At 71.0% G+C, this 57,671-nt stretch carries 39 protein-coding genes (2 of these 39 cut by a window edge); 10 read left to right on the top strand and 29 right to left on the bottom strand.

Annotated features, from left to right (window positions below; all coding sequences use genetic code 11):
* Both pheT and ilvE read left to right on the top strand, forming a co-directional pair.
* Positions 1-1,158 carry the 3' portion of a phenylalanine--tRNA ligase subunit beta gene (gene pheT, locus SFY69_01765; protein MDX2130763.1) on the top strand. It extends 921 nt beyond the left edge of the window, so 1,158 of the gene's 2,079 nt are visible here — the last part of the coding sequence; the start codon falls outside the window, past its left edge; it ends in the stop codon at positions 1,156-1,158.
* A gap of 301 nt (positions 1,159-1,459) precedes the next feature.
* Complete coding sequence (gene ilvE, locus SFY69_01760) at positions 1,460-2,410, top strand: branched-chain-amino-acid transaminase (protein MDX2130762.1); 951 nt, start codon at positions 1,460-1,462, stop codon at positions 2,408-2,410.
* A 10-nt stretch (positions 2,411-2,420) separates the two neighbouring features.
* Here the strand turns inward: ilvE and SFY69_01755 are convergent, their stop codons facing one another.
* Positions 2,421-4,217 (bottom strand): tetratricopeptide repeat protein, encoded by a 1,797-nt coding sequence (locus SFY69_01755; protein MDX2130761.1) that lies wholly within the window; start codon positions 4,215-4,217, stop codon positions 2,421-2,423.
* A 68-nt stretch (positions 4,218-4,285) separates the two neighbouring features.
* Between SFY69_01755 and SFY69_01750 the strand changes: the two genes are divergently transcribed.
* On the top strand, positions 4,286-4,912 hold the full coding sequence (locus SFY69_01750; protein MDX2130760.1) for an N-acetyltransferase: 627 nt from the start codon (positions 4,286-4,288) through the stop codon (positions 4,910-4,912).
* Here the strand turns inward: SFY69_01750 and SFY69_01745 are convergent.
* The 4 genes from SFY69_01745 to purB form a co-directional block, all read right to left on the bottom strand.
* Positions 4,899-5,882 (bottom strand): hypothetical protein, encoded by a 984-nt coding sequence (locus SFY69_01745; protein ID MDX2130759.1) that lies wholly within the window; start codon positions 5,880-5,882, stop codon positions 4,899-4,901. The two genes, SFY69_01750 and SFY69_01745, sit on opposite strands and share 14 nt — an antisense overlap.
* A 219-nt stretch (positions 5,883-6,101) precedes the next feature.
* Positions 6,102-6,923: a M14 family zinc carboxypeptidase gene (locus tag SFY69_01740; GenBank protein MDX2130758.1), complete on the bottom strand. Its 822-nt coding sequence runs from the start codon at positions 6,921-6,923 to the stop codon at positions 6,102-6,104.
* Between the two features lie 53 nt (positions 6,924-6,976).
* Positions 6,977-7,489: a DinB family protein gene (locus SFY69_01735; protein MDX2130757.1), complete on the bottom strand. Its 513-nt coding sequence runs from the start codon at positions 7,487-7,489 to the stop codon at positions 6,977-6,979.
* Between the two features lie 14 nt (positions 7,490-7,503).
* On the bottom strand, positions 7,504-9,030 hold the full coding sequence (purB, locus tag SFY69_01730; protein ID MDX2130756.1) for an adenylosuccinate lyase: 1,527 nt from the start codon (positions 9,028-9,030) through the stop codon (positions 7,504-7,506).
* Between the two features lie 149 nt (positions 9,031-9,179).
* Between purB and SFY69_01725 the strand changes: the two genes are divergently transcribed.
* The gene (locus SFY69_01725) at positions 9,180-10,511 is read left to right on the top strand and encodes a hypothetical protein (GenBank protein ID MDX2130755.1); all 1,332 of its coding nucleotides are present in this window, start codon (positions 9,180-9,182) and stop codon (positions 10,509-10,511) included.
* A gap of 208 nt (positions 10,512-10,719) precedes the next feature.
* Here SFY69_01725 and SFY69_01720 read toward each other — a convergent pair whose 3' ends face one another.
* The 16 genes from SFY69_01720 to lpdA form a co-directional block, all read right to left on the bottom strand.
* Positions 10,720-11,997, bottom strand: a complete 1,278-nt coding sequence (locus tag SFY69_01720) for a glycoside hydrolase family 57 protein (protein MDX2130754.1) — start codon at positions 11,995-11,997, stop codon at positions 10,720-10,722.
* 48 nt (positions 11,998-12,045) lie between these two features.
* Positions 12,046-13,980, bottom strand: coding sequence for a hypothetical protein (locus tag SFY69_01715; protein ID MDX2130753.1), 1,935 nt, complete (start codon positions 13,978-13,980; stop codon positions 12,046-12,048).
* Positions 13,863-14,996 carry an SUMF1/EgtB/PvdO family nonheme iron enzyme gene (locus SFY69_01710; protein MDX2130752.1) on the bottom strand — a complete coding sequence of 378 codons (1,134 nt, stop codon included), beginning with the start codon at positions 14,994-14,996 and terminating at the stop codon, positions 13,863-13,865. Before SFY69_01710 ends, SFY69_01715 begins: the two co-directional genes overlap by 118 nt.
* Before the next feature lie 110 nt (positions 14,997-15,106).
* On the bottom strand, positions 15,107-16,246 hold the full coding sequence (locus tag SFY69_01705; GenBank protein MDX2130751.1) for an LptF/LptG family permease: 1,140 nt from the start codon (positions 16,244-16,246) through the stop codon (positions 15,107-15,109).
* Positions 16,243-16,908, bottom strand: coding sequence for a phosphatase PAP2 family protein (locus SFY69_01700; protein ID MDX2130750.1), 666 nt, complete (start codon positions 16,906-16,908; stop codon positions 16,243-16,245). The genes SFY69_01705 and SFY69_01700 overlap by 4 nt, the downstream gene beginning before the upstream one ends.
* Positions 16,905-18,659, bottom strand: a complete 1,755-nt coding sequence (locus tag SFY69_01695) for a glycosyltransferase family 39 protein (protein MDX2130749.1) — start codon at positions 18,657-18,659, stop codon at positions 16,905-16,907. Before SFY69_01695 ends, SFY69_01700 begins: the two co-directional genes overlap by 4 nt.
* A 13-nt stretch (positions 18,660-18,672) precedes the next feature.
* Positions 18,673-20,340, bottom strand: a complete 1,668-nt coding sequence (locus tag SFY69_01690) for an LptF/LptG family permease (GenBank protein ID MDX2130748.1) — start codon at positions 20,338-20,340, stop codon at positions 18,673-18,675.
* Between the two features lie 26 nt (positions 20,341-20,366).
* On the bottom strand, positions 20,367-21,977 hold the full coding sequence (locus SFY69_01685; protein MDX2130747.1) for an alpha-amylase family glycosyl hydrolase: 1,611 nt from the start codon (positions 21,975-21,977) through the stop codon (positions 20,367-20,369).
* 27 nt (positions 21,978-22,004) lie between these two features.
* Positions 22,005-23,867 carry a choice-of-anchor D domain-containing protein gene (locus SFY69_01680; protein ID MDX2130746.1) on the bottom strand — a complete coding sequence of 621 codons (1,863 nt, stop codon included), beginning with the start codon at positions 23,865-23,867 and terminating at the stop codon, positions 22,005-22,007.
* Between the two features lie 91 nt (positions 23,868-23,958).
* Positions 23,959-24,780: a hypothetical protein gene (locus SFY69_01675; protein MDX2130745.1), complete on the bottom strand. Its 822-nt coding sequence runs from the start codon at positions 24,778-24,780 to the stop codon at positions 23,959-23,961.
* A gap of 161 nt (positions 24,781-24,941) precedes the next feature.
* On the bottom strand, positions 24,942-27,620 hold the full coding sequence (locus SFY69_01670) for a PKD domain-containing protein (protein MDX2130744.1): 2,679 nt from the start codon (positions 27,618-27,620) through the stop codon (positions 24,942-24,944).
* 305 nt (positions 27,621-27,925) lie between these two features.
* Complete coding sequence (locus SFY69_01665; protein MDX2130743.1) at positions 27,926-29,494, bottom strand: hypothetical protein; 1,569 nt, start codon at positions 29,492-29,494, stop codon at positions 27,926-27,928.
* Positions 29,495-29,753: 259 nt separating this feature from the next.
* A complete protein-coding gene (locus tag SFY69_01660; protein MDX2130742.1) occupies positions 29,754-30,824 on the bottom strand; it encodes a hypothetical protein in 1,071 nt (356 codons plus the stop codon).
* A gap of 219 nt (positions 30,825-31,043) precedes the next feature.
* Complete coding sequence (locus tag SFY69_01655) at positions 31,044-34,364, bottom strand: M12 family metallo-peptidase (GenBank protein ID MDX2130741.1); 3,321 nt, start codon at positions 34,362-34,364, stop codon at positions 31,044-31,046.
* Positions 34,365-34,718: 354 nt separating this feature from the next.
* Positions 34,719-36,356 carry a hypothetical protein gene (locus SFY69_01650; GenBank protein ID MDX2130740.1) on the bottom strand — a complete coding sequence of 546 codons (1,638 nt, stop codon included), beginning with the start codon at positions 36,354-36,356 and terminating at the stop codon, positions 34,719-34,721.
* A 209-nt stretch (positions 36,357-36,565) separates the two neighbouring features.
* A complete protein-coding gene (lpdA, locus tag SFY69_01645; protein ID MDX2130739.1) occupies positions 36,566-38,107 on the bottom strand; it encodes a dihydrolipoyl dehydrogenase in 1,542 nt (513 codons plus the stop codon).
* Positions 38,108-38,388: 281 nt separating this feature from the next.
* Between lpdA and SFY69_01640 the strand changes: the two genes are divergently transcribed.
* The 4 genes from SFY69_01640 (at position 38,389) to SFY69_01625 (ending at position 47,436) form a co-directional block, all read left to right on the top strand.
* Positions 38,389-39,765: a hypothetical protein gene (locus SFY69_01640; GenBank protein ID MDX2130738.1), complete on the top strand. Its 1,377-nt coding sequence runs from the start codon at positions 38,389-38,391 to the stop codon at positions 39,763-39,765.
* A 334-nt stretch (positions 39,766-40,099) separates the two neighbouring features.
* Positions 40,100-43,168: a S8 family serine peptidase gene (locus SFY69_01635; GenBank protein MDX2130737.1), complete on the top strand. Its 3,069-nt coding sequence runs from the start codon at positions 40,100-40,102 to the stop codon at positions 43,166-43,168.
* Positions 43,169-43,401: 233 nt separating this feature from the next.
* Positions 43,402-46,521 carry a S8 family serine peptidase gene (locus SFY69_01630; protein MDX2130736.1) on the top strand — a complete coding sequence of 1,040 codons (3,120 nt, stop codon included), beginning with the start codon at positions 43,402-43,404 and terminating at the stop codon, positions 46,519-46,521.
* 210 nt (positions 46,522-46,731) lie between these two features.
* Entirely contained in the window at positions 46,732-47,436 is a 705-nt protein-coding gene (locus SFY69_01625) for a hypothetical protein (protein ID MDX2130735.1), read from the top strand.
* Positions 47,437-47,461: 25 nt separating this feature from the next.
* Here SFY69_01625 and SFY69_01620 read toward each other — a convergent pair whose 3' ends face one another.
* The 7 genes from SFY69_01620 to bamA all read right to left on the bottom strand — a co-directional run bounded on the left by SFY69_01620 (position 47,462) and on the right by bamA (position 55,256).
* Positions 47,462-48,250: a hypothetical protein gene (locus tag SFY69_01620; protein ID MDX2130734.1), complete on the bottom strand. Its 789-nt coding sequence runs from the start codon at positions 48,248-48,250 to the stop codon at positions 47,462-47,464.
* The gene (locus SFY69_01615) at positions 48,247-49,047 is read right to left on the bottom strand and encodes a type II secretion system protein (protein ID MDX2130733.1); all 801 of its coding nucleotides are present in this window, start codon (positions 49,045-49,047) and stop codon (positions 48,247-48,249) included. The genes SFY69_01620 and SFY69_01615 overlap by 4 nt, the downstream gene beginning before the upstream one ends.
* Positions 49,044-49,658 (bottom strand): hypothetical protein, encoded by a 615-nt coding sequence (locus SFY69_01610; protein ID MDX2130732.1) that lies wholly within the window; start codon positions 49,656-49,658, stop codon positions 49,044-49,046. Before SFY69_01610 ends, SFY69_01615 begins: the two co-directional genes overlap by 4 nt.
* Positions 49,659-49,941: 283 nt before the next feature.
* Positions 49,942-50,877 carry a UDP-3-O-acyl-N-acetylglucosamine deacetylase gene (locus tag SFY69_01605; GenBank protein MDX2130731.1) on the bottom strand — a complete coding sequence of 312 codons (936 nt, stop codon included), beginning with the start codon at positions 50,875-50,877 and terminating at the stop codon, positions 49,942-49,944.
* 23 nt (positions 50,878-50,900) lie between these two features.
* Positions 50,901-51,977: a UDP-3-O-(3-hydroxymyristoyl)glucosamine N-acyltransferase gene (gene lpxD / locus SFY69_01600; protein ID MDX2130730.1), complete on the bottom strand. Its 1,077-nt coding sequence runs from the start codon at positions 51,975-51,977 to the stop codon at positions 50,901-50,903.
* A 31-nt stretch (positions 51,978-52,008) separates the two neighbouring features.
* Entirely contained in the window at positions 52,009-52,677 is a 669-nt protein-coding gene (locus tag SFY69_01595; GenBank protein MDX2130729.1) for an OmpH family outer membrane protein, read from the bottom strand.
* A 62-nt stretch (positions 52,678-52,739) separates the two neighbouring features.
* Positions 52,740-55,256, bottom strand: a complete 2,517-nt coding sequence (bamA, locus tag SFY69_01590) for an outer membrane protein assembly factor BamA (GenBank protein MDX2130728.1) — start codon at positions 55,254-55,256, stop codon at positions 52,740-52,742.
* A 124-nt stretch (positions 55,257-55,380) separates the two neighbouring features.
* Between bamA and SFY69_01585 the strand changes: the two genes are divergently transcribed.
* Positions 55,381-55,620 carry a hypothetical protein gene (locus tag SFY69_01585; GenBank protein MDX2130727.1) on the top strand — a complete coding sequence of 80 codons (240 nt, stop codon included), beginning with the start codon at positions 55,381-55,383 and terminating at the stop codon, positions 55,618-55,620.
* A gap of 4 nt (positions 55,621-55,624) precedes the next feature.
* Here the strand turns inward: SFY69_01585 and SFY69_01580 are convergent, their stop codons facing one another.
* Positions 55,625-56,860: a transcription termination factor Rho gene (locus SFY69_01580; protein ID MDX2130726.1), complete on the bottom strand. Its 1,236-nt coding sequence runs from the start codon at positions 56,858-56,860 to the stop codon at positions 55,625-55,627.
* 285 nt (positions 56,861-57,145) lie between these two features.
* Between SFY69_01580 and ptsP the strand changes: the two genes are divergently transcribed.
* On the top strand, positions 57,146-57,671 hold the 5' portion of the coding sequence (ptsP, locus tag SFY69_01575) for a phosphoenolpyruvate--protein phosphotransferase (GenBank protein MDX2130725.1). The gene runs 1,418 nt beyond the window's last position; the window shows 526 of its 1,944 coding nt (coding positions 1-526); the start codon lies at positions 57,146-57,148; the stop codon falls past the right edge of the window.

Raw genomic sequence — 57,671 nt, 5'->3', positions numbered from 1 at the left:
GTGGAACTGGGCGTCGACGAGATGGTGGGGGCCCTCGGGCGGCTGGAGATCGGCGTCGAGCCCGTGGGGCGCGCGGGCGAGTCGCTGGTGTGCACCATTCCCCCGTTCCGCCCGGACGTGACGCGCGAAGCGGACGTCATCGAGGAGGTCGCGCGGGTCGTGGGCTTTGCTCGCCTGCCGGTGCGCGAGCGCGTCGAGATCGCGGTGCGGCCAGCGCAGCCGACCGAGCGGGCGCGCCGGCTGCTGTCCGAGGTGCTGGCCGGGCTGGGCTTCTACGAGGTCGTGACGTTCAGTTTCACGGGCGAGAAGGCGGCCGGGGCGTTCTGCCCGCGGGGCGTCACGCCCGCGCGCGTCGACGACGAACGCCGGGGCGAGGAGCCCGTGCTGCGCCCCAGCCTGATGCCCGGGCTGCTGGCGTGCCGCCGGACGAACCAGCGCGCGTTCGTGCGGGTCGAGGGCGGCGTGCGCCTGTTCGAACTGGCGCCGGTCTTCGGCGAGCGCGACGGCGCGAGCATCGAGCACCGCGCGACGGGCCTGCTGCTCGACGTGCCGGTCCGCGGCAAGAGCGCGACCGTGGCGGACCTGCAGGCGGGGCTGCGCCTGCTGCGCGGCGCGGTCGACGCGCTCGCCGAGCGCCTCGCCGGCGCGACGGTCGAACTGACGCCCGGCGCGCCCGACCGGCCGGGCCTGGATTCCCGGGCGTTCGCGCGCGTCCTGCTGCGGGGCAAGGACATCGGCTGGATGGGGCTCATCGCCCCCGAGGCGCAGAAGATGTTCGACCTCGACACGCCCTGCGCCGCGTGCGAGCTCGACACCGACGCGCTGCTGGCGGCGTACCCGCCCGTCGCGACGGTGCGGGCACTCCCCGCGTTCCCGGGTATCGAGCGCGACATTTCGCTCATCGTGCCCGAGGCGACCACATGGGCCGCGATCGAGGCGGCGACCCGGCGCGCGGCGGGCGGGGGCGGGCCCTTCGAGGGCGTCGCGTTCGTCGGCACCTACCGGGGATCGCAGATCGGCGCGGGGCGCAAGTCGGTCACGATCCGCCTGTCGTACCGCGACGCGACCCGGACGCTCCGCCACGAGGAGATCGACGGCCCGGCGGGCACGCTCCAGGAGGCGCTCAAGGCGGCCCTGGGGGCGGAAGTTCGGGCGTGAGAAGCGGGGTTTTCCGGCGCGGCGCTCACTACGATCTGTCGGCGACGGGGGGTCCGTGCGCCGATGCAACCGAAAGGAGTCACCCATGCCCGTAAAGCCGACGCGCACCGCTCGCAGCACACCCACCGGCGCCCAGCAGCGCGCGGGTGCACGCGCCCGTCGCGCCGGCAAGGGGGCGAGCGGCAAGCCCGCGGGCGGCAAGTCATCGCGCGGCGTGGCGCCCGCGAAGTCCTCGAACGGGAAGGGCTCGCGCGCCGCCAAGGGCGCGTCGGCACGGGAGAGCGCGATGGATGTCAAGAAAATGCCGAGCGTCTCGCTCGGCCACGTGTGGGCGGGCGAGCGCGAGATCGGCGAGAAGCCCCTGGTCTGGGTCAACGGCCAGCTCGTCCCCAAGAACCGCGCCATGGTCAGCGTCTACGACCACGGGCTGCTCTACGGCGACGGGGTCTTCGAGGGCATCCGCGTCTACGGCGGCAAGATCTTCAAGTGCCAGAGCCACATCGACCGCCTCTACCGCTGCGCCGAGAAGATCCACCTGCGCATCCCCGTCTCGCCCGAGGACATGGTGCAGATCCAGCGTGACTGCATCGAGGCGAACGGGATCCGCGAGGGGTACATCCGGCTCGTCGTGACGCGCGGGTACGGCACGCTCGGGCTCGACCCGCGCAAGTGCCCCGTGCCGGGCGTCATCTGCATCGCCGACACCATCGCCCTCTACCCGCCCGAGTTCTACGAGACGGGCATGCGCGTGATCGTCGCGAAGCGCCCCAAGACGCCCATCGCCTGCCTGGACCCGCGCATCAAGAGCCTGAACTACCTGAACAACATCCTCGCGAAGGTCGAGGCCATCGAGGCCGGGTGCCACGAGGCGATCATGCTCTCGCCCGAGGGCTGGGTCACCGAGTGCACCGGCGACAACATCTTCGTCGTGAAGGACGGCAAGCTCTACACGCCGCCCCCGGTCAACGGCGAGAACGACCGCCTCGCGGGCGGGCTGCTCGAGGGCGTCACGCGCCGCTTCGTGATGGACGAGCTCGCCCCCGCGTGCGGGATCCCCGTCGAGGAACGCATGATGCGCCTGGAGTTCCTGCTCGAGGCCGACGAGATGTTCCTGACAGGGACCGCGGCGGAGATCATCGCCGTCCCGCAGGTCGACGAGACGAAGATCTCCGACGGCGAGGGCCCGATCACGCACCAGCTCCGCATGGCGTTCCGCGACGTGGTGACCGGCGACGACCTGCCGGAGAACTGATGCGGGGGTGTCAGGCGACGGCCGACTCGGGGCGCATCGGGGCCGCGAGCCCGGCGATGGCCTGGCCGGTGAAGCCGCGCGGGGCCGCGTTCAGTCGCCAGGCCTCGTGGAGAATGGCGCCGAACCGGGCGACGAACCCGGGGACATCGCACAGCGCCGAGCCCGCGGCCGCGGCGCGGACGCTCTGGCGCGACGGGCGCGCGCGGGCCAGGTCGCCCGCGAGACGCGCGTACCCGGGGGCGTCGGAGGCGACCCACTCCCCAAGGCCGCACGCCCGCAGGATCGACGCCGACACGCGCGACGCGTGCGTGTTGCCCGCGAGCGTCACGACCGGGACGCCCATCCAGAGCGCCTCGCACGTGGTGGTCGTGCCCGCGTAGGGGAAGGTGTCGAGCGCGATGTCGACCGCGTCATATGCGCGCAGGTGCGCCGCGTGCGAACGCTCGTAGGGCAGCACGTCGATGCGCGAGACATCGAGCCCGCGCTCGGCGAACCGGCGCTCGAACGCGCGGCGGCACTTGGCATCGGCCAGCCCCTTGCCCTTGAGCGCCAGCCGCGAGCCGGGCACCTGGGCCAGCACGTCCCGCCACAGGTCGAGCGTCGCGTCGCTGAGCTTGGTCGCGTTGTTGAACGAGCCGAACACGACGTGCGTTCGCCCCGGCGCTCCGGCGGCGGGCAGCGGTGCGTCGGGCGGGTCGAAGCACAGGAAGCACGGGTCGATGCGCAGCAGGCGCTCGCTGCTGAAGAGCGGCGCGCCCGCCGGGTCGGTCACGCCGTCCACGATGCGAAAGTCGATCGTCGGCAGGCCGGTGGTGTTCGGGTACCCCAGGTACGCGATCTGCACCGGCGCGGGGCGGGCGGCGAGCACGCCCGGTCGCGCGTTGCCGGTGATGCCGGCGAGGTCGATCAGGATGTCGACCGCGTCGGCGCGCACGAGGCGCGAGACCTCCGCGTCGGGGCGCGTCGCGCAGTCGCGCCACACATCAGCGAGCGTGCGCAGCGAGGCGGTGACGCCGTCGGGCTCGTGACCCACGTCGTACGCGACGACTTCGAACTGTGCGCGGTCGAGCCCGCGCAGCACGGGCGCGATGAACCGTGCGACGGGGTGCTCGCGGAAGTCCGGCGAGAGGAACCCGACGCGCAGACGCCGTCCGGGCGTGCGATCGACATTCGGCGCCGGCAGGCGTTCGGCGTGCGCCACCACGAGCCGCCCGTAGGCGAGATGCTCCTGGTACACGGCGCGCGGGTCGGCGGGCGTCGAGTTCAGCGAGAAGCACAGGCGGGCGCGCACGTCGGGATCGCCCGTCGCGAGGGCCGAGGCCTTGCGGTACCACTCGACGGCCTGCTTGGCCCGCCCCAGCCCCGCGAGGCACGAGGCGTACAGCGAGGTCGTGTCCGGCGCGTCGGGCTGCTGCTGGAGCGCCCGCAGGCACGACTCCATCGCGTCGACGAACAGCCCGGCCCGCAGCAGCATCTTCGCCAGCAGCACGTGCGCGGGCGTGTGGTCCGCATGGTCGCGCGCGATGCCCGCCATCAGGTCCACGCCTTCCGTGTGCCGCCCGCTGTCGAACACCGCCGTCGCGTGCTCCACGCGCGCGTTGGGCGGCGCGCCCGGCACGCTCGCCGCTCGCTCCAGATGGTGGATCGCCTCGACGAGCCGCCCCGACCGGGCCAGGCAGTGCCCCAGCAGGTACGACCCCGCCGCGTCGTCGCGGTGGCGCGCGAGGTACGGGCGGAGCAACTTCTCGGCCTGCGCGTACTGGGCCGAGATCACGAGGTCGGTGGCGCGTTCGATGAGTGTGGGCACGCCTGTCTTATCGGCCCGAGCGGACCCCGACCCCAGCCCAACTTCTCGGGCGAGTAGACTCCCCGCCTATGGCAATCGTGGGCCCCCGGCAGTACCAGCTCCGCCCGGACGGGATGTGCGTGGTCCGTTCGGCCACGCCCGACGACGCACCCGGCGTGCTCGAGTGCGCGATCGAGGTCTTCCGCACCAGCGAGCACACGCTGACGCAGGCCGACGAGTTCACGATGACGCTCGACCGCGAGCGCGAGTTCCTCGCCGAAAACCTCCGCGAGCCCGGCCTGCTGTTCCTCTGCGCGTTCGACGCGCGCGACCCCTGGGCGAACGCCCCCGCGCCCGGCGCGGGCGCGCACCCGATGCTCGGGCTGCTCAATCTCCGGCGCACATACCCCAAGCGCAAGGTGCGCCACGTGCTCGAGCTCGGGATGAGCGTGCGGTCGTCTCACCGCGGGCGTGGCGTCGGGACGGCCCTCATGGCGGCGGCGATGGACTGGGCCGCCACGCAGCCCGAGGTCGAGATGGTCACGCTGGGCGTGTACGCCGCCAACCTCGCCGGGCGTGCGCTGTACCGGCGCTTCGGGTTCGTGGAGTACGGCATGCTCCCGGCGGGCTGCAAGCACGACGACGGCACGCGCTGGGACCAGGTGCTCATGGTGAAGGTTGTCAAGCCCGGGATCGGGCCCTTTACTCGTCTTTGACAACCGAGGACGATGACGGCTCGATCACATCGCTCGCTTCGTAGTCGAGCCGCTGCGCCGGGGTGAGAAGCGACAGCATTTCGCCGCTCACCCGGACGCGGAGCGCGGACGCCTGCTCGAGGTACAGGTTCAGGGGCGATGTCCGACCGTCCGTGCGGCGTTCGTCGTCGAGGAGCACAAAGCGCGCCTGCTCGACCACGCCGGTGCGGGCCTGATCGAGCGCCTCGGTCCGGGCCTCGTCGATGATCGCCAGGGCCTTGCGGCGTTGATCCGGCGTGAGGTCCAGCGCGAGCACCTCGCGCACGACCGGGTACTTCTCCGGGCTGGCGAGGCTGCCGTAGGAGTCCCCGAGGGACCGCTCGATGACCTCCGTCACGAGCGCGTCGCCGAGACGAGGGGGAAGCGCTGCCACGAGCCGCTCGACGACGGAAGCGTGGGTCCGTTCGAGGTTTGCGTTGGCCGCCAGGAACTCATTCTGGATCTTCCGGCTGCGTGCGCGAGACTTCTCCGACCCATCGGACAGGAGCTTCACGTCCTCGAAGTACGCCCGCATGGCGCGCCATTTCCGGACGAGCGCCCCGTCGCTCTCGCGATCGAAGTTCTCGAGCAGGGCGGCGAGCGAGACATCCTGCGCGGGGTCGACGTCGTTCGCCCACAGGAACTGCCAGACATCCACGGGCAGCGACTGGACCGTCGTATACGCGAGGAGCGAACGCCGGTGCGCACGCTCGAACGCCGCGAACCGGGGCCTCTGATCGTCCGTCAGGATCGAGTACAGGTCATCAAGAAGCCGCTTCTCGACGCCGAGCGCGTCGCGTACGACCTGCGCCTCGCTCTCTTTCATCTGCTCGAGTGTCGGATCGTCGCGCACGGTGCGCAGGTGCCTGTTGATGACCCGGCGGAGCTCAACCCGAGCGCCCTCGACCAGCGCGCGGGCGGCGAACTGCTGATCGGCGGATGCTCCGACCACCCGCGTGAAAGTCTCCGCTGTGGTCGCGGGGACGACGGCCCTCACCTCCGCGTAGTCGACAAGCTCGGCGACGTACGGGCCGCCGGCCCTCAGCGCCCTCGGCCACAGGCACAGGAGGATGCAGACCGCCAGAAGATGTCGCGCACGAGCGTGCATTGTCGGATTGTTCGAGTCGGCGAACGTGTTGGATGAAACCGGACGTTGAATCCGCCGAGATTCTCAGCTCGGTCCAGATCGCTGCCATGTTGCCCCGGGCATGTCGCGGAGGTGAAGCAGCACCGCGCGCACGCCCCCGAGCGCGCTCGCGATCGCCGTCGGCGCGTCGTGCCCGCGCAGGAACTCGACGGTGAGGATCGGCGTCCCGCCGTCGACGCCGACGAGCGTGCCCAGCGACCCCGGCGTCGGGTAGCCCATGCTGGGCTCGACGCGCCAGCGCCCGTCGGCGGGCGCGGCCCCGGACACGAACGCGCTGGCGAGCGCCTCGCCCGGGCCGTCGAAGTTCACGAACGGCCCGCGCGCGATCGAGTGGAACACGATCACCACGTGCGGGCGGAATCGCGCGAGTTCTCCCGCGAGCGCGTTCGATTCGGGCTCGCTCAACGCCGCGGGCCCGCGCTGCAGCGAGGGCGAGAAGTTCGACGCCGGAAAGTTGCGGTTGAGGTCGACGCCCCGCGCGTTGCCCCGGCTCCGGGCCGCCGTGCCGTCCGGGTTCAGGTCGCGCACGACGCGGACGTGCGCGCCGGCGGAATCGCGCCCGAGCATCTCGACGAGCGGATCGACCGCGGGAAGCCCCTCGCGTTCGTTGCCGTGGATCCCGCCGACGATCAGCACCCGGGGCGGCATGGCGCCGGCGGGCGGGGCGATGGTCGTTGCCAGGATCGGCTGGCCGCGCACGGAAAAGCCCACCGGCTCCCAAACGCCGGCCGCGGCAGATGCTCGCTCCGCACGCGCGCGGGCGGCGCACCCGACGCACGGCATCAGGACGCCGGCGAGGAGCGTGGCCGCGAGCAGCAGCAGGTGGTATGGCGCGAGTGATCGCATGGAGGGGTCGAAGTGCCTGTGCGTGGGGCGGGAAATCACGTGACGTCCCGACATCACGCGCGTCCGTGCTGAAAGGTATTGAGATACGCCCGCCATGGTCCCACGTCCTCGCGCAGTCGCCACGCCAGCGCCAAGCACGCCTGCCGCACATGGTGCAAGTCGTGCGCCGCCCATGTCGCCAACAACTGCGATAGCGTCACCTCGCCCAGCGCCGGGTGCACGGCGCGACGGGCGAGGTCGGTCGGCGACAGTCGCAGCGCCCGGAGCTCGCGCAGCCCGTCGGCACGGAGCGTGGCGAACTCGTCGAGGAGATCGGCGAGCGGCGTGCCGCAGTCGGCGCGGATGGTCGCGTCGTGCGGGAACGGCTCGAACGGGCGCGAGGTGCCGTGCGCGAGGACGTGACGGATTCGTGGCATCAAGTCGAGTCGCTCGCCGGCGATGAGGTGACCGACGACTTCGTACGCACACCAGGTACCCGGGCCGTACGCACTGCGCACAGCGTCGTCGGGAAGATCACGGAGCAGCGCGCCGAGCACGGCGGGAGTCCGTTCGAGCGTTGGAAGCACGGCGTCGAGCACGGCTACACCCGCGGCCCGCTGTCGTCGAGCGATTCGAGTTCGTCCTTGTACCGCTCGCGCAGCGGCTCCACGACCTCGCGGATGAACCGCTCGGTCTGCTCGACGCTCCGCCCGACGTACTTCATGGGGTCCAGCACGCCGTCCCAGTTCAGTTCCGCCGCCAGCGGCCCGCCGCGAGCGGCCGACCAGAACGCGCGGTCGTTCCGAAGCCGCTCGAGCAGGTCGTTGTCGAGGCCCTCGTGCTTCACGCGGTGCCCGGCGGCCTGCGCGTGCACACGGATGAGTTCGTGGTAGTGCTGGCGGTCGCCACCGAGTTTCACGCACTCCATCAGGATGTTCTCGGTCGCCATGAAGGGCAGCTCGGCCATCAGGTTCCGCCGCACCATCGCCTCGTGCACGATGAGGCCCGACGCCACGTTGTGCATGAGGTCGAGCGCGCCGTCGAGGGCGAGGAAGGCCTCGGGCAGCGAGAGACGCCGGTTGCTGCTGTCGTCGAGCGTGCGTTCGAGCCACTGCGTGGCGGCGGTGTCGTAGGCGTTGCCGACGAGGTTCATGACGAAGCGCGTGAGGCCGCAGATCCGCTCGCAGCGCATCGGGTTGCGCTTGTACGGCATCGCACTGCTGCCGATCTGCTTGTCTTCGAACGGCTCGTCGAGTTCCTTGCGGTTGGAGAGGAGGCGGATGTCGGTGGCGATCTTGTGGAGAACGGCGGCGACAGTGGCAAGCCGCGAGAGCACGATCGTGTCGTGCAGACGCGGATACGTCTGCCCCGTGAACTGGTACATGTCGTGCCAGTCGGTGTCGTTGTCGAAGAGCGACTTCATGAATCGCGATTCGAGTTCATCCACCCGTGCTCTCTCGCCCCCAAGTAGTGCGAGGAACGACGCCTGTGTGCCCGTCGCACCCTTCAACCCCCGCCCGCCGCACACAATCTCTGCGGCTCGCTCCCGAAGATTCTCGTGCGACAAATCTAGTTCGTACGCCCACTGCACCGCGCGACGCCCCACCGTCAGCGGCTGAGCCGGTTGATAATGCGTGTATCCAAGCGTGGGAAGATCGTGATGCGAGCGAGCAAACTCCCCGAATGCGAACACGGCTCGGTCGATCTTCTCTCCGATGAGAAAAAGAGAGTCCCGCAGGATCAGCAAGTCCGCATTGCACACAACATCCTGGCTCGTCATCCCAAGGTGGATGATGCCCTTGGCCTCGGGGCATGAGTCTCCCAGCGCGTGGACGTGGGCCATGACGTCGTGCCGCAGGTCGCGCTCGTACTTCTCGGCGAGGCGAATCTCGTCGTCGGTGATGCCGACGGTGCCATCGGGGTTCTTTCGCTCCACCACCGCGCGGAGTTGCTCGACCTGCTCCTCGCTCACAGGCAAGCCCAACTGATGCTGCGCCTGCGCGACGGCGAGCCAGATCCGCCTCCAGGTGTTGAACTTGTGCCGGGGCGACCACAGGCGCAGCATCGCCGGGCTGGCGTTGCGGCTCGCGAGCGGGGACGTGTAGGTGTCGTACGGGCTGGCGCTCATACCCGGCGCACTCTAGGAGCCGCACGGCGTGGCGGGGGCGCGAGCGCCGATCGGGAGCACCCGAACGCCGTACACAGAAACTTCACTTGGTGTCCGGCGGGCCCTCGGGTATTCTGGGCGGCGCGTGCGGGGGCTGAGGAGGTATCACGATGATTCGCACGGTTCCGTTCTCCGTGGCCGCCACGATCCTGGCGATGGTCTCGCACGCGCACGGGCAGTCGTTCGAGACGATCGCGCCCGACGCCGGCTTTGACTACGCGGTGGTGCAGGACATCAGCGACAATGGGCAGTTCGCGCTCGTCTCGCTCCAGAACTCGCAGACCCGCCCGACGATCCCCTTCTGCTACGTGCTCGACCTGACGAACGGCACGCGGCGCGACCTGGTCGATCCGCTCGGGCGCGACCTCAACGCGCTCTCGCTGAGCGCGGACGGCTCGGTGGTCGTCGGCTACGTCGGGGGCGGGCCGGGCGGCGCCACCAGCGCCTTCGTCTGGGGCGAGAGCGGCTTCCTCGAGATCGGCGGGCTCTCCGGCGGGAACATCTCGTACGCCACCGGCGTCTCGGGCGACGGCTCCATGGTCGTCGGCCTCACGGGCGCGAACTTCGGCGATCCGTACCAGCAGGGGTGGCGCTGGACCTCGACGGGCGGCTTCGTTCCCCTCGACGACATCGGCGATGACATGCTGATCTTCTCCTCGGTGCAGGGCGTCTCGGCCGACGGCACGGCCGTGGTCGGCTTCGGCACCATCGGCGACTTCGACCCCGACACCGACGACTTCCAGCGCGGGGCCGCGTGGTTCAACGGCGGCGTCATGCCCACCGACCTGGGCATCCTCCCCAACCCGTTCAACGTGGGTATCGAGGGCTTCGCCGCTTCCGCCGACGGCTCGGTCGTCGTCGGCCTGGGCTCCACCACGAACGCCGGCGGGGAGTTCATCAACGTCGGTTTCCGCTGGACCCAGCCCGGCGGGCTCCAGGCGATCTTGCCCCCCAGCGGCACGCCCGCGATCGCGTCGTCGTACATCTTTGATTGCTCGCTCGACGGCAACACGCTGGTGGGCTACACCATCGCGGGGGGCGTGAGCACCTGGGACGGGCTGGTGTGGACCCCCGGCGACGGCAGCCGCGCACTCCGCACCATCCTCGGCGACGCCGGCGTCATGATCCCCACCAACATCCGCGTGCGCGAGACCTTCTGCAGCGGCGACGGCACGATCCTCGGCGGCTGGTGCTACGACACCACGACGCAGAAGTACTTCGGCTACATCGCCCGCCTGTCCGCCGGTGCGCCCTGCGATCCCGACGTCAACGCCGACGGCAACGTCGATCAGGACGACATCGCGTGCCTCTCGCAGGCGGTCGGTGGCTCGCCCGAGTGCCTCGGCGCGGGCGTCGACCCGGACTTCAACCAGGACGGCAACGTCGACCAGGACGACATCGCGGCCCTCGAGCAGGTCGTCGCCGGGTCCGAGTGCCCCTGAGCACACCTCGCACGCGCGGCTGAGAACCGGGTCGCCCGCCCGAGAGCGTTCGAAAACGCGATACGCACAGCCGTATCACCCGCACGCTCCCATGCGTGCGGGTTTTCATTGCGCGGATGTCCGTGAAGGTCCGAAGAATGCACATGCACAACGCCCGCGGCGGGCGGCCGTGCGCTGGCTCAAAATCAAACCGGCGATCGAGCCGGCGCTACCGCACGGACGCCGTCGTCGCCAGACGCGTGCGGATGTTGTCCAGCACGTTCATGAAGTTGATGTACGAGTCGTAGGGCGAGTCGTACGGGTTGAAGTACTTGTGCACGTCGCCGTCGGCGAAGTACTTCGTGCACATGTAGTAGAAGTGATCGCTGGTGGTGAGCTTGCGCCAGTCCTCGAGCAGGTGTGCCGCGTGGGCTTTCTCCTCGGCGTCGCCCTCGGCGTTGGCCCGCTCCACGCGCGCCTTGATCTCGCGCTCCAGGCGGTACGTCTCCTCGAGCGCGTTCCACTGCATGGCGTTGCCGCGCCACGCAGTGAGGTCGCGCTCGGTGTCGGCCCACGAGATGTACTCGTGCACATCGTACTCGCCGACGGGCGCGAACTGGTCGATCGCCTCGCCGGGCGTGATGAAGTGGTTCTGCCCGGGCGCCACGTCGAAGACGGCCTCGGGCAGCTTGCTCAGGAAGTTGAAGATCCCCGTGTCCGCCCACTGGTGCTCGCCGAACGTCTCGTAGTCCATGAACAGGTTGCACAGATACCCGTCGCCGTTGATCTGGTGCACCCACTGCGCGAACTTCTCGGCCGAGAGCGGCCACTCGGCCCAGCCCCGGTTGCTGAACCGGAACGCGATGTCGTCGCTCAGGCGGTAGTTCTTCAGCAGCAGCCCGAAGGGCTTGTCGCCCCGCCCCGTGGGCTTGCCGCTCGGCTGGTACACGAAGTTCGGCGAGCGGAACCCCAGGTGCCGGTCCACGCCCTCGCAGATCATGCCCTTGAAGCGACGCCCGCCGTCGGCCCCGCGCATCTGGCTCACGTGCCACGCCAGATCGTTGTTGTAGATCAGTTCCGTGTTCCGGAAGACCGACGGCGTCTGCCCGAACAGGTGCTGCACCTTGCGCGTGTGCATCTCCACCTGCTCGTTGAACTCCGTGCGGCTGTAGATCCCCGCCAGCGAGTGGTAGTACGTCTCGCCGATGAACTCGCAGCAGCCCGTCTTCGCGAGGTCCTGGAACGTCGTGATCACGTCCGGCGCCCAGCGCTCCAACTGCTCCAGCACCACCCCGGTGATCGCGTAGCTGACGCGGAAGTTGCCCTTGTGCCGGCGCACGAGGTCCAGGATCAGCTGCGTCGCCGGTCGGTAGCACTTGTCCGCCACCTTGCGGCAGATCTCCGCGTTCTTCGTGTCCTCGAAGTAGAACGGGTCCGCGTCAAAGACGCTGTACCGACGAAGACGGAACGGCTGGTGCACCTGAAAGTAGAAGACGACGCTCGCCATGTCCGCAGTGTACGCGATCGCCGCCCGCGCCGTGCCGCTCAGAGCCGCCTACCACGGGCATGGATCGCCCGCGATCGTCGATCCGAGGGCAAGCACGTCATCCTGATCGACGTTCCCGTCCTGGTTGAAGTCCGGGTCGGCGCCGACAGCCAAGCACGTCAAGGTGCCGCCCACGGCCTGCGCGAGACACTGGAAGTCGTCCTGGTCCACATTGCCGTCGCCGTTGTAGTCCAGCCCGCAGGTGCCCGAGTAGCAGTAATCGATGCATCCATCCCCGGGGAAGAGGTCCAGCGACGGATTCTGCGCGATCTCAGTCACATCATCGATACCGTTGTCGTTGCAGTCGGAGAGAAGCTCGAACACGTACTCGAAGTCCGTCACCAGCGGCGGATTCGGCTCCACGAGCGTGTCGTCACAGAGCAACGGGCGGAGCGAGTACACGCCGTCGTCGCTCGCGGTTGTCACCGGGCGGATGCGGTACACGCCGGGGAGCAGGCGCCGAAGGTTCGACCCGCGGATCTCCACCTCGCGCGACGCGGCCCCCGTGCTGCTGCGCGTCAGGAACGCGGCGGTGGCGCGTTCGCTCAGCACGCTCGGCGTGCCATCGGCGCGGATGGTGACCGGGCTCGCCGACGTGTGGTCCACGCGCACCGGGCCGTAGAACCGCAGGGTGATGTACTCCTCCTGGCCGGCGATGCGTCCGCAGAACTTCGAGTTGAGGATCTCCGGCGGGGAACTCGGCGTATTTGCTGGCGAGCAGTCCTCATCATGCAATCGGAATCGCACCTGCCCGACGGCCCCGCCGCCGATCGAGGCGGACGTCTGCGTGTAATCCGGCTCCGGCACGAGCGTTGTTGTCCCCACCACGACGTTGCCGACCCACGACCCTCCTCCATTCGAGGCATTCACGATGATCTGGCCCTGAAGGCCGTTGGCCGGAAGTTCGATAGCGCCGTTGAAGCCCTGGACTGGCGGGTTCGACAGCGAGCCGCCGATTCGAAGGATGCGGCCATCGGGAAACACGCCGCCGGAGACTCTGAACCCGCCCGCCGTCGTGTTCTCGGCGATGATCACATCGGCGTCGAGGTCACCGGCAAGGGCGTAGATTCCGGCCGTGTTCTGGCCCGTCAGCAACTGGAACGATCGAACATGCAGGTCGCCGACGATCGGGCCGGCATTGGCCGCAAGGCGGCGGATGCGCGGACGGACTGTGGCGCCCGTTGGCGCACCGATACTCGCATATACGGCGTCCGCGTCGATCGACCCGATGTCGTCCCGCACGCGGATCGTCACCGGCGACGTGGGCGTGCCGATGTCGCCGCCGAAGACGGAGATGAAGTCGGCCTTGCCATGCTCGACCGTGATGTCGCCGAAGATGCCGCCGGGCGTGGCGACCGACCCGCTGCGCAGCGACAGGAGGTCGCTGACTCCGGATGTGTGCGATTCACACGTGATGTCTCCGAGAATCTGGCCGTTCACCTGAAGAAAGGTGACTTTGTGGATGCGCATAGACCCGAGGTTGTTCAGTACACGCCCTTCGGTGAGTGTCACATGGCTCGTGCTCGTGCCGATGTCGATGTCTCCAACGGATCCCACGAAGGCACTTGTCGAACCGATCGTGAACGAGACCGGCGCCGCCGAATCGGCCCGCACCGTGATCGACTCGATCGTATCAGTCGTGGCCCCGCCGATTGCAAACGACGCGGAACTCCCCGCAAAGGCCGACTCTACGACCAGTTCGACCGTGTAGGTCGTCAGCCCGGTCTGCGTCACGGTTGCGTACGCGTGTGGGTCGCCGGATGGGTTCACGCCGACGGAGACCACCGCGGACGAAACACTCGACGACAGTACTAGGACACCGAGCGTTATCGCCTTCCGCATCTGAACCTCCTTCGTGATGTGTACAGCAGCACAGACAAAACGAGAACGCCCGCAGTCCCCGGAGCGGGCACGACCGAGGCTACTCTGAGCCCGAAGCCCCACTGCTCCGGAGTTAACCCATGGATTTTGTCGATTCGGTCCCAGTAATCCACGTCCGTGTACGAGTTGTCCGACCCCCGCGCCGGTCTCACACCGTTGGGGAACGCGCCCTCGAGCCACTCCGTCACGCCGCCCGACCCATCGAGCAACCCCCACGGGCTCTGCGCGTTCGGGTACGAACCCACCGGGTAGATTCGGAACGTGCCTTCGTCGTCGTACACCCCCGCACCGGTCTGCGCGCCCGCCGTCCCCGGCATGCCCCCCACCGGCGGCGTGTCGCTCGCGTGCGGGTAGAGCCAGTAATCACCGATGCCCGGGCCAAGTTTGTTCGGGTCCCAGTGCATCGCCTTCGTCCACTCATCGAGGTTCGGGATCCAGAACATGGCTCCCGGCGAACGCACCACTTGCCCGCCGTACGGATTCGTCGGGTCCGCCGTCCACGTCGCGCTGTCGTAGGCGCCACTCTCGAAGGCCCACGCCTCATTCACTTTCCCATTGTGCAGCCAGTTGCAATACCGGGCGGCGTACCACCAGCCCATGTCCGCCGCGGCGTCGAGCGCGTCGGCGAGTACTTCCCACCGGTAGCCGCGCGGGTCGCCGGAGTCCGGAATACGGATTAGATGCCTGCCGCCGAGCGACGCGGCCAGCGACCCCTGCACCGGGTTGAACCGCGAGTACGCGTCTACAAACTCAAACCACTGCGTCGCGGTGATCTCGGTACGCGTCAGACGAAACTCGTAATCGACGCGCCCGGCCTCGGGAATCCCGTCCCGCGGGAACCCGGGAAACCGATCTCCCGACGCCGCCGGGTTGCCCGGATCTCGAATCGCCCGCCACTCGAAGCCGTAGTCCGGTACGGGCTGGGCCTGTGCAACCGGCGCAGCGAGTGCGACGGCCAGGGCGGCCAGCCACGCGAGGACCGTGAAGCCAAGACGTGATGCGCCGTCAATGCCGCGCCTGCACGCGCCGAGTGCGACGATCGTGCCGCTGGACCGATGATGAGCCGATGAATGCTTCATGGGGTGACTCCGTTGTACCTCATTCGCATCGGCACATGTACCGCGAACGCCGCAGACTCGCGCGACTTCACGAAGACTTCACCCTGAACGTGGCCGCACGTCGTGACGTGCTACGTCTTCACGCTCGACATCGCCGCGGTCGCTAGCGGCACGAGGATCAGCACCGGCACGAACACGCCCAGCCACGCCGGCAGGCCCGGCACCGCCGCCGTCACGCCCACGCCCGTGCCGAGGATCGCGCCGAACGCGACGGGCGCGCACTTGATGCTCTGGCGCAGCAGGCCCGTGGGCTCACGCCGCAGGAAGAACGGCAGGCACACCAGCAGCGTCAGCACGTTCGCGAGCATGATCGCGTACCGCCCCGAGCGGATGCGCTCCAGCGTTTCGATGCGCTGCGTGGGCGGGCGCGGCTGGGCCTTGAGGCGATCCACCAGTTCCGTCAGGTGCGCGCTCGACAGGTTGTGGCTGTATCCCTCGAAGCGGCGTAGGCGCATCGCGGTGGGGTCGAGGTCGGTGTCGAGGCGCGACAGAGGCGTGGTCACACGCCGCCCGCTCGCGCCGAGGTCGCCGGGTGTTTCGACGACGCCCGCGTCGAGCTGCCAGTGGTCGCCGGCCCATGTTGCTTTCTGCGCGGTGATGCGCCGCGTCATGAGCCCGCGCCCGTCGCGCTCCCACACCCACAGCCCCTCGACGACGCCCGCGTCCAGGTCCACCCGCCGCGCGTAGAACAGGCGTCCCGCGCCGTCGGCCGTCAGGGGCTGGCGCGTCTCGCCCAGCCCGCGCGTGCCGGCCTCTTTCTTGTCGCGCGTGAGCATCGGCGCCAGGCGAGGCAAGATCACCTCCGCGTTGATCGCCTGCAGCGTGACGACGCCCAGCGCCACCAGCACCAGGGGCCTGGCCGCCCGCTGCAGGCTGATGCCCCCCGCCAGGATCGCGACGAACTCGCGGTGGCGCACCATCTGCGCGCACGTGAAGCCCATGCCGCCGACGATCACGACGCCCGCGAGGTAATGGAACAACTGGAAGAGCCGGGGCCACCACAGGTCGAGCACGAGCGCGAACGCCAGCAGCGCCTCGCGCACGCGGCTCTTCTCCCAGCCGCGCTCGCGCGCGATCCTGCCGGCGATCTCGATGAACTCGTCGAAGTTCAGCGAGAAGTCGATCACGATGATCACCGAGAACAGGAAGGTGAACAGCATCGCGATGTTCACGATGTAGTGCCACGCGATGTACCGGTCCAGCGTCCTCATGCCGCCCGCCCTTCGCCGAACCGCCCGCACAACGCCGCCGCGATGACACCGCTGAGCCACGCGGCGACGTACACGTCGGTGGCGAAGTGGGCGCCCGTCAGCAGGCGCGACACGCCGCAGCCGATCGCCAGGGGGATCAGCACCCAGCCGCTGCCGGGCGCGACGCGCGCGAGCACGAACGCCGCCCCGAACGCGACGCCCGCGTGGCTCGACGCGAGCCCGTAGTTGCCGCCCCCGGCGAGGGCCTCGAACGGGTAACCCCACACGTACGCGCCGTCGGCCACGCCGTTGTTGATCGGGCGCTGGCGCGCCACCACCACCTTGAGCAGTTCGGCCAGCCCGCCCCCGAGGAGCGCCCCGAGGATGGTGAGCGCGCCCCGCCGGGCCGCGTGCGCGGGTCGGGCCGCGTGCATGCGCCGGGCCGCGGCGTCGCACGCGATGAGCACCGCGCCCACGGCGATCCACGTCGGTGCGTACCCGAGCGCCCGCAGGAACTGGTACCAGTCGCGCCGCTCGAGGCGCGGGCGGTCCGCCACGCGCAGGGCCTCGAAGATCGCGCGATCCAGCAGCGTCAGCACGATGAGCCCGAGCAGGAACGCCGCCGCCAGCAGCAGGCGTCGGCGACGGCGGACGCGCCGGTCATGGGGCGTCAGAAACCTCACGGCAGCGGCTCCGGCACGGGCTCCGGCACGCGATCGGGCGAAGGCCCTTGCGCCGGCCCCGCTTTTGGATTGGTCGTGAGATCGCGTCCCATCGCGGGGTTGCGGTCGAAGCTCGTGAACAGGAAGTCCTCGCCGATGAACACCGGGCGGTCCTTCTTGCCGTCGGCGTCCAGCCGGCCGATCTCGCGCACGCGTGCGAACACCAGCGACCAGGCCTCGCGCGTGCCGCCGAGCATCACGCTCGGGCGCCCGCGCAGGCCCAGGTCTCGCCGCAGGTCCGTGTCGGGCCAGTAGTCGTACTGCGTGTGCCGCCCCCCGAGGATCACCGATGTCGCACAGTAGACGACGGGATGCCCGGGCAGGTAGAAGGCCATCTGGCTCGCCCGCCCGTAGTGCATCGCCACCACGAACGGCTCCGCGCCCGTCTCATCGCGCACCTCCGCCCGCAAGCGGTCCACGTGCGCCGCCATGCGCTCCGCGCCCGTGAAGCGGTGCACCGGGATGTACCGCCCGACCCGCGGCAGGCGCGCCAGGAGGTCCAGTCGCAGCGAGCCCACCGCGACCACGAGGCCCCCGCACAGCAGGATCATCCACAGCACCTGCGTCGGCGTCTCCGGGCGGCGCACGAGCACGCCCATGCGGGGACGCGGCGAGGGGCTCGCCCGCCACGCGCGCACCCGCGCGAGCCAGTCGTCCATGCCGCGCAGCACCCGCCCCGCCGCCAGCGGCACGAACGTCAGCCCGCCCGCGAGCGCCCAGTTGCCCTCGGGCTCGGTCAGGAAGCTCACGAGAAAGTAGAACAGGAACACCGGCATCCCCATCGCCGCGAGCGCGCCCTCGCGCCGCCAGCGCGCGGGGTCGGCCGTGCGCGCCCGCCACGCGTCGAGCGCGCCCAGCACCCCGAGGATGAGCACCGGGCCCAGCAGCGCCGCCTGCGTGCCCAGGAACGACAGCGTCCACAGGGGCGAGTACGACCACCCGTCGCGCCCCTGCGTCACCGGCATGTCCCCGCCCTTCACGCCCAGGTGCCCCAGCAGGTGCGCGATCGTCGCCCAGTCGTTGCGCGCGTTCCACACGATGACGGGCAGCAGCCCGACCGCGCACAAGGCGGCCCCGCCGAGCATGGCCGGCACATGCCGCCGCACCCGCAGGCCCGTGACGTTCGCCGCCGCGAACACGCCCAGGGGGAGCAGCAGCGTGGTGTACTTGAACAGGCAGCCGACGCCCACCGCCGCCCCGAGCACGAGCCACCCGCGCGGGTCGTCGCGCACCAGGGCCCGCCAGGCGCCCCAGGCGCCGATGGTCCACGCGGCGGTCAGCGGGCCGTCGATCGTGACGATCAGCCCGGTGATCTGGAAGATGGGCGTGAGCATGAAGCACGCCGCCGCAATGAACGCCGCCCGACGATCGGGGATGGCCCCGTGCGCCAGCATCGCCACGCCCGCGCCCGCGATCGCGCCGCAGACGACCGCCGGCAGGCGCACGGCCCCTTCGACATCGCCGAAGAGCTCCGTCGCCCCGCGGATCGCCCAGGCGATGCCCGGCCCCTTGGTGTAGTAACTGAGCGCCAGCCGCCGGCTCCACTCCCAGTAGTGCGCCTCGTCCTCGATGAGCGAGTAGGGACAGAAGAAGAACAGGTACACCAGGCGCGCCGCCGTCACCAGCACGATGAACCACGCGGCGCTGCCCGCGCGCCCGGCCCACCGCGCCCACGCGCCGACCGGCACCGCTCCCAGCGAAGAATCGCGCACGCAGGGATCTCCGCTAGTGGCGCGCCAGGCGCCGGTACACCCAGAACGTGAAGAGCGCGAGCCCGCCCACCCCGCTCCACATCAGGATGAGCCCGGGCGCGCCCTGCTTCACCGTCACCTGCTGCCCGCCGCTGATCGTCACCAGGCACGCGAGCGCCGGGAAGAACGAGAACAGGTACACCGCCAGGGGCGAGCGCGTGGACAGGCGCAGCGCCATCACCGCCCCGCACAGCACCATCACCGCGCACGACGCCGCCAGCGCCAGGCGCTCGTGGCGCTTCGCCATCACGTCGTGGTCGAGGCGCTTGAGCGCCCCCGACAGCCCGTGCGGGCCGTACATCTTGTCGCGCAGGTCCGGGTCCGCGTCCGGGCCGTCGCCCCGCGCCCGCGCCACGTTCAGCAGTTCGCGCGAGCCCATCGCCAGCAGCTCGCGCAGCGCCGACTCGCGGGGCTCGAGCCCGGCGATCGCCATCGTCGGCCGGGCCGCCGCCCCCGCGCCCGCCTGCACGCCCTCCAGCTCCAGCCGCAGCCGCACCCGCGGGTCGAGGGCGGCCTGCTGGTCCTCGAACTCCAGCCACCCCCCCGCCGCGCGGATCGCGTCTTCGCCCCCGCCCGCCTTGGTCGTGCGGACCTCGATCGCGCCGCCCGCCGGCGCCGCCAGGCGCAGGCGCCCGTCCTCTCGCGTCACGTCCCCGGCCCGCACGCGCACCGACCCGCCGCGATCGTCCGCGAGCTCCACCCCGCCCGCGTCGCGCAGCACCGCCTCGATGGCCTCCCCCGCCCGGACGCGCGCGAGCGTGAGCGCCAGCGCCTTGCGCTTGGGGTCGATCCAGTTCAGCCGCTCGGGGGTATCGCGGATGGTCGCGAGGTCGCGCCAACTCAGGAACTTCACGTTGTCGCGGAAGGTGTTGGGCACCACCCAGCTCACCCGCGTGTCGGAGAACACGCCGATCCCGCCGCTCTCGCGCGCCGCCACCACGTCCGTGAGCTCCAGCACCACGCGCGTCCGCCCCTCGTCATCGCGCGACGCCGGCAGGTCGCTGTCGGCGCTCGTCGCGCCGGGGAGCAGCCACAGCGTGGCCCGGGCCGAGGTCACCTCCGTCGTGGGCGTTCCGTCGCGCAGCTCCACCGCGCCGAACCCGCTCAGGAGCAGCGCGTCGAGCACGCCGTCCTCCGGGCGGACGTTCTGCACCCGGTCGGCGTGGATCATGACGTTCCCGAACGAGACCGACTGCCCCCGCGCCACCTGCTGCCCCACGAGGCGCGCGACGTCCACGGTGATGAGCCGCTGCATCTCCATCAGGAACCGCGGGATGACGATCTCGTTGAGCGTCGAGAGCAGCAAGGCGCAGCCGATGGCGACCCCCGCCGCCGGCGCGAGCACCGCGCGGTGCGACAGCCCGCCCGCGTACGCCGCCGTCGCCTCGAGGTCGGTCGCGATGCGGTGGTAGACCAGGGTCGAGGCGAACCCGCCGGCGAAGGGCAGCGCGTACGCGAGCATCGGGGGCATCGCCAGCAGCACGAAGCGCAGCGCGTCGGCCGAGGACAGCAGCCCGTCCGAGATCGGCTTGATCGCGCCCGCGAAGGCGATGATGGTGACGAGCACGCCCGCCGTCAGCGACAGCAGGCGAAGCAGGTCCGTCGCGTATGACAGCCAGAGGGTGCGCGGGAGCCGCAGCATGAGCGGGCATCGTACCGCCGCCGCGCTTACTCGCGCTCCACCACGTGCCCGTACGCCGGCACGACAATCGTCCGCCCGCCCACCCGCACGCCAGCGTCCGTCCCGCCCAGGTTGATCGCCACCAGGCGCGACCCCTCCCCCGCGAGCGACCGGCGGAACACCCACACGCCGGGGTCGTCCACCGCCACCGTCTCGTACGACCCCCGGCGCAGCACGATGTCCGCACGCCGCGCCCGGACGAGCGCCCGGTACGTCTCCAGCAGCGACCCCTCGACCCCCGCCTGTTCTTCCACGCTGCGCCCGTCGTGATCGTGCGAGTACCGCTTCTCCCACACGCCCGCGTGCAGGCGCGCGTAGTCGGGCATCGGCGCGCCGTGCGCCGCCAGCCACTTCATGGGCTCACGGCGCGGAATGTCGTTCGCGTCGGACCCGAAGTTCCCCGCCTTTCCGAGCATCCCGATCTCATCGCCGTAGTACAGCACGGGCGGGAAGGGCTGCAGCAGCAGCACCGCCGCCGCCGCCCTCGCGCGCCCCAGCGTCTCCGCCCGGTCCGCGCCGATCGCGCTCGCCAGCCGGTCCACGTCGTGGTCGCCGATGATCGCCAGGAACGTCCGCCCGGGTGGGCACTCGCGCACCGTCCGCTCCATCGCGTCGATCAGGGGCTTGGCCTTCCCGCGCCGCAGCGCCTCGCGCGCCGCCATCTCGAACACCTTCGTGAACGCCGCGTCGTGCGCGTTCGCGCCGTCGCCGGTGGCCAAGAGGTCCGCCCCGCTGGTCTCCCACTTCGCCTGCTCGGCGAAGGTGAACACCTGCGGGTTCACCGTCTCCAGCCCCGCCCGCCAGGCGCGCCAGAAGTCATCGATGTTGTACCCCAGCCCGTCGGGCCCCTTGTCGTACCGCGCCCAGACATGATCGAGCCGGTACCCCGCGATCCCGTCGGATACATCGCCGTCGCCGTTGGGGTCCAGCCAGCGCTTCGACCAGCCGATCACCAGGTCGCGCGCCCGCGCATCGCGCAGGTCCCAGTTCACGAACCCGATGCGTTCGCCCGTCCACGTCCGGAACGAGTACCCGGTGAACTGCGTCCGCCCCGCGTCGGTGTACGCGAGCATCCCGCCGTCGGGGTGCTCGGGCGCGCCCCGCGAGTTCGTGAAGTACGCCGAATCCTGCGAAATGCCGTACGCCACGAGATCCACGTACACCTTGATCCCGCGCTGCCGCGCCGCCCCGACGAACGCGAGAAACTCTTCCTCCGTCCCGAACCACGGGTTGATGCGGTCCGCCTCGCCGTGCTGATACCCGTGGTACGCGCGGCTCGGAAACACCGGGTTGATCCACACCCCCGTCACGCCCAGCGATTCCAGGTACGCCAGCGAGTCGATCATCCCCGCGAAGTTGCCGAAACGGTGCTCGCGCGCGACGTCCGGAACCGCTCCCGCCGGCTCGCCCCACCGCCACGCGATGGGCATGAAGTGATAGAACACGTCGTCCCGCGCGTCGTACGCGCTGGGCGTCCGCGGCATCGGCCGCGCGCGCTCCGGCGCCGGCGCCGCCCCCGGCTGCCCGCCGAACACCACGCCGCCCGCCAGTGCGCACAGAATCGCCCACGCCCGAACCGGTCCGGTTGCTCGCATCATGCGGCGCAGCCTACCAGCCTGGCCCGATCACGGGCAGCCCGCGCCCGCCACCGCCTGCGTCAGCGCCTCGATGTCGTCCTGGTCCACGTTCCCGTCGCGGTTGAAGTCCGGGTCCGCGTCCGAGCACGTCGGGTCGCCCGCGACCGCCTGCGCCAGGCACGACACGTCGTCCTGATCGACATTCCCGTCGCGGTTGAAGTCCGGATCACACCCGGGCAGCACCTCGACGACCACCTCGTCGGTGTCGCTCCCGCCGTCGTCGTCGGTCACGAGCAGCGTCAGCGTGTGCACGCCCACCGAGAGCGGGAAGTTCGCCATCGCCGACGGGCCCTGCGCCAGCACCGTCGAGCCTTCCGACCACCGGAACTCGACGATCGTCCCGTCCGAGTCCGTGCTCGCCGAGCCGTCGACGAACACGATCTCGCTCCCCGACCCGTCGGCGTCCGCCACCACCTGGTCGTCGCCCGCCCGCGCGACCGGGTTCACATTCGGCGGCGTCACCACGCCCGTCAGCGTCACGATGATGGTCGGGCGGTCCGGATCGTTGGTGGTGAGCACCACCGAGCCGACCTTGGGCCCCGCCGTCGCCGTGCTCATCGAGATCGTGTGCGAGTTCGACCCGCCCCCCGGGGGCTCGGAGAAGGCGCCCCCCGGGGCCGAGAACCCGGGCGACGCCGCCATCGAGTACGTCAGCGTCGCGATGCCCGCCGTCGTCCACAGGTTCACATCGCCCGAGTTGGTCACCGTCAGCGTCCGCGCGGGCGCGCTCGAGCCCTGCGCCACGGTGCCGAAGTCCAGCGACGCCGTCGTCGCGGCCTTCGCCGGCACCCGCAGGTCGAGGAACACCGGCAGGTGCCCGCTCGTCCCGCCCGTCACGTCGACCAGCGCCTGCGCGATCACCGGACCCACCATCGCGTTGGCCGAAATGTTCAGCGCTTCGTTGTAGCTCGTGCCGTCGTTCCCCCAGCACCGGTACGAGTGGTTGGGATCCTGGAACGTGTTGAGGTTCCACGCGATCGGATTCTGCGGGCCCAGCAGCGTTCCGATGTAGTCCAGCCCCGCCTGGTCCAGCAGGGTCGGTCCCAGGAGAATCTGGTCGAGCCGGTCGTCCATGCCCCCGGCGCCCACCGGGTCCTGCGTGTGGATCATCCGGTACGTTGAACTGTTGTTCCAACCACCGGCCTGGCGGATGGGATCGAAGAATCGCCCGGTGTTGTTCGCTTGCGAGCCCGTGAGCTCCACGTACGCCGCCTGCGACGCCGTCTGAATGTTGAAGTCGCCCATGAGCAGGAAGGCGTACCCCGCGGGCAGTCCCGTGCCGGGGCCCTCGGTGTCGATGCCCTCGGCGTTGTCGCGGATGTCCGTCGCCTCGATGAGCCGGCGCGCCTGGTCGGCCGCCGTGTCGTTCGACTTCATGTGCGTGCCGTAGACGCCGATGGTGACCCCGGGCGTGGCGCCGTAGCCCACGGGGCGCAGGTCCCACCGGTACGTGTGCCGGGGCTGGTCCGCCGTGGTGCCGTCCGCGCGGGCGACGATCGTCGTGTTCCGCACGAGCACCGCCTTGCTCGTGCGGTAGAGCAGGATCGACTCGGTATCAGGCCCGTTGATGAACGCGGCGAGCGCCCAGTCGCCCGGCCCGTCGGGGTCCGTGTTCAGGGTCAGCAGCAGCGACGACGCGGCGCTCGCGCTCTCCACCTCCTGCACGCACAGCACGTCGGGCGCGAACCTTCGCCCCTGGAACGAGTCGTACACCGCGGTCTGGATCGCGGCGCTGCGCCCGCCGTTGAAGTCGGTGATGTTCCAGGTCGCGAATCGCCACTGGGCCTGCGCGGGCACCGCCGCGCACGCCAGCACAACCACCCCCGCCGCCCTCGCCAGCGCTCGACGCATCGACCCGCTCCTGTGCGCCCGTCGTTCGCGCGATGGGCTCATGACAACCCCGGCGGGGCGCCTCCGACCCCGGACGCCCCGCCGCCTCATCTCACGGGCACGGTGCGCCCGCGACGACCTGCGCGAGCGACGAGATGTCGTCCTGGTCCACGTTCCCGTCGCCGTTGAAGTCCGGGTCCGCGTCCGAGCACGACGGATCGCCCGCAACGACCTGCGCCAGGCAGGCCAGGTCGTCCTGATCCACGTTGCCGTCCTGGTTGAAGTCGGGCTCGCAGGGCACGCCCGTCGTCGTGAGCGTGAGCGACACGTTGTCGGCGAACCCGTTGTTGTACACCCCCTCGGTGCGCACCATCGACACGACCAGCGTGATGGCGCGCGTCCCCGGAGGGAGCGGGCCGGTCGCTTCGCGCAGCTGCATGCCCGTCACCCCGCCCCGCTCGAACGCGAAGGGCCCGACGAGCGTCGTGGTGCCGATGCTCTGGCCCGCGCCGTCGTTGAAGACCGCCGCCAGCTGCGCCACGTCGTTCTGCGTGCCCGTGCCGCCCAGCCAGCCGGACATCGAGAACGTGACCAGACCGTCGTCGATGTCGCCCGCGCCCGCGCTCACGTCGATGCTCTGCGACGCGTTCGCGAAGTCGTTGTCGTTGCCCCCGCTGAAGAACTGCGCCCCCCGCGCCACCGGGCCGGGCGAGGCCGCCGTCGGGAACATCCCCCCCGGCGTGCCGTACGCGACCACGTTCACGCCCGTGAACGTCCAGCCAGGAATCGCCGGCACCGGCTGCGAGCCGTCCGGCGACGCCGCCCCGGCCTCCGCTCCGCCGTTCTGCACGAGTTCCACGCCGAACACCTGCCCGAAAGCGCTCGACGCGGCCACCGCGAGCGCGCACGCCACCACTCCACGCACAAGGGTCATATCTCTCTCTCCCGTAAATACCTTCGGACCGGACCCGGCGATCCTCCCCCCCGGCGGGCCAGTGTACCCGAAGGGATTCCCCGAGCCAACAGGTTCTTGGAACTTGCGCGCGAACTTTGCGCGTGCCCCGTGTCCGAGAACTAGTCCGACCCCCTCGGCTTCTACGGGCACGGCTCCCCGGCAACCACCTGCGTCAGCGAGGCGATGTCGTCCTGGTCCACGTTCCCGTCGCGGTTGAAGTCCGGATCCGCGCCCGAGCAGCTCGGGTCTCCGGCCACCACCTGCGACAGGCACGCCACGTCGTCCTGATCCACGTTCCCGTCGCCGTTGAAGTCCGGGTCGCACGGCGAGCCGGGCGACTCCACCGTCACGATCACCACGTCCGACGACTGCGACCCGCGGTTGTCCGTCACCGTCAGCGTGATGACGTGCACGCCCACGCCCAGGTCCACCGTCGCCTGCGCGCTCGGCCCGGTCGCCAGCGTCGAGGCGCCGTCCTGCCACAGGTAGTTCGTGATCGTCCCGTCCGCGTCGGTGCTCGCCGAGGCGTCGAGCGTCACCATCTCAGATCCCGAGGCGTCCGCGTCGAGCACGAGCTGGTCCGGCCCGGCGTTCGCGACCGGCACCCGGTTCACAAAGACCGCGAGGCTGTCGGTGTGCACGCCACCCAGGTTGTCCGTCACCGTCAGGGTGATGAGGTGCGCGCCCCACGCCAGGTCCACCGTCGGGGTGGCGTCCGGCCCGTCGGCGAGCGTCGAACCGTTCTCCTGCCACAGGTAGTTCACGACCGTCCCGTCGGGGTCGGTGCTCGCCGACCCGTCGAGCGTCACAGGCTCCGAGCCGGTGTCGCCGATGTCGTCGACCACCGCGTCCGCGCCGGCGTTCGCCAGCGGCCGGCGGTTCACCGTCACCAGCACGTCGTCCGAATCCGTCGCGTTCGAGTTGTCCGTGACGGTGAGCGTCACCGTGTGCACGCCCGCCGTGAAGTTCTGGAAGAGCGTCGGCAGGGGACCCGTGCCCAGCGTCATCCCGTTCTCCTGCCACAGGTAGTTCACGATCGTCCCGTCGGCGTCCATGCTCGCCGACCCGTCGAGCGTCGTGCCCTCCACCTGGTTGTCGTCGGCGTCCTGCAGCACGATGTCCGCCCCGGCGTTCGCCGACGGCGGCTGGTTCGCGGCCCCCACGAACCCGGCGTTGCCCGTGATCGTCATGTACCGGTAGATCGTGCTGCCGGTCTGGGCCGCCCGCACGAAGTAGTAGTACGTCGTGCCCGGCGCCGCCGTCAGGTCATCGAACGTCGTCGTGGCACTGTCCACCTGCCCCACCTGCGTCGAGCCCGACGTCTGGTTCACCGTGTTGCGCATCACGATGTACCCCGTCGAGTCCGGCACGCTCGGCCAGGTGATCCGCACCCGGTCCGACAGCGTCCCGTCCGTCGCGCTGCACGCCAGGTTCGTGGTCGTCACCGTGATCGAGAAGGTGTAGCACTGCGTCTGCGTGTTCACCGGGTCCGGCGACACGCTCACGAAACTCACCCCGTTGCTGAGCAGCAGCCCCGTGATCGTCTCGGCCGCCCCAGCCGCCGTCGCGTCCCGCAGGCGCAGTTCCGTCGTCCCGTTCGACGAGAACGCCCGCAGCACCATGTCCGCCGTCGCCAGCGCGTTCGTCGTCGTTCCCGACGACTGGCACGATCCGTCCCCGTTCTGGTCCACGTCCGTGTACGACGTGCCCGCCGGCGTCACGGTGATGTTCACCAGGCGCGGCTCGGTCAGGGTCACCTTGTAGTAGTCAACGTCCGCCGAGTGCAGGCTCAGCAGCGCGCCCCCGGGGATCGACGGGATCGGGATCGCGCCCAGGCTCGTCGTCGTCCCAGCGCCCAGCGTGCCCAGGTCGGTCGCCGTGCCCGAGGAGTTGTTGCTCTCGTTGGGGTCCCCGTAGTTCTGGTGCACCGCGCGCAGGTCGTCCTGGCGCACGCCGTCGTAGTTGGAGCTGTAGAACGGCTCCATGAGCTTGGTCTGGTTCGACGGGCAGACGTGCGCGAACCCCAGCCCGTGCCCGTTCTCGTGCTGCACGATGTTCCGCAGGAAGATGTACGTCCCGCTCGAGTTCGCCCAGTTCTCCGACGAGTCAAGCACCATGTCCCCGCCCGTGCCGCTCCCCGGGAACGAGTTGTACGCGAGGATCCCGCTGCCCCCGTCGATGTTCTTCATCCCGATGCGGATGTCGCCCCGCAGCCCCGGCGACCCGCTCGAGCCCCACGCCGCCCCGTCGTCCCACTGGTTCCCGCTCCACTGCACCCGCGTGTAGTTCACGCCCGACAGCGTCGCCCAGCGGTTCATCGCGTTCGTGATCTGCGTGATCCACGTGTTCTGGTTGCCCGAGCCGAACAGCTGATTCATGCGGCTGAACAGCACGTTCTGCTGGTTCCCGCCCGTCCCCCCGACGATCGTCACCGTGTCCGGCGCCAGCGACCACGTGAGGTTGATCGGGGCGCCCGTCGCCCCGGGCCAGCGCGAAATCGCGTTGTACCGCGACGTGTACCCGTCCGCCAGCGCCGCGTTGATCGCCTCCCACTCCTCGGGCGTCGCCTCGTACCCCTCGTCGAAGCACGCCGCGAACGGTCCCGCGTCCTCGGGATCGCCCGTCGCGACCTCGATGTCCGACACCCCGCGCGTGACAACCCCGTCCGTCCCCCGCGCCCGACCGTCCTGGAAGTCCACCGCCGGGTACAGCCAGCCATCGCCGCCGCGCGGCGAGTCCGCCGGGCCCGCCGTCGCCATCCCGCACGCCGTGAGAAGCGCACCCGCGCACGCCGCACGAACATTCCCGGTCGTCTTCATTTGCCGCTCCGTTCCGATGAACATCAACACCGAATCACTGAACCAATCCGCGGCCGAAGCCCCGGCGCACATCCAGATGTCGGCTCGCCAGCCGCACCGAAGCGCGGCCCGTCGCCCGCTTCCGATCCCCGGCGACGGCGCAGACCGCCCCGCCGATTCTCGGACCCCCCGCGACGGCTACTCCCTCTCCCGGCCCGGCCGCACCTGCTCCGGACCTTCGACTCCGCTTCGCTGTTCGTACCCCAAGGTTCCGGTTCGGTCAAGGAATTTTCACGCTCACGCCCGGTCACCCCAGACCCGTGCTCTTACGGGCACGGGGCGCCCGCCACCACCTGCTCGAGCGCCTGGATGTCGCTCTGGTCCACGTTCCCGTCGCGGTTGAAGTCCGGGTCAGTCGTCGAGCACGCCGGATCGCCCGCCACCACCAGCGCCAGGCACGCGACGTCGAACTGATCCACGTTGCCGTCCACGTTGAAGTCCGGATCGCACGGCGCAACGCCCGGCTCGATCGTGATGACGACCTCGTCGGTGTCCGAATCCCCGCGGCTGTCCGTCACGGTCAGCGTCAGCGTGTGCACGCCCACCGGCAGCGACGTCGACAGGAACGCCGGCCCGTCCTGCAGCACCGTTCCGCCCCGCGACCACCGGAAGTTCGCGATGAAATCGCCCGGGTCCGGGTCGGTGCTCGCCGCCCCGTCCACGATCACCGTCTCCATGCCGTCCCCGTCCGTGTCCGTGAGCGTCTGGTCCGCGCCCGCCTCCGCGGTCGGAGGAGTGTTGGGCGGCGCGACGCACCCGGGGAACTGGCCCCCCTGCGGCGTGCCGCACACCGTCCCCGGCCCGCGCCACGTGCCGCCCGCGTTCTGGCACGCGGTCTGCTCGGCCAGGAAGCACCCCGCCGTGCCGAAGCAGCACGCGCCCTCCGGGGGCGGGCAGTTCACAGGATCCCACGTCGCCCGCATCACCCAGTCGCCCCGCGGGCGGCATCCGGTGAGGCAGATCCCCAGGATGCTCGTGTCGGTCTGCAAACCGGAAAACCGCGTCCACCCGCCGTTGGGCGGGCACCCGTTGGGCCCGCAGTTCAGCGCGAACAGCCAGTTGTCGCTGGGCCGGTTGAGCTGCGCGTAGCCCGTGCCGCAGCCGATGACCGTGTTGTCCGTCGCGGGGAATGCGTTCTGCGTCGCCGACGGCGCCACCACGCACGGATTCCCCGACGGCGCGTTGTGCCGGTCGATGCGGAACCCGATCGAGAACGTCTGCTGCGCCAGCCCCTGCGGGTTGAAGATGAACAGTTGGTCCGGGTCGTTGGGGTCCACAGACGCCTGCACGTTCGTCGCCCGCGTGCCCGGGCCCATCACCACGTGCGCCAGCGTCGACCCGTCCGAGTTGAACTCCGCCACCAGCGTCCCCGTGCTCGGCGTGCCCTCCCACACCAGCACCGACCACTCCGTCGTCGTCGTCACGCTCGCGTTCTGCTGCCCGATGATGAACTCCATCGTCGTGACCTTGAGCGGGAACAACGAGCCCGGCAGCGTGTAGCTCACCGCCGCGATCTCGCCGTCGGCGAACCCGCCCTGCAGCGTGTACGTCCCGCCCTCGAAGCTCGCGTTCGTGTGGCTCGAGGTCTGCGGGCAGTTGTCGCGCTGCTCGTACCCGCCCCGCCCCCGCAGCACCACCCGCATCGTCTCCACGCCCGGCACCTCGGTCAGCAGAGGCGTCCAGCGGGCCGCGTCGGTCGGGGGAGTCTCGGCCGCGATCTGCCCCGGAGCGGCCTGGCCGTACGCCGTCGCCTCGAGCCCCGCGGGCGTCAGACCCACGGGCAAACCGGCCGCGAGCGTGGCCGCCGCCATCCCTGCAACGATGCGTGCGCGCATGACAGCACTCCCTCTGCCGCCGAACGGCGGCCGCCACGCAGTATCTCCGCAAGACCGGCGCGGCACAAGAGATTCGTCTGTCGGCGGGTCCGAGTTGCCGCCCACTCGCCACTTCGCCCGTCCGCCCGTTCCCGGACCCCCGAAAGCACCCGCACGCCCCCGTGACGGCGCGCACCGCGGGCGCGGCGTTGCGAGTGCGGCTCAACGGGCGTCGCGTTTACGGGCCGGGCCCCACGGGCCGGGCTTCACGGGCGATGCCTTACGGGCACGCCGCCCCACCCACGACCTGCGTCAGGGCGGCGATGTCGTCCTGATCGACGTTCCCGTCGCGATTGAAGTCCGGGTCCTGCGACGAGCACGTCGGATCGCCCGCGACGACCTGCGCCAGGCAGCCGACGTCGTCCTGGTCCACGTTGCCGTCCTGGTTGAAGTCCGGGTCGCACGCCGGCGGCGTGCCCGTGCCCGAGCCCACGATCGTCGCGTTGATCGTGACCGTCGTGTTCACCGACGCGAGCACCAGATTCAGCAGCAGGCTCCCGCCGCACAGCGGCTCGTCGAACGGGATCTCCGGGAGCTGCGTCGCGGTCTCCTGCGTGATCTGCTCGTTCACCTGCACCGACGCCGTCAGGCTCGCCGTCGGGCCGCCGGGCGTGATCGTCCCCGTCAGCACGATCGGGAACGGGATCGCGTCCAGCGGCGTGGGCGTGCCCGCGAGCACAACGTCGACCGTCGCGAGCACGATCATCGGCACCGTGAACGTGTACGAGCCTCCGCCGGCGTCGGTGAGCGCGCCCGCGTTCGAGGCGTCCTGCTGGGCCGCGACCAGCCCCGTGACCGTCGCGCTCCCCAGCGGCACGTTGATGGGAAACCCGCCGAAGATGAGGCACGTGGGCTGGCGCGTGCGGAACGTCGAGTACGTGATGCTCGCGTTCGCGTCGCCCCCCGCCGTCGCGCCGTTCAGCAGGTCGAGCACCAGCCCGGAGACCTGGCACGCGCCCGCTTCCGTGTCGAGGGTGATGCGCAGCCCGCCGTCCGGGCGCAGGGGCGTGCCGCCCGAGGTCGCGCTCGACGACACCGATCCCGTCACGTTCACGGGCGTGTTCGCGCTGGTGTCGCCGCCGCTGAAGCCCGGGATCGTCCGCGTGCCCAGCGGGTTCGTCTCGAGATCCCAGTCGCCGATGATGAAGCTCGCCCCGCCCGACTGGAACGGTGCCCCCAGCGAGAACGACCACGACACGCTCGACGACGCCGGCACGAACGCAACGTCATAGGTCTGGGCTGCGGCGGTGCCCGCGCAGAGGGCGAGCGCCGCGATCAGGGATTTCAGCATGTGGAGCATCTCCTCCGAGCAGGGTGACGGGGCGGCCCAGTGTACCGCCGGGCCCGCGGAACGGAACCTCATTGTTCGTGGGTTCGCCTCTGGCGTGACGCCCCGCGCGAATCCGCCGGGACAAAAAGAAAGCCGCGGACCCCCCAAGGGAGCCCGCGGCGGAGAAGCGTTGGTTACCGGGGGTTCACCCCCGGGTGCTGGCCGATCCCGGCCCCGTGGTTAGGGGCAGGGCGAGCCGGCGACAACCTGGGAGAGCGCGTCGATGTCGTCCTGATCGACGTTGCCGTCCTGGTTGAAGTCCGGGTCGGTGCAGATGCAGCCGAGCTCGCCCGCCACCGCCTGCTCGAGGCAGGCGATGTCGTCCTGATCGACGTTGCCGTCGCAGTTGACGTCCGGGTCGCAGGGCACGCCGGGCAGCACCTCGATGCGCCAGGTCTCGTCATCGAAGCCGGCCGAGTTGGTAGCGCGGATGGTGATGTTGTGGACGCCCAGCACCGGGGCGGCCCAGGTGACCACGCCGGTCGCGTTGTTGATCGTCATGCCCGCGGGGAACGTGACGAGCGAGTAGGACACCGGGTTCATGCACCCGGCGTTGGTGAGCGAAGGCGTCGGACCGACGTACGGGTTGGGCAGGTTGTGCGTCCCGTTCGGGATCGCCACGATCACCGGCGCGATGCGGTTGACCGTGAGGGTCCACGACTCCGTGTCCGTGCCGACGGCGGTCGTCACGCGGATCGTGATCGGGAACACGCCGGCGACCGGGTTGGCCCACGAGACCACGCCGGTGGCGGCGTTGATCGTCATGCCCGCCGGCGCGCCCGCGGCGAGCTGGTAGAGCGTGGCCGGGCCCATGCACCCGGGATTGGTGAAGGTCGGCGTCGGGCCGGTGTACGGGCCGCACGCGACCGCCGCGTCCGGGATGTCCGTGAGAACCGGCGCGGACTGGCTGACGGTGACCGTCCACGACTCGGTGTCACTCCCCACCGAGTTGATGGCCTGAATGTTGACGAGATGTGCGCCGGCGACCGGGGTGGGCCAGGAGACGACCCCGGTGGCGGCGTTGATGGTCATCCCCGCGGGGCCGGTCAGCAGCACCCACGACGTGATCGGGTTCATGCAACCCGGGTTCGTGAGCGACGGCGTCGGGCCGGTGTACGCCGAGCCGCAGCCGATTGTGTTGTTCGGAATCGCCACGATCAACGGCGAGATGCGGTCGACCGTCAGGATGAAGCCCTCGTCATCGAAGCCCGCCGAGTTGGTGGCGCGGATCGTGACGAGCGGGGTGCTTACCACCGGGTTCGGCCAGGAGACCACGCCCGTGGCGCTGTTGATCGTCATACCCGCCGGGCCAGTGACCAGCGACCACGTGACGCCCGTCATGCACGACGGCGCGACCACGCTGGGGGTGGGACCCGTGTAGAGCGTCGAGCAGTTGACGCTCTGGTTGGCGATCGCCGTGACCTCCGGCGCCTCGACGCTCTGCGTGAAGTCGGCCTGGATGCGGAACATGCCGGTGCCGAAGCCCGAGTTGCTGGCGCCGAAGGGCGCCACGCGGATCTGCACGACCTGCCCGCGCGTCACGACGGTCGAGACGCGCGAGTCACGCACCGCCCCGGCCTGCGTGCAGTTCGTCGACGAGTCGTCGTTGCACGCGAGCTGGTTGGTGGTGTCGCCGATGCACGCCGAGTGCAGCGAGAGCACCGTGTCCATGCCGGAGTCCTCGTTGCCCTGCCAGTCGTGGCTGCCGCAGGTGCTGACCACCAGCGTGCCCGGGCACGGCGCCGTGAACTCGTACCAGACGTCCTGGTTGCCGGTCGACGAGCCGCAGGTGGCGTCGCCGTCCGAGGCGGCGCCGTACACAGTGCCGATGAGGTTGTTGCCGTCGAAGATCGGGGCCCCGAGCGAGCAGGGCGAGTTGTTGGCCGGCTCGGGGCAGTCCACGTTGAGCGTGATGCTGCCCGTCGCGCCGTTGAAGCCGGCGACGCGGATGTAGTACGTGCTGCCGCCGACGGCCGAGAAGGTGAGCTGGGAGTTGAGCCCGTTGCTCGGGCAGACGGTGTTGCCGATGTCGTCGTTGCACGCGACGAGATCATCGACCCCGCCCGGGCAGTCGTCGAAGACGCTCAGGACGGTGTCGAAGCTCGAGCCGCAGGTGCTGAGGGTGACGGTGCCGGACACCGGCGGGGTGACCACCCACCAGACATCGAAGAGCCCGCCGCCCTCGTCGCCGCAGGTCGTCTCGCCGCCATCAGTGGTGGCGCCGACGTTGGAGCCGGTCCAGTTGCCGTTGAAGCGCACGCGCGTGGCGCTGGTGCACATGTTGTTGGCGGGGATGCCGCTGCGCGAGGTGAGGCAGCCGACGCTGTTCTCGTACGCGTTGATGTCGGTGATGCTGTTGGGGGTGGTGGAGTTCTGGAAGGTGTTGGTGCAGGTGATCGACGGGTTCATCGTCGAGCTGGTGCACGTGCAGTGGTTGGCGTCCCAGTTGTGCCCGACTTCGTGGGCCGTCAGGTCCGTGACGCAGGAGAAGGACGAGGAGAAGTCAGACTGCGAGAAGCCGTACGCGTTCGGCAGGTCGCAGACCTGGCCGACGTACGCCGTCCCGATGATGTTGCCGTCGATCTCGCGTCCCGTGAACAGGTGCGCCACGTCGCGCAAGATCGCGCCGTTGACCGCGTTCCACTCGCTGCGGAACTGGCTCAGGAGCGTGTTGTTGTTGTTCGACGTGTACGGGTCCGAGCCCGACGTCGTTCGCACCAGGATCGTGCCGACGGCGTGCGTGATCTGCACGTCGCGCTGGTACTGGTGGTTCATCACGTTGATGATCGCGGTGATGCGGTCGCGCGTCGCAGTCGTGCTGCTGCCGCGATCCTGGTAGTAGGCAAAGTCGGCGTCGCAGGCGACCAGCGCCTCGCAGTACGTTCCGCCGCACGCGCCGCGCGGGTCGTACCCGTTGGTCTCGTGGTCGTGCCCCTCGCGGTTCGGGGCGTTGGCCACGCCGCAGATCCCGCCGCAGGACGAGTCCTCACCCTCGTACACGACGTGCATCTCGGCGGGGGCGCCGGGCAGGAAGTCGCTCAGAGGCTGCACCCAGACGGTCGAGCCGTCCGGCAGATAGATCCCGCCGATGATCCCGTCGTCGATGATGGACAGGCCGACGCGCGAGTCCTCGAGGTTCTGCACCACGCCCGTGTACGTCGTCTCCGGGCCGCAGTCGACGACGTGGTAATCGTTCGGGCCGCGACCGAAGTACGCACGCACCTCGTGCGTCTCGTCCAGGATCGAGTTGGGCTCGATCGCCAGGACCAGCTCCTTGCGGTGCTCGGTCGGCAGCGTGATGGTCATCGCCTCGCGCGTGTTCGCGGGCACGTCCAGCCACACCACCACCCCGCCGGCGAGGTCCGCCACCGGCATGTCCTTGATCGAGATCGGATCCGGATGAACTCGATGCTGCGCGTGCGCCGTCGTGCCGACAGCGACCGCGGCCCCGGCGGCGATAACCATCGCCGCCCGACAGGCCTTGCTGAGCCAGTTCTTCATGCTCTTCCCCTTTTGGATGCACCACGCGTCGCCCACGCCCCCACAACGGCGAAAGCCGTTCACATCCCCTACAGGGGCGCAGGTCGACCGTGATCGCAGCCTACCGTCCGAGAGCGACGTCGCGAAACAGAATTCACGGTCAATTTGGGGGATTTTCGAAACCAATCGCCCGCGACCGACGACCGCCGGGCGCACATCGCGCGCGATGTTGTAAGTGTCGATATAAAAAACACCTAGCGCAATCGGCGTCCGTCGGCGCGCTCTCGCGCCGCGCGTTGCTTCACGCGACCTTCGCTGAATTCGTCGTCGGTTCCCCGGGCTTCCACCGTCATCGCGCCGCGCGGTCGAAGCCTCTCACGGGCACCCCGACCCGGCCACCGCCTGCAGCAGCCCGTCCACGTCGTCTTGGTCGACGTTCCCGTCGCGGTTGAAGTCCGGCTCCGACGCCGAGCACGTCGCGTCGCCCGCCACGACCTGCGCCAGACACGCCACGTCGTCCTGGTCGGCGTTGCCGTCCGCGTTGAAGTCCGGGTCGCAGCGGCATTCGTCCGGCACGCCGTCCCCGTCCGCGTCCGTGCTCGTCCCCGCCAGAACATCGCACGCGTCGTCGGTCCCGTTCGCGTTGCAGTCCGACGCCTGGGGGAAGAACGCGCCGAACAGCGCCGTCGCCTCCACCTGGGCCTTTGCTCGCCCACCCAGCGACGAGTAGTGCACGCCGTCCTGCAGATATGGCCCCGCCCCGGTGGGCGTCCACCCCGCCTCGTGCGTCAGCCGGCGCGAGTTCAGCGCACAGACCAGCGGGTCGGCCGCCGCGATCGCCGCGTGCACGCCCGGCTGCGCGTCCAGGTTGTCCCGCGCCGTCTGGTTCGGCAGGTTCGTCCGCATCGGGTCGCTCACCAGAATCACCGGCAGGTCGGCCCGCGTGTGCGACCGTACGAACGCGATCAGCGACTCCAGGTCCGCCCGATAGCGCTCGGGCGTGATCGGCGCCGCCTCGGGCGGGGGCGTGTTCCCCGTCGCGTCGTTCGCCCCGTAGCAGATCATCACCAGGTCCGGCGCCATCGCCCCCAGCACCGGCCCGCACCCCGCGTGCGAGTACTCGATGTCCAGCGCCTTGTACCCCCCCAGCGACAGGCTCGTGATCGCGAACCCCCGCGGATCGCTCAGGTTCACGTACCGCGCGCTGATCAGGTCCGTGAACTTCGCCGGGTCCGTCCCCGACAGCTCCACCTGCATGTACTGGCCGGTGCCCATGGGCAGCGGGCCCACGCGCTGGGTCAGAATCTCGACCCCGGGCCGCTCCAGCCCCAGCGTCGTCTCGAACACCTCTGTTGTCGGGAAGAAGAACCCCGTCGCCGACGTCGGCGCGGGCGTCACCCGCACGCGCACCTCCCCGCTGCTCGGGCTGCTCGCGGCCATCACGTCCAGCGCGATCGGCGCGTCGCGGTCGAAGTACTCGTGCAGCAGACGCATCTCCGCGCCCGGGTGCACGTTCGCGCAGTCGTGCTGCAGCAGCAGCAGGTTGCCGTAGAACTGGTTCCCGTTCACGTTGCTGCCGTTCGTTGTCGAGGTCTTGGCCCCCACGTGCCCCGGCGGGAACGCGCTCGGCGGCAGCCGCGACTCGGTCACCCCCTGCAGCACATGCCCGCCCCGCCACAGGTAATCCGCGTACGGCGTGCCGCTCCCCGTTGTGATCCGCAGCGCCATCCACGGCGTCTCGGGCGCGTTGCCGATCCGCGACCAGAACTCGAACTGCACCCGCGGCACGTACACCGCCCCCGCCCCCGCCGGCGAGGTCTCCTGCGAATCACCCAGGATCAGGATCCGCACCGTCCCGCAGCGCGCCCGCGCGAACGCGTCGCGGAACACCTCGGGCGACTGCGTCGAGAGATACGGGACGTCCAGGAACGGCTGCGCGCTCGCCCACCACGCCGCCACACCGTGCACCACGAGCGCAACCCAACCCCGCTTCGCCCGCATCGCCCCACGCATCGGCGTCTCTCCACCCCCGGCCCGCGGCCCGGGTGCGAACGCACCTGAGCCGTACGCCCGAATGGTACCAGAGACGCCCGGACGCGCAAAGCCCGATTGCACCGCCCCTGCCGTGCAGTCTCGCCTCTCGCCGCAGGGCCTGCGCCCCGCCCGATGGTCTCTTGCCCCGCGCCGGACCCGCCGTGCGCCGGTCGGGCGTCACGCGCCGATCAGGCGTGGATCATGCGCCCTTCGCTGCCCAGGGCGGCCTCGTGCACCGCCTCGTGCATCGTCGGGTGCGCGTGCATCGTGGCGATGAGCTCCTCGGTCGTCGCTTCCAGCCGACGCGCCAGGGTCAGTTCCGCGATCAGTTCCGTCGCCTGGTCGCCCAGGATGTGCGCCCCCAGGATCTCGCCCCGCGGCAGGCCCCGGATGATCTTGACGAACCCGTCGGTGTGGGCCGCGGCGATCGCCTTCCCGTGCGCCATGAACCCGCACGTGCCCACCGCGTAGTCCTTCCCCTTCACCTTGCCCATCTCGATCAGCTTCTGCTCGGTGTAGCCCACGCTCGCCACCTGCGGGATGCAGTACGTGCAGCCGGGGATCGTCGAGTAGTCGATCGGGTGCGGCTCGTGGTGCCACTTCTTCGCCCGCCACGCGATCCGCTCCACGCACGTCACCGCCTCTTCCATCGCCACGTGCGCCAGCCACGGCGGGCCGATCACGTCGCCCACCGCGTACACCCCGGGCAGGTTCGTCTTGTAATCGATCGCCTCGTTCTTCGTCACCCCGGGCTTGAAGTCCGTGACGATGTGGTCCTTCTCGATCTTCAAGCCCAGCGACGCGTCGCACAGCCCGTCGGTGCGCCCCTTGACCCCGATGGCCAGCAGCACCCGGTCGGCCTCGAGCACCTGCTTCTTGCTCTCGTCGGGCTTCCCGTTCGCCAGCGGCGCGACCGTCACCTTCACGCCCGACGCGGTCTTCTCCACGCCCTGCGTGACGTGCGAGGTGAGGAACGTCATCCCGTGCTTCTTGTACAGCTTCTCCAGGGCCGCCGACACGTCCTTGTCCTCGACCGGCAGCACCCGGTCCAGCATCTCGATGACCGTGACCTGCGTGCCCATGGAGTGGTAGAAGTACGCGAACTCCATCCCGATGGCGCCGGCGCCGACGACGACGAGCTTCTTGGGCTGCTCCTTGTTGTACATCGCCTCGCGCGCGCCCCACACGCGGTCGCCGTCGAACTTCGCGAACGGCAGATCGCGCGCCACGCTGCCCGTCGCGACGATGACGTGGTCGGCGGTGATGGTCTCGATGGCCTTGCCGGGCGTGGCGGGGGCGCTCGTCAGTTCTTCCTTGACCGCGCACTCCTGCACCTCCACGGTGCACTTCTTCCCGTTCGACGCCGCCGAGACGAGCTTGGCGTTCCCCACCAGGTGCGTGATCTTGTTCTTGCGGAGCAGGAACTCGATGCCCTTGTTCAGCTTGCCCGCCACGTCGCGCGACCGGCCGATGACGCGGTCCCAGTCGAGCCCGACCTCGCCGCTGATCTTGAGGCCCCAGAACTTCTGGTCCTCCTGGCGGCGCAGCTTCTCGACGAGTTCGGCGTTGGCCAGCAGCGCCTTGCTGGGGATGCACCCCCAGTTCAAGCACACCCCGCCCAGCTTGGCACGCTCCACGCACGCGACGGAAAAGCCGAGCTGCGCCGCCCGGATCGCCGCCACGTACCCCGCCGGCCCGCCCCCGATCACCACCACGTCGAAATGCCGCATGCCCGTCCTTTCGTGCAATGACGCCCGACTATAGCCGGAACGCCCGGAAACCCGCCCGAGTTCGGGTTTTCATCGGGCCCGCTCGCCCACGAGCGGATTTCTCGTGTCGGGGCTTCCGCAGATGCCGCCCGAGCGGTACGCTGTCCGCGATTCGTTGCGGAGCCCCCGGGTGCACTCGAGCCCGTTCGGGGTCATGTCTCAGCAGTGGGATCGTCGGTTGGAACGGCGGCGCGCCCGCCCGGTCTCAACCCGGAGTCCAGGTTCTTCTCACCGGAGGTAGCATGAAATCGTTTCTGAAGCGTGCGATGTTCGGGGCGGTGGCGGTCGGCGTCGCCGCGTTGCCGGCGACGGCCTTCCCGCCGGGCGCCGATGTCGTCCTGGCCGACGTCCAGTCCATCACCAACCACGGCGCGGTCAGCGGGGTCTACGGGTACACCATTGGCTCGTACACCTGCAACATCGGCACCGCCAACCTCACCTGGGCCAACAGCGGCACGCCCGGCCTGGCCATGAACGCTTACCGCCTCTCCGACGGGCGCCTCGTCCAGATCGGCGAGAGCTTCGCCAAGCTCGCCTGCTGCGCCGCGGCCGGCACGAACAGCCTGTGCGCCCCGACGTGCAACGGCGCGGGCGGCTCCGTCCTCGGCGTCGGCTGCCTCGACATCTACTCCTCCGGCTGGAACGCCGGGCAGAGCCGCCTCGCCGCCCGCTCCAGCATCAACCCCTGGACCGGCCAGTTCAGCTCGTTCAGCGCCGCCACCGGCAACGCCATCTTCAAGCGCATCCAGGTGCCCGCCGCCCAGATCGGCACCACCGCGTTCCCCAACGCCCAGTACTTCGTCGAGGGCGTGTACGTCGGCACCGACGACGCCGCCGGCAACAAGCGCAACAACAACGCCTCGTTCAAGCGCGTCACCGTCGCCGCCGGGACCAACGCCATGAGCATCACCGGCACCACCACCCGCCACGTCCCGGCCATCACCGCCTGGCGCCAGCACGGCATGGGCGCCAACCTCGTCGATGCCCGCGTCGAAGACGTCATCATCGACGTGCCCGCCGAAGGCCGCTTCCACGCCGCCCACAAGGTGACGGACAACGGCAACGGCACCTGGACCTACGACTACGCCGTCTTCAACCTCTCGTCCGATCGCGCGGGCGGCTCCATCACCATCCCCGTCCCCGCGGGCGTCAACGTCACCAACTCCGGCTTCAACGCCCCCATGCACCACTCCGGCGAGATCTACAACAACAACCCCTGGGTCTTCGAGCGCGGCTGCAACACCGTCACCTTCCGCACCGACGCCACGGTCGCCGTCAACCCCAACGCCAACGCCCTCCGCTGGGGCACCATGTACAACTTCTGGTTCACCGCCGACCAGCCCCCGCGCACCGTCGACGCCACCCTCGGCCTCTTCAAGGCCCACTCCCCCCAGAGCGTCGACTTCGCCGCCCGCGGGCCCTCGCAGCCCCCGTGCGACCCCGACATCAACGCCGACGGCAACGTCGACCAGAGCGACATCGAGTGCCTCGCCCAGGCCATCGCCGGCAACTCCGGCTGCTCGCCCTGCGCCGACCCTGACTTCAACCGCGACGGCAACGCCGATCAGGACGACGTCTTCACCCTCGAGCAGGTCGTCGCCGGTCAGCCCTGCCCGTAACATCTTCGCCCGAACTACGGGCTGAATGTCACTTCTTACGAGCCCGCGCGGCCTACGCCCTGCGGGCTTTTTCTTTCATGATCTACCGGACTTCGCAAGAACCAGGTGGATTCCGGGTGAATCTAGGCTGAATCACCCATGAAACACGGTTGACCGCGACCGCGTCCGCCCGCTATCTCTTATGTTCCGTTCCCGGGGGGCGGGCGCGACACTGGGACGCGCGTTGCCATGCGAGGGGTCGTCGACGCCGCGAGCGCGGCCCGACGCCGGGGTTCATCCAGGGCTTCCCGCCGCCGCCTCCCCGCGCGGGAGCGCGGCGTTCACGGAGTGTCTCATGCGCACGACTGCCCTCCTCGCGTCCGGGTCGTCCGTTCTCGCGCTCGTCGCCGCGACGTCGAACGTCGCGGCCCAGGTCCAGTGGCGCTCCGGCGCCCCCGCCGCCAAGATCGACCCCCACCGCGCCGCCGACGTCCTCCGCGCCCACGCCCGCACCGCCTCCCGCGTCCTCGTCAAGCTCGACAAGCCCCCGACCGATCTCGTCCGCGCCGACCTCCTCGCCCGCGGCGTCTCGCTGCTCGCCCCCGTCGGCGATACCAGTTTCTTCGCGTCCCTCCGTCCCGGGTTCGGCGAGCGCGCCGCGGCGAGCGACCGGCTCGTCGCCGCCGCCCCCATCGACCCGGACTGGAAAATGCACCGCGACATCCGCGAAGACACGCTCCCCGCGTGGTCGCTCCGCGGGGCGGCTCCCAACCCCGAGGTCGTCGTGTGCGTGGTGCTCCACCAGGACGCCCCGGCCGGCGAGCGCGGGCGCGACCTGCTCGCCCGGCACGGCGGGGTCGTCGCGAGCGTGCTCACGTCCGTGAACGCGCTGATGGCCCACGTGCCGCGCGCGAACCTCGGCGCGCTGGCGCTCGAGGACGACGTGCAGTGGATCGAGCCGGCGTTGCCGGCCCTGGGCGCCATGAACGCCGAGAACCGCACCCGCGTGCAGGCCGCCGCCCTCCAGGCGAGCCCGTACAACCTGTCGGGGCAGGGCGTCCGGGCGCTGGTGTTCGACGCAGGCCGCGTGCGTGCCACGCACACCGACTTCGGCGGGCGCGTGGTGACGCTCGACGCGAGCGCCCCGTCCTCGCACGCCACGCACTGCGCGGGCACGCTCGGGGGCGGGGGGCAGTCCAGCGCCGGGCTGCACCGGGGCATGGCGCCCGGCGTGTCGATCCTGTCGGCCGGGCTCGACCTGGGCCCCGCGGGCTGGCTCTACACCGACCCGTCCGACCTCGAGATCGACTACGCCGCCGCCGCCGCGTTGGGCGTCGATCTCGCGACGAACTCGCTGGGCACGAACGTCGCGACCAACGGGTTCCCGTGCGCGTGGCACGGCGACTACAGCACCACCGACGCCGTCATCGACGCCATCGTCCGCGGGTCGTCGCCCGTCACCGGGTACACGCCCCTGCGCGTCGTCTGGGCCGCCGGCAACGAACGCGGCAGCGGGCGCTGCGGCGTCTCGTACGCCACCGTCGCCCCGCCCGCCACCGCCAAGAACCACCTGTGCGTCGGCTCCGTCGACGCCGACACCGACCTGGTCAGTTCCTTTTCCGCCTGGGGGCCCACCGACGACGGACGCATGAAGCCCGACTTCTGCGCCCCCGGCTGCCAGAGCGCCGGCGACGCCGGCGTCACCAGCACCACCTCCGACGGCGACAGCGCCTACGGCGTCATGTGCGGCACGTCCATGGCCACGCCCACCGTCGCCGGATCGGTCGCCCTGCTCCTCGAGGACTTCCGCGCCCGCTTCCCCGGACGACCGGATCCCCGCACCTCCACGCTCAAGGTCCTCTTCGCCCAGTCCGCCGTCGACCGCGGGAACCCCGGCCCCGACTACCAGTACGGCTACGGCTCCGTCCGCGCGAAGGACGCCATCGACCTCATGCGCGCCGGCAACTTCCGCGAGGCGCAGGCCGCCCAAGGCCAGGACGTCAGTTACCAGGTCGTCGTCCCCGCGGGCTCGCCCGCGCTCGTCCTGACGCTCGCCTGGGATGATGTCCCGGGCACGCCCAACGCCGCCCGCGCTCTTGTGAACGACCTTGATCTCGAGGTCTACGCGCCCGGCGGCGACCGGCACTTCGCGTGGACGCTCGACCCCGAGCGCCCGTCGATGGACGCCGTCCGCACGCGCCGCAACGACCTGGACAACCTCGAGCAGGTGCGCGTCGACGCCCCCGCGCCGGGACTGTGGCACATCCGCGTCAAGGCGTTCGACGTCCCGCAGGGCCCGCAGCCGTTCTCCCTGGTGTCGTCGCACCCGCTGGGTTCCGGCCCGTCCTTCCCCACCGTCGCCGTCCTGCCCGCCGACGTCGTGACTCTTGTCCCTCCGCTCGCCCCGGCGCTCGTCTCGGCCGACGTCCTGGCAGACAACGACGTCGTCGTGCCCGGCTCGGTCCGCCTGCACTACCGCCTCGCCCCGGGCCTGCCCTTCGTCAGCGTGCCGATGGTGCCCGTCAACGCCACCCGCTGGGCGGGCGTCCTCCCCGGGTTCGAGTGCGAGGGCGAGGTCGAGTACTACTTCTCCGCACAGGGCGCGCAGTCGGGGTCCGCGGCGGCCCCCTCCGGCGGCGCCGCCTCGCCGCTCGAGGCCGCCGTCGGCATCATCGAGACCCACGTCTACTTCGACATGGAATCCGACGCAGGCTGGACCACCGGCCCCGACACCGCCGCCACCGGACGCTGGGAGCGCGCCAATCCCGAGGGCACCGGCGCCCAGCCCGAGCACGACACCACGGGCTTCGGCTCGGCCTGCTGGGTGACCGGCGCAGCCGCCGGCACGTCGCTGGGCGACTTTGACATCGACACCGGGCGCACCATCCTCACCAGCCCGCGCATGAACCTCACCGGCCTCGCCGACGCCACGCTCACCTACTCGCGCTGGTACTCCAACTCCACCGGCTCGGCGCCCAACGCCGACACCTTCGTCGTGCAGATCTCGCCCGACGACGGCGTGACCTGGCTGCCCGTCGAGACCGTGGGCCCATCGGGCATCGAGGCCGCCGGCGGGTGGTACACCCCCGCGTTCCGCGTCGGCAGCCTGATCGCCAACCCCGGCGCCCAGGTGCGCCTGCGGTTCATCGCCGAGGATGGCGCGACCCCGTCGGTCGTCGAGGCCGCCATCGACGACCTGCGGGTCTTCACCCAGGTCTGCTCCACCGAGCCGCCCTGCGACCCGGACGTCAACGCCGACGGAAACGTCGACCAGCACGACCTCGCGTGCCTTGCCCAGGTTATCGGGGGTTCCCCGGCCTGCGCGGGCGGGTCGGCCGACGCCGACTTCAACCGCGACGGCAACACCGACCAGGGTGACCTCGCCCTGCTGGCGCAGATCATCGGCGGGGCGCCCTGCCCCTGACGCCCGGCCCGCCTCCGCCCGCGGCAATCGGCGCTTGACCAAACGGCCTTGCGCCGGTATTCAACGAACGTTCGCACGGATTCCCACGGAACCGACCGGGGAAGTTCGCCGAAACTGACCAAGTCCCGCGCTTCGGCCCGGGTGCACCGGTGCTGTCCGCAGGCCGGGCGTGTTCGAGAGAGAGTCCCGCCGGCCCGGATCCGGGCCCGCCTCAATCCCACGGAGAGATGCACATGTCCACGCGCGCACGCGGCACGTCCGGGTCGTCCATCCTCACCGCCCTCACGCTCGCCGCCTGCGCGGGCCTCGCCCTTCCCGCCGCCGCCCAGGTCCAGTGGCGCTCCGGCAGCCCGGCCCCCGCGTTCGAACGCACCGGCATCGACCAGGTCCTCGCCGCCGAGGCCTCCCGCGCCCGGCGCGTCCTCGTCCAGCTCGACCGCCCCATTACCGACGCCGGCCGCGCCGAGCTCGACGCCCGCGGCGTCACGCTCCTCGCCCCCGTCGGCGACAACGCCTTCTTCGCGAGCGTCCGCCCCGCCCAAGGCGCCCGCGCCGGCCAGCCCAACACCTGGATCACCGGCGTCGCCCCGATCAACCCCGAGTGGAAGATGCACCCCGACATCCGCGCTCACCTGGGCGCCGACGTCGCGGGCGACGCCATCCCCGCCTGGGCCGTGCGGGGCGAGGGCGACGCGCGCGAGGTCGCCGTGAACATCGTCCTGCACGCCGACGCGCCCGCCGACATCGTCGGCGCCGACCTCGTCAAGCGCCACGGCGGCTCATCCCAGGGCGCCATGGCCTCGGTCAACGCGTTCGTCGCGCACGTCCCGCTCGCGAACCTCGGCGCGCTGCTGCTCGAAGACGACGTGCAGTGGGTCGAGCCCGTGCTCCCCCAGTTGCAGGAGATGAACGCCGAGAACCGCTCGCTCACGCAGGCCGCCGTGGTGCAGGCCAGCCCGTACAGCCTCACCGGCGCGGGCGTCTCGGTCCTGGTCTTCGACGGCGGATCGGTGCGGACCACGCACGTGGACTTCTCCGGGCGGGCGAGCGTCTTCGACGGCAGCGCGCTCTCCGGGCACGCGACGCACTGCGCGGGCACCGTCGGCGGCGCAGGCATCGCCAACCCCGCCCACCGCGGCATGGCCCCGGGCGTCACGATCCTCTCCGCGGGCGTCAACATCTCCGGCGCGTCCGGATGGCTCTACACCAACCCCGTCGACATCGAGGTCGATTATGCCACGGGCTACGGCCTGGGCGCCGATCTCTCGACCAACTCCATCGGCACCAACGTCGCGCAGAACGGCTTCCCCTGCACTTGGCACGGCGACTACAACACCACCGACGCCGTCATCGACTCCATCGTCCGCGGCTCGTCCGCCGTCACGAACAACTCGCCCTTCCGCGTCGTCTGGGCCGCCGGCAACGAGCGCGGCAACGGCCGCTGCGGCACGTCGTTCGCCACCATGGGCCCGCCCTCGGGCGCCAAGAACCACCTCTGCATCGGCTCGGTCAACGCCGACTCCGACAACATCTCGTCCTTCTCCAGTTGGGGCCCCACCGACGACGGCCGCATGAAGCCCGACTTCTCCGCCCCCGGCTGCCAGTCCGGCGGCGACGGCGGCGTCACGAGCTGCACCAGCAGCGGCGACACCGCCTACGCCAGCCTCTGCGGCACGTCCATGGCCACCCCCACCGTCGCCGGCTGCACCTCCCTCCTCCTCCAGGACTTCCGCGCCCGCTTCCCCGGCGCCAACGACCCCCGCAACTCCACCCTCAAGGTGCTCTTCGCCCAGTCCGCCGCCGACCGCGGGAACCCCGGCCCCGACTACCAGTACGGCTACGGCTCGGTCCGCGTCCGCGACGCCATCGACCTCATGCGCACCGCGAACTTCCAGGAAGCCCAGGTCGCGCAGGGCCAGGACCAGAACTACACCATCACCGTCCCCGCCGGCGCCGCCGCCCTCGTCGTCACCATCGCGTGGGACGATGTCCCCGCGACCCCCAACGCCATCCCCGCGCTCGTGAACGACCTCGATCTCGAGGTCTACGCCCCCGGCACGAACGCGCGGGCGTTCCCCTGGACGCTCGACCCCGCCGCCCCGGCGAACAACGCCGTCCGCACGCAGCGCAACACCCGCGACAACCTCGAGCAGGTCCGCGTCGACAACCCCGCGCCCGGCGTGTGGAACGTGCGCGTGAAGGCCTTCAACGTGCCCCAGGGCCCGCAGTCGTTCTCGATCGTCTCGTCGCACGTGCTCGCGGGCGGGCAGCCGATCCCGACGCTCTCGCTCGCCACCGCCGACCTCGTCTCGCTCGTCCCGCCCGGCACGCCCGCCGCGGTGAGCGCGGACGTGTTCATCCAGAACGACACGCTCGTCCCCGGCTCGGTGCAGCTGCGCTACCGCACCTCGCCGGGCGCGTCGTTCATCAGCCTCCCCATGACGCTCGACAGCGGCACGCGCTGGACGGGCACGCTTCCGGGCTTCGCCTGCGACGCCGACGTCGAGTACTACTTCGTCGCCCAGGGCGTGCTCTCCGGCGCCTCCACCGCGCCCGCGGGCGGCGCCTCCACCCCGCTCGCGGCCGACATCGGCGTCATCGAGACGTTCCTGTCCTTCGACATGGAATCCGACGACGGCTGGGTCGGCGGGCAGCCCGGCGACACCGCCACCACCGGCGCCTGGAACCGCATGGACCCGCAGGCCACCGGCGCCCAGCCCGAGGACGACACCACCCCGGCGCCCGGCGTCGCCTGCTGGGTGACCGACGGCAACGCCGGCACCTCCATCGGCACGTTCGACGTGGACAATGGGTTCACCACGCTCCTGAGCGCGCCCATGAACCTCACCGGGCTGGCCGACGCCACCCTCTCGTACTCGCGCTGGTACTCCAACACCGGCGGGGCCGCGCCCAACGCCGACGTCTTCACCGTGCAGATCTCCAACGACAACGGCTCCACCTGGCTGCCCGTCGAGACCGTCGGCCCCGCCGGGCCGCAGGCCAGCGGCGGGTGGAACACGCCCACCTTCCGCGTCGGTGATCTCGTCGCCAACCCCGGCGCCGCCGTCCGCCTGCGGTTCATCGCCGACGACGCCGCCTCGGGGTCCATCGTCGAGGCCGCCGTCGACGACCTCGTCGTCTCGGCCCTCACCTGCGAGAACCCCGGCGGGTGCGACCCGGACTTCAACGCCGACGGCAACGTCGATCAGGACGACATCGCCTGCCTGGCGCAGGTCGTTGCGGGCGATCCCTCGTGCTCGTCGAACGACCCCGACTTCAACGGCGATGGCAACGTCGACCAGGACGACGTCGACGTCCTCTCGCAGGTCGTCTCCGGCCAGCCCTGCCCGTGATGCGAGCGGGTGGGTGAATGGGTGAACGGGTGAGTGGGTGAATGGGTGAATGGGTGGATGGGTGAGTAGGTGAACGGGTGACTCGGTGAGTGGTGAGCGTGCCGCGGCTGTGAGCGCTCACCATTCACCACTCACGTATTCAATCACTCTTCCACTCTTCCACTCTTCCACTCTGCCACTTCCAGTCCCCCCCCGCCCGTACCATCGCCCGTGCGTCCCACCGTCCGTCGCTGGCTTCTGCGGCTTGTCATCGCCGTGCCGGTGATCATCGGGTGCGTCGCTCTCGCCCTCTTCCTGGCCGTCCGGGCCGCCCCTGCATGGTGGGAGCAGGCCAACCCGGGCGCGTACGCGGGCGAACTGGGCACACAGTTCGAGAACGCCTGCGTCTCGCAGATCACCGCCGTCCGCCCCGCGGCCGCCGCTTCCGCGCCGGACGCCCCCTATCGCAGCGAGGTCTGGCGCGTCTCGCTCTCCGAGCGCGACCTCTCCGCCTGGGCGAGCGAACGCCTGCGCCCGTGGCTCGAGAGCAACGACCCCGCCTTCCGATGGCCCGACGGGCTGGGGGGTGTGCGTGTCGACGTGCGCGACGGGTTCATCCGAATCGGCGCGCCGGTCGGCGACGACGCCGCGATCGTCACGCTCGACTGCGAGGTGTTCGTCGACGACGCGGGCGGGCTGCGCGTGCGGGTGGTCGGCGCGCGGGCGGGCGCGCTCCCCGTGCCGGTCGGGCTCGCGCTGGCGCGCGCCGGGGCGATGCCCGCCGACGTCGCCGACATGCTGCGGGGCGAGCGCCCGCTGCTGCCCGAGGCGGTCATCCCCGCCGACGGCGCGCGATCGGTGCGTCTGCTGGGCGTGCGGGCGCGCGAGGGCGCGCTGGAGATCGAGGCGCGGACCGAATCGAACCCCGCCCGATGACGCGCGCACGCCGCCCGCGCGGGGGCTACTTGGGCCTGCCGGTGGAGATGTCCTGCCCGCGGAAGTGGCGGGTCATGTCGCGGAGCATCTGCGTGCCGCGGGCGCGCTGCGCGGGGTTGGCGTGCCCGCCGACGCGCGAGTTCATGAACGCCGCCATGCGCCCGATGGCCTCGGGCGGCGGGACGTTGTTCCCCTCGCGGAGGTTCTCGCGGTCGCGGGCGGCCTGGCGACGGACCTCGTTGATGCGTTCGGCGTCCGAGACGTCGCGGACCTGCCCGGTGATGGCCTCGATGGTCTCCGCCATGTCGATGAACGCGCTCTCCAGGTACAGCTCGCGCTCCTCGAGGGGGACGTCCTCGTAGCCGGCGGCGTGCCGGTCCCACACGTCGAGCACGAGGCGCGACGCGTTCTCCTCGATCTGGTCCCGGGCCGCCCCGGCGATGCCCGCCGCGAACGACGCGAGCAGCACGTTGTCGCCCGCGTCCATGCCCTTGAGGCGCTGCACGAGCTGCCCGATGAGCGCGAGGCGCTGCTCGACGGGCAGGCTGTTGAAGTCGTCGGTCAGCAGCGTGTAGTTGAACACGTCGTCGAGCGGGTCGTTCAGGTAGTCGGGGCGGGGCGTGGGACGCAGGACGAAGTAGAGCCCGACACCCAGCAGCAGGGCGGCCCCGGCGCCGAACGCGCCGAGCCGGCGGATGGTGCGGCGCCGGTCGTCCTCGGTGCGGGTGCGCTCGCGCCACCACAGGCGGGCGCGGTCGCGCGCGTCGAGCAGCGCGGTGACGAGGCGGGCGTTGGCACGGTCGAGCACGCTCATCCGCCCAGCCCCCCGCCGAACTGGATGGTGTCGATGACCAGGCGCTCGACGGTCTCGTCGCCGAAGAAGGGCGACTTCTCGGCGCGCCAGTCGCCGTAGAACACGGCGTTGCGCTCCCAGCGCGCCTCGTTGGACATGTCGGAGCGCCGGTTGACCTCGAAGCGCGGGTTGTGCCAGTCGTCGGCGTCGATGAGCACGGGGAGCGCGGGGCGGAAGTTCTCGTAGGCCTTGCTCACGCCGAAGTGCGGGTTGCGGACGGTGAGGGTTTCGGCCGCGACCATCACGAACGCCGGCAGGTACTCGTAGCTCGTGCCGCTGGATTGCCAGAGGGGCTTGAAGTCGGTGGCGGCGTCGCCCCCGGAGCGGTCCGACGGGCAGCGCCAGGGGTCGGGGCTGATCCAGTCGCCCGTGCCGTTCTCGCGGAAGGGCAAGGCCGCGTCGGTGTACTTGCCCATGATGTCGAGCAGCGACGGGTCGTTCTCGTTGGCGCCGTCGTTCAGCGGGCGCACGCGGGGGAGCAGGCCCTTGCTCTCCTGGTCCATGTACAACTGAAGCCCGACGGCGATGCCCTTGAGGTTCGCCAGGCACTTGGTGCGACGCCCGCTCTCGCGGGCGCCGGCGACGGCGGGCAGCGTGATGCTCACGATGATCGTGATGATGGCGAGGACGACGAGCAGCTCGATGAGCGTGAACGCCCCGGTGCTGCTGCGACGGGCAGCTCGGGCGCGCCGAGCGGCTGGGAGGCGTCCGGCCGACGGCCTGGCGTGCGGGCGGGTTCGGCGGGGCGTGGGGGTCACAGCGGGAGCCTCATGTGGAATCCTTCGCTCGTCACGGTGTCGACGATTCGCCGGGCGGCGGGGGTCTGGATGGACCGGATCGTCGGGGCGGCCTGGGCGAACCGCTCGCGGAAGACATCGTCCGTTTGCTTGGCCTTCTCGATGCTCTCGGCGACGGAGACCAGGGCGGTCTTGAGCTGGCGGGCACGCAGGGCGGCGGCCAGGAGCGCCCCGCCCAGCAGCACGGGCGTCGAGAGCGGGTCGGGCAGGCGCGGGGTGGCGTCGCGCAGCGCGCGGGCCAGCGGGTCCTCGGGGTCGGCGTCGGCCAGCCAGGCGGCGTGCTCGGCGTCGAGATCGGCCAGCGCGCGGTCGAGCTCCGCCCGGCGTGCCCGCAGCAGTTCAACCTGGGAGACGGTCCGCAGGCGCTCGGGATCGTCGGGGGCGCGGCCCCGCACGTCGAGGTCGGAAAGTTGGGACTCGCCCGCGCGGAGCGAAGCGTCGAGGTCGTTGCGGAGCGACAGGCCCTGGGCACGCACGCGCCGGACGTCGGCGCTGTTCACGCAGCCCGGGTTCGTCGCGACGAGGAACATCACACACACCCCTGCGGCGAGCGTCCGGAGAGCCGCCCGCACGCTGTTTCTACCCCGAGGCGAACCCTGCGGCCTACCGCCTCGCCCGCCAGACGCGATCCCGGACGAACCACTCGAGGCCACCGCCGCGACAGGCACTGCCACCATGACCGCCTCCCCTTGTTCGCCGGGTGGGCCGCGCGGTTACCCGCCGCGCCGGCACCCCCGGTGGGGCACGCTACGGAGCGGGCGGGCGGCGTCAGGCGAAGCGGGGGGCGATGACCGCCACTTTGCGCGCACGGGCGGTCCTGTGGGCAGGGTTCGCGCGCAGAAGTGGTCGCGGGCGTCAGCGGGCGGCGGCGAGCACGGCGCGGCAGAACTCGTGCGTCAGGGCGTGCCCGCTCCTGTGCGCGACGACGCGCGCGTGCAGGGGAGCCCCGAGCAGCGCGAGGTCGCCGATGAGGTCGAGGAGTTTGTGGCGCGCCGGCTCGTGGGGCATTCGCCACGCGTTGTCGATGGGCGCGCCGTCGTCGCCGACGACGAGCATGTCGCGCGGGGAGAGGTGCGCGAAGAGCCCGGCGGCCCGGGCGGCGTGGGCCTCGGCGCGCAGCGAGAACGTGCGCGCGGGGGCGATGTTCGCGGCGTAGTCGTCGGGGTCGCCCGTCCAGCGGGCCTGCTGCGGCGGGAGCGGCGAGGCCGGGCCGTAGTCCAGCGCGTAGGTGTAGTCGATCTCCGGTGCGGGTTCGGCGCGGATGGAGGCATCGCCCGCGCGGACCTCGACGGGCGCGCGGAGCGAGAGCGGCGTGGGCTCGGCGGATGCGCCGGGGTCATGAGCCGGGCGCACCAGGTGCGGGCGGAGGGCCTCGACGAATGGAAGCGCCGAGCCGTCGAGGATGGGAACTTCGCACGCGTCGTGGAGGTGAATGAACGCGTCCCAGACGCCCAGCCCCGCGAGGGCGGAGAGGACGTGCTCGACGGTCGCGAAGATGTGCGCCGAGGCGTCGGCGGCCCTTTGGGCGGGCGTGTCGGCGTGAGACGCGGCGAGGGTGGTGTTGCGGATGGGGAAGGCGGGCGGCAGGGCGGCCCATGCGGCGTTGGTGTGCAGCGCGGCGATGTGCGCGGGGGCGGTGCTCGCAGTGTGGCCGGCGTCGATGCGGCGGAGCGTGATGCGCCCGCGGGCGTCGCCCGGGAGGAAGGAGAGCGAGGCGGGGCGCGCGCTGAAGAGCCCGACGCCCCGGACAGGATCGGTGGGTTGACGGAGCACGGTGCGCGGGGCGTGCATGGCGGGGGTGCGGAACGCCGCGGCTAGCGGTCGGTGTCGCCCGTGCGCTTGCTGAAGCGGCGGAGGGCGACCAAGGTGCGTCGCCATTCGCTGGCGGGCCCGGCGGGGGCGCCCATGTAGCTGCCGTTGGGCGCGAGATCGGTGGCGACGCCGGCGTAGGCGGCGACCTTGGCGCGATCGCCGATCTCGACGCCGTCGGCGACGCCGACCTTGCCGCCGAGCATGACGGCGTCGCCCAGGACGACGCTGCCGGCGAGGGCGACGTGCCCGCAGATGACGCAGGAGCGTCCGATGCGGCAGTTGTGCCCGATCTGGACGAGGTTGTCGATCTTGGTGCCCGAGCCGACGAAGGTGGAGCCGAAGGTGGCGCGGTCGACGCAGGAGTTGGCGCCGATCTCGATGTCGTTCTCGAGGATGACGTTGCCGATCTGCGGGACCTTGACAAGGCCCTGGGCGGAGGGGCGGTAGCCGAAGCCGTCCGCGCCGATGATGACGCCGGCGTGGAGGATGCAGCGTTCGCCGACGACGCAGCGGTCGAGGACGCAGACGTGGGGGTGCAGGACGGTGTCGGCGCCGACGCGGGCGTCGAGGCCGAGGACCACGCCCGCGACGAGCACGGCCCGCTCGCCGACGACGCAGCCGGCGCGGAGGATGCAGCCCGGGCCGATGCTGGCGGTGGGGTGCACGCTGGCGGCGGGGTCGACGTGCGCGCCGGGGTGGATGCCCGGCGGCGCGGGGGGCGCGGGCGGGGTGAAGAAGGCGGCGGCGCGGATCGCGGCCATGTCGGCGTCGGGGACGATGAGCAGCGGGCGGGGCGAGGCGGGGTTGGCGGGGTCAAAGTCCGGGATGAGGTCGGCGAGCGCGATGGAGCGCGAGATGAGGGCGGCGGAGGCCTGGGAGGCGGGCCATCGGCGAGCGAAGCGGTGGTTGCGGATGAAGACCAGCGCGCCCGGGGCGGCGTGGTCGAGGGAATCCATGCGGGTGAGGGTGACGTCGGCGGGGCCGAGCAGCGACGCGCCGAGGGTGGCGGCGAGTTCGCCCGAGGTGATGCGGGGCGACGTGTGGGCCGGGGTGTCCGGGCGCGGGGGGGCGGTGGTCACGGGGTCGCTCCGGGTGCCGGCGGGCGGGGTGCTAGGGGCGACCCTGCGCGGGCGCCGGGGTCGCGCGTCCGGCGGAGTAGTCGTTGTTCATGATGGTGACGAGGCGGTCGGTGAGGCTGAGGTGGGGCGCCGCGAAGATGATGCCGCGGGCGTCCATGCGTCGGCGGTTCTCGCCGATGGGCGCCTCGGGGCGGGTCATGATCGCGCGGTCGTCGGCGATGACGAGGTCGATGCCTTCCTTCTCGGCGAGGGCCTTCACGGCCTCGATCGACTTGGCGTAGAGGCTGTGGACGAACTCGCCCTGTTCGAGCTCGACGACGGCCTTGTGGGCCTCCTGACGGGCCTTCAGGATGATGCGGTTCTCTTCGATCTCGCGCAGCTTGTCGATCTGGCGCTTGGTGTCGGACTTGTCGATGGTGTTCTTGAGTTCGTTCTGCGCCTGGGTGATCTTGTCGTCCAGGGCCTGCAGCTCGGCGCGGATGATGTCGCCCCGCCGCCCGAACTCGGTGTTGCGGTCCTTGAACTCGGCGAGCTGCTCCATGACCGCCGTCAGGTCGACGACGGCGACCGTCGTGGGACGCGGGGCGACGGGGCGCGACGGGGAGGCGTTGCCCGAGAACGCGGCGCCCACGAGCACGGCGAGGGCGGCGGCGACGGCGAACGCGGAGAGCCCGAGGTCCTGAGCGGCGGAGCGGTGCATCGGGGATGTGTCTCCAGGCGGCGGGGGGCGGGGCCCCGCGGTGCGAGGGAAGGGTACGGGGCTTAATCGAACGGGAGATCGAAGGTGAACGTGAGGATGCGCGTGTCGTCGGTGTCCTGTTTGAGGATGGGGAACCCGAAGTCGAACGCGAGCGGGGCGCTGCTGAGCTGCTCGACGTAGATGCGGATGCCGAAGCCGACCGAGACGCGGTACTTGTCGAACGAGAGGTCTTCGTCGACGGTGCCGGTGTCGATGAAGAGCACGCCCGAGACGAGGTCGGTGAGGAGGGGGCGGCGGATCTCGGCGCCGGCGAAGAAGGAGAAGACGCCGCCGACGGTCTCGTCGGAGGGCTCGCCGTTGTCGTTGCGGATGCCCACGGGGGCGACGCCCCGGAAGCCGAACCCGCGGAAGGACTGCCCGCCGAGGTAGAGGCGTTCGTAGAAGGGGACGTCTTCCTGGTCCTGGAGGATGTAGCCGGCGCGGGCGGTGAGCTGGAGCACGGTCTTGCGGTTGAGGGCGTCTTCTTCGAGCTTGAAGAAGCGGGAGTACTCGGCGGCGGTGCGGGTGAAGGCTTCTTCGCCGACGTACTGGTAGAGGCCGACCTCGGCGTTGCTGCCGACGGAGGGGAAGGCGACGTTGTCGACGCTGGTGCGCGAGAGGCGGACGCCGACGCTGGCGAGGGTGCTGCCCTCTTCGAGCTCGAAGTACTCGGTGGGAGCGTCGCTGTCGATCTCGCGGAGGTCGACGGTTTCGATGACGAACGGAAAGTTGACCTGCCAGCGCGAGCCGAACCGCCGCCCGATGGAGAAGCGGGCGCCGACGCGCTGCTCGGTGTAGGCGGAGTAGAGGCGATCGCGGAAGTAGACGGAGGAACTGGTGGAGTAGTCGGAGCCGAAGGCGGAGGGGTCGGTGAGGGAGATGGAGAAGGCGCGGACGCGATCGCCCGGGAGGGCCTCGATCTTGAAGGTCTGGCCCCCGCCGTAGAACGCCTCGCCGGACCAGACCTCGTTCCAGGAGGTGGGGATGTCGGTGATGTCGAAGTTGGTCTGGGTGAGGGAGATGGTGCCGGTGATGGAGGCGTCGGAGCTGACGCCCGCGCCGAAGTTGAAGGAGCGGGTGTTGGTCTCCTGCACCTCGAAGAGCACGTCGCGGGCGCCGGGGTCCTCGCCCGCGCCGGGCTGGATGGCGGTGCGGACCGAGTTGGTCTCGAAGAGGCGGAGGCGCTCGAGGCGTTTGCGGCTCTCGTCGATCTCGACGGGGTCGAGCGCGTCGCCCGGGCGGATGGTGATCTGCTCGCGGATGACGTCGCTGCGGGTGGCGGCGTTGCCCCGGACCTCGACCAGGCCGACCCGCAGCGGCGGGCCCTGGGTGATGACGAAGCGGATGTCCACCAGCGGGCGACCGGGCTCGCGGAGGATCTCGGCGCCCACGCGGGCGTCGGCGTAGCCCAGCGCGTGGTACGCGCGCCCGATGGCCTGCAGCGAGCGGCTGCGCTGCGAGTCGCTGTAGACGTCGCCCGCCTTGAGGGGGATGAGGGCCGCGATCTGCTCGGGCTCGAAGACGGGCGTCTCGCCCGGGGCCGAGCGGAGCAGCACGGCCCGGACGTTGTACTGCTGGCCCTCGTCGATGACGAAGGTGACGAGCGCCTCGCGCCCGTCGGCGGAGGGCGTGACGACGCGGTCGGCGCGGACGTCGAGGTACCCGCGATCGCGGTAGTAGGCGATGAGCGCGCCCACGTCGGCGTCGAGCACGTCGGTGTCGACGCTCGCGCGCTCGCGCAGGCGGTCGATGAGCCAGGCCTCGCGCGTCTTGATGGCGGACTGGAGCTGGCGGGGCGTGAAGGCGGTGACGCCCTCGAAGCGCACGCTGGTGACGAGGATGCGCTCGCCCTCGCGGATGCGGAAGACGACGATGCCGCTCTCGTCCAGTTCGGCCTGGTCGATGGTGGCCAGCGCGTTGTAGTAGCCCCGCGCGCGGTACTGCGCCTCGATGCGCCGGCAGGCGCGCTCGAGCTGCGTGGGGTCCACGGGCGTGCCCTCGAGGGCGAGGTCCTTGACCAGTTCGTCGTCGTCGAAGACGCGGTTGCCGATGGTCTGGACGGCGGTGATGAGGGGCTGGAGGGTGACGTCGTAGGCGAGTTCGACCGAGCCGTCGGCGAGCTGCTGCACGCGCGCCTCGACGCGCCGGAATCGCCCGAGGCGGTTGAGGCGCGAGATGTCCTGGCTGACCACGCGCGGGTCGAACGGGGCGCCCTCGATCTGGCGGAGCTGGTTGCGCGCCAGGGCTTCGTCCGACGGCGACAGGCTCTCGGGCGCCCCCTGCGGTGCCCCTTGGGGTGTTGGCGCGGGCACGCGGAAGACGATGCGCCGCACCGGGCGGCCCTGGAAGGGCTCGAGGTCCGCCGCCCCGGGGGCCGGCGGCGGGGGCTGCGGCGGGGTTGATTCAGGTTGCCCGAGCGCCGGCGAGAGCGAAACCAGCAGCCCCGCGGCGAGCGCGAGGGGCCGTGCCCGGCGGGCGAGCCACGACGGGTGCGGCGTGCCGCGCGGGACGGGATGAGGGGGCCGGGGTGGAACGGTCACAGGGAGCGGACGATACCGCCCCCGGGCCCTCGGGACAAACCGGGCCGGGTTCAACGCGGGCACCGGGGCGGGGTTAGACTCAACTCGCCCCGCCCGGCGAGGGGCCGGGGCGCGAGGAGGGCGCGTGCGCTACGTGCTGCGACGGATCATGCTGGGCCTGGGGGCGATGCTGCTCGTCGCGGGCATCGGCGTGGTGCTCGTGGGGCAGCAGATCCTGCACGTCATCGTGTCGTTCGGCATCGAGGAAGAAAAAGCGCGCAACGGCGCGTTCGCCGCCTTCGGGGGCGGGATCTTCCTGGCGGCGGTGGGGGCGGGGCTGCTGGCGGCGGCGGCGCCCGGGCACAGGCCGCGGGGCGTGAAGTAGGGCCTTACCCGCTGCCGACGAGGGCGGCGTTGGTGGGGAACCGCTGCAAGGCGGCGAGGAGCTGCTCGACCTGCTGGGGCGGGTGCATGGCGAGCAACCGCCGGCGCAGGGCGGTCATGGTCTTGAGTTCCTGCTCGGTGAGGAGCTTGTCTTCTTTGCGCGTGCCGCTCTCGGCAAGGTTGATGGCGGGGAAGAGTCGTCGCTCGGCGATTTTGCGGTCGAGGATGAGCTCCATGTTGCCCGAGCCCTTGAACTCCTCGAAGATGACCTGATCGGCGGCGGAGCCGGTGTCGACCAGGCAACTGGCGATGATGGTGAGGCTGCCGGCCTCTTCGGTGTTGCGCGCGGCGCCGAAGATCTGGCGGGGCACCTCGAGGGCGCGGCTGTCGAGCCCGCCGGTCATGGTGCGCCCGCTGCTGGCGTGCCGGCGGCTCTGGTTGAAGGCGCGCCCCAGGCGGGTGAGCGAGTCGAGCAGGATGACGACGTGGCGCCCGGCCTCGACCATGCGCCGGCAGCGCTCGAGCGTGGAGATCGAGATCTCGATGTGGCGTTCGACCGGGTGGTCGTTGCTGCTGGCGATGACGCGGACGCGGGGGCGGGCGGGCGGGGCGGGGGTGGCGTCGGAGCCGCCGAGGGGGTCGGCGTGGGGGTCGGCGTCGGGCGGGGCGGCTTCACGGAAGGCGGCCTCGCCCCGGGCCATGACCTCGCGCGCCAGGCGTTCGGTCTCGGGGCTGACGAAGGTGCGGCGGAAGTCGGTGACTTCTTCCGGGCGCTCGTCGACCAGGAGCACGACGACCTCGGTGTCGGGGTGGTTGCGCAGGATGGCGGTGGCGATGTCCTTGAGGAGCGTGGTCTTGCCGGCCTTGGGGGGCGAGACGATGAGCCCGCGCTGGCCGCGTCCGATGGGGCAGAACAGGTCGATGAGGCGGCAGGAGGCGGGGCAGCCGGGGTACTCGAGGGTGTAGCGGGGCTGGGGGTCGATGCTGGTGAGGTCTTCGAAGCGTTTGGCGCCCGGGCGGATGCTGAGGGGGTTGCCGTCGACATCCAGCGGGCCAGGCCCCTGGCGCGGCGGGGGCGGCTGATGGTCGCGCGGCTGGGGAGCGGGGGGGGTGTTGGAGTTGTGGGGGGTGTGGGGCGGGGCCTGCCCGGCGGCGCCGCCACCCCGGCCTCGACGCCTGCGCCGGCGCCGGCGTCCCTGCCCGCCTCCGCCCGCGTTTCCGAACTCGCCTTGGGTGTTCACGCCAACTCCTGGAGAGACTGCGTTCAGCGGAAGTACGGCCCGAGCGGCACCGGGGCGCTGGTCTCGGGCGTTCAAAACTCTCGACCCCGATCGGGGCGCGGACCGTGAGGACGGCGCCGTGCAGGGCGGCACGCGGAGCGCACGGCGGACAGGCGCGCGGATGTGGTCGTCAGGCCCGGGAGACTTGAGGTCGGCCTGCGGGGGGATCATACCACGGGCGGACGAGGGAACGTCGGCCGCGTGCTCCGGCGAGCGGGGGCGGCGTCGTTACTACACTGGGGGTCCGTGCCGTCGCCCACGCCGCCAACCCCATCGTCGTCCGCGAGCGAGGGGGCCGCTGCGCGAACGCCCGGCCCCGACGCGGCGGGCGGAGCGGCCCCGGGCGGGGCGGCCCCGGGCGCAGGGGCAGGGGAGCCGGGCGCATCGGCGGCGAGCGGGGCGGGGCACGGGCCCGCGGGGGCGGCGTCGCCGACCATCGTCTTCAAGGCGTTGCCGGTGTCGCCGGGGATCGTGATCGGCAAGGTCCTGGTGATCGACGACGACGTGCGCCGGGTGACGCGCCGGGCGATCCTGCCGGCGAGTGCGCCGGCGGAGGTGGCGCGGTTCGACGCGGCGGTGGCGGCGTCGATCGCGGAGATCCGCGGGGTGCACGCGCGGGCCGAGCGCGAGATGGGCAAGGAAGCGGCGTCGATCTTCCTGTTCCACGTGGGGATGCTGTCGGACCCGTCGCTGGTGGGGCCGATCCGCCGGATGATCGAGCGGGAACTGGTGACGGCGGACTACGCCGCGGCGAACCTGCTGGCGGGCTTGG

The organism is Planctomycetota bacterium (assembly GCA_033763975.1).
Taxonomy (GTDB): Bacteria; Planctomycetota; Phycisphaerae; order Phycisphaerales; family UBA1924; genus RI-211.
The sequence above is the reverse complement of the archived record's forward strand: the minus strand, read 5'-3'. Positions and strand labels throughout refer to the sequence as shown.

Bases quoted from the DNA above. Each gene is read 5' to 3' on its own strand.
- SFY69_01690 (MDX2130748.1), bottom strand. From the start codon at position 20,340: ATGCTGCGGCTCCCGCGCACCCTCTGGCTGTCATACGCGACGGACCTG.
- SFY69_01650 (MDX2130740.1), bottom strand. From the start codon at position 36,356: ATGCGTGGGGCGATGCGGGCGAAGCGGGGTTGGGTTGCGCTCGTGGTG.
- SFY69_01620 (MDX2130734.1), bottom strand. From the start codon at position 48,250: ATGAGCGTGCTCGACCGTGCCAACGCCCGCCTCGTCACCGCGCTGCTC.
- SFY69_01710 (MDX2130752.1), bottom strand. From the start codon at position 14,996: ATGAAGCATTCATCGGCTCATCATCGGTCCAGCGGCACGATCGTCGCA.
- lpdA (MDX2130739.1), bottom strand. From the start codon at position 38,107: ATGCGGCATTTCGACGTGGTGGTGATCGGGGGCGGGCCGGCGGGGTAC.
- ilvE (MDX2130762.1), top strand. From the start codon at position 1,460: ATGCCGAGCGTCTCGCTCGGCCACGTGTGGGCGGGCGAGCGCGAGATC.
- SFY69_01605 (MDX2130731.1), bottom strand. From the start codon at position 50,877: ATGCACGCCCCGCGCACCGTGCTCCGTCAACCCACCGATCCTGTCCGG.
- SFY69_01670 (MDX2130744.1), bottom strand. From the start codon at position 27,620: ATGAAGACGACCGGGAATGTTCGTGCGGCGTGCGCGGGTGCGCTTCTC.
- SFY69_01705 (MDX2130751.1), bottom strand. From the start codon at position 16,246: ATGAGGACGCTGGACCGGTACATCGCGTGGCACTACATCGTGAACATC.
- SFY69_01660 (MDX2130742.1), bottom strand. From the start codon at position 30,824: ATGCTGAAATCCCTGATCGCGGCGCTCGCCCTCTGCGCGGGCACCGCC.
- SFY69_01630 (MDX2130736.1), top strand. From the start codon at position 43,402: ATGTCCACGCGCGCACGCGGCACGTCCGGGTCGTCCATCCTCACCGCC.
- SFY69_01595 (MDX2130729.1), bottom strand. From the start codon at position 52,677: ATGCACCGCTCCGCCGCTCAGGACCTCGGGCTCTCCGCGTTCGCCGTC.
- SFY69_01635 (MDX2130737.1), top strand. From the start codon at position 40,100: ATGCGCACGACTGCCCTCCTCGCGTCCGGGTCGTCCGTTCTCGCGCTC.
- SFY69_01720 (MDX2130754.1), bottom strand. From the start codon at position 11,997: ATGGCGAGCGTCGTCTTCTACTTTCAGGTGCACCAGCCGTTCCGTCTT.
- SFY69_01680 (MDX2130746.1), bottom strand. From the start codon at position 23,867: ATGCGTCGAGCGCTGGCGAGGGCGGCGGGGGTGGTTGTGCTGGCGTGC.
- SFY69_01750 (MDX2130760.1), top strand. From the start codon at position 4,286: ATGGCAATCGTGGGCCCCCGGCAGTACCAGCTCCGCCCGGACGGGATG.
- SFY69_01640 (MDX2130738.1), top strand. From the start codon at position 38,389: ATGAAATCGTTTCTGAAGCGTGCGATGTTCGGGGCGGTGGCGGTCGGC.
- SFY69_01675 (MDX2130745.1), bottom strand. From the start codon at position 24,780: ATGACCCTTGTGCGTGGAGTGGTGGCGTGCGCGCTCGCGGTGGCCGCG.
- SFY69_01685 (MDX2130747.1), bottom strand. From the start codon at position 21,977: ATGATGCGAGCAACCGGACCGGTTCGGGCGTGGGCGATTCTGTGCGCA.
- SFY69_01725 (MDX2130755.1), top strand. From the start codon at position 9,180: ATGATTCGCACGGTTCCGTTCTCCGTGGCCGCCACGATCCTGGCGATG.
- SFY69_01740 (MDX2130758.1), bottom strand. From the start codon at position 6,923: ATGCGATCACTCGCGCCATACCACCTGCTGCTGCTCGCGGCCACGCTC.
- SFY69_01665 (MDX2130743.1), bottom strand. From the start codon at position 29,494: ATGCGCGCACGCATCGTTGCAGGGATGGCGGCGGCCACGCTCGCGGCC.
- purB (MDX2130756.1), bottom strand. From the start codon at position 9,030: ATGAGCGCCAGCCCGTACGACACCTACACGTCCCCGCTCGCGAGCCGC.
- SFY69_01655 (MDX2130741.1), bottom strand. From the start codon at position 34,364: ATGAAGAACTGGCTCAGCAAGGCCTGTCGGGCGGCGATGGTTATCGCC.